55 protein-coding genes and 1 other RNA gene (2 of these 56 cut by a window edge) are annotated in these 57,671 nt (G+C 31.0%); 38 read left to right on the top strand and 18 right to left on the bottom strand.

The features are described 5' to 3' along the window. From ASC41_RS10350 to ASC41_RS10325, 6 genes are all read left to right on the top strand, one after another. Positions 1 to 720: the 3' portion of an ABC transporter substrate-binding protein gene (locus ASC41_RS10350; protein ID WP_055436690.1), read on the top strand. 456 nt of this gene lie to the left of the window's left edge; only the last 720 of its 1,176 coding nucleotides appear in the window; the start codon falls outside the window, past its left edge; it ends in the stop codon at positions 718 to 720. Next, on the top strand, positions 721 to 1,737 hold the full coding sequence (locus ASC41_RS10345; protein ID WP_055436574.1) for a FecCD family ABC transporter permease: 1,017 nt from the start codon (positions 721 to 723) through the stop codon (positions 1,735 to 1,737). Beyond that, positions 1,738 to 2,532, top strand: coding sequence for an ABC transporter ATP-binding protein (locus ASC41_RS10340; protein ID WP_055436573.1), 795 nt, complete (start codon positions 1,738 to 1,740; stop codon positions 2,530 to 2,532). It begins immediately after the preceding gene. Between the two features lie 123 nt (positions 2,533 to 2,655). Then, the gene (locus ASC41_RS10335; RefSeq protein WP_055436572.1) at positions 2,656 to 4,041 is read left to right on the top strand and encodes a DNA recombination protein RmuC; all 1,386 of its coding nucleotides are present in this window, start codon (positions 2,656 to 2,658) and stop codon (positions 4,039 to 4,041) included. A 12-nt stretch (positions 4,042 to 4,053) separates the two neighbouring features. After that, a complete protein-coding gene (locus ASC41_RS10330; RefSeq protein ID WP_055436571.1) occupies positions 4,054 to 4,413 on the top strand; it encodes a hypothetical protein in 360 nt (119 codons plus the stop codon). A gap of 6 nt (positions 4,414 to 4,419) precedes the next feature. Beyond that, positions 4,420 to 4,974 carry an acyl-CoA thioesterase gene (locus tag ASC41_RS10325; RefSeq protein ID WP_055436570.1) on the top strand — a complete coding sequence of 185 codons (555 nt, stop codon included), beginning with the start codon at positions 4,420 to 4,422 and terminating at the stop codon, positions 4,972 to 4,974. Between the two features lie 59 nt (positions 4,975 to 5,033). On the opposite strand, the gene ASC41_RS10320 is transcribed toward ASC41_RS10325, so the two are convergent. The 3 genes from ASC41_RS10320 to rpmH all read right to left on the bottom strand — a co-directional run bounded on the left by ASC41_RS10320 (position 5,034) and on the right by rpmH (position 8,912). Beyond that, the gene (locus ASC41_RS10320) at positions 5,034 to 5,669 is read right to left on the bottom strand and encodes a T9SS type A sorting domain-containing protein (protein ID WP_055436569.1); all 636 of its coding nucleotides are present in this window, start codon (positions 5,667 to 5,669) and stop codon (positions 5,034 to 5,036) included. Positions 5,670 to 5,797: 128 nt separating this feature from the next. Continuing rightward, on the bottom strand, positions 5,798 to 8,650 hold the full coding sequence (carB, locus tag ASC41_RS10315; RefSeq protein ID WP_055436568.1) for a carbamoyl-phosphate synthase large subunit: 2,853 nt from the start codon (positions 8,648 to 8,650) through the stop codon (positions 5,798 to 5,800). 100 nt (positions 8,651 to 8,750) lie between these two features. Then, the gene (gene rpmH / locus ASC41_RS10310) at positions 8,751 to 8,912 is read right to left on the bottom strand and encodes a 50S ribosomal protein L34 (protein ID WP_028281753.1); all 162 of its coding nucleotides are present in this window, start codon (positions 8,910 to 8,912) and stop codon (positions 8,751 to 8,753) included. A 304-nt stretch (positions 8,913 to 9,216) separates the two neighbouring features. Here rpmH and ASC41_RS10305 point away from each other — a divergent pair, with 304 nt between their 5' ends. Further along, entirely contained in the window at positions 9,217 to 9,798 is a 582-nt protein-coding gene (locus tag ASC41_RS10305) for a tetratricopeptide repeat protein (protein WP_055436567.1), read from the top strand. 69 nt (positions 9,799 to 9,867) lie between these two features. Here ASC41_RS10305 and cls read toward each other — a convergent pair whose 3' ends face one another. The 3 genes from cls to ASC41_RS10290 are packed head-to-tail and all read right to left on the bottom strand — an operon-like array spanning position 9,868 to position 12,968. Beyond that, the gene (gene cls, locus ASC41_RS10300) at positions 9,868 to 11,325 is read right to left on the bottom strand and encodes a cardiolipin synthase (protein WP_055436566.1); all 1,458 of its coding nucleotides are present in this window, start codon (positions 11,323 to 11,325) and stop codon (positions 9,868 to 9,870) included. Continuing rightward, complete coding sequence (locus tag ASC41_RS10295; protein WP_055436565.1) at positions 11,326 to 12,255, bottom strand: lytic transglycosylase domain-containing protein; 930 nt, start codon at positions 12,253 to 12,255, stop codon at positions 11,326 to 11,328. It abuts the gene before it with no gap. A 50-nt stretch (positions 12,256 to 12,305) separates the two neighbouring features. Beyond that, entirely contained in the window at positions 12,306 to 12,968 is a 663-nt protein-coding gene (locus tag ASC41_RS10290) for a hypothetical protein (protein WP_055436564.1), read from the bottom strand. Between the two features lie 121 nt (positions 12,969 to 13,089). Here ASC41_RS10290 and ASC41_RS10285 point away from each other — a divergent pair, with 121 nt between their 5' ends. The 3 genes from ASC41_RS10285 (at position 13,090) to ASC41_RS10275 (ending at position 14,341) form a co-directional block, all read left to right on the top strand. Then, positions 13,090 to 13,386, top strand: coding sequence for an N-acetyltransferase (locus tag ASC41_RS10285; protein WP_055436563.1), 297 nt, complete (start codon positions 13,090 to 13,092; stop codon positions 13,384 to 13,386). A gap of 156 nt (positions 13,387 to 13,542) precedes the next feature. After that, a complete protein-coding gene (locus tag ASC41_RS10280; protein WP_055436562.1) occupies positions 13,543 to 13,746 on the top strand; it encodes a hypothetical protein in 204 nt (67 codons plus the stop codon). A 352-nt stretch (positions 13,747 to 14,098) separates the two neighbouring features. Beyond that, the gene (locus ASC41_RS10275) at positions 14,099 to 14,341 is read left to right on the top strand and encodes a putative signal transducing protein (RefSeq protein WP_055436561.1); all 243 of its coding nucleotides are present in this window, start codon (positions 14,099 to 14,101) and stop codon (positions 14,339 to 14,341) included. Between the two features lie 75 nt (positions 14,342 to 14,416). Here the strand turns inward: ASC41_RS10275 and ASC41_RS10270 are convergent, their stop codons facing one another. Beyond that, entirely contained in the window at positions 14,417 to 16,042 is a 1,626-nt protein-coding gene (locus ASC41_RS10270) for an ABC-F family ATP-binding cassette domain-containing protein (protein WP_055436560.1), read from the bottom strand. 283 nt (positions 16,043 to 16,325) lie between these two features. On the opposite strand from ASC41_RS10270, the gene ASC41_RS10265 reads away from it, so the two are divergent. After that, positions 16,326 to 17,753, top strand: coding sequence for a TlpA family protein disulfide reductase (locus ASC41_RS10265; RefSeq protein ID WP_055436559.1), 1,428 nt, complete (start codon positions 16,326 to 16,328; stop codon positions 17,751 to 17,753). Between the two features lie 72 nt (positions 17,754 to 17,825). Here the strand turns inward: ASC41_RS10265 and fsa are convergent, their stop codons facing one another. From fsa to ffs, 4 genes are all read right to left on the bottom strand, one after another. Continuing rightward, the gene (gene fsa / locus ASC41_RS10260; RefSeq protein ID WP_055436558.1) at positions 17,826 to 18,479 is read right to left on the bottom strand and encodes a fructose-6-phosphate aldolase; all 654 of its coding nucleotides are present in this window, start codon (positions 18,477 to 18,479) and stop codon (positions 17,826 to 17,828) included. A 184-nt stretch (positions 18,480 to 18,663) separates the two neighbouring features. Then, positions 18,664 to 19,083, bottom strand: a complete 420-nt coding sequence (locus tag ASC41_RS10255) for a hypothetical protein (RefSeq protein ID WP_055436557.1) — start codon at positions 19,081 to 19,083, stop codon at positions 18,664 to 18,666. 46 nt (positions 19,084 to 19,129) lie between these two features. Next, the gene (locus ASC41_RS10250) at positions 19,130 to 19,930 is read right to left on the bottom strand and encodes an SDR family oxidoreductase (RefSeq protein ID WP_055436556.1); all 801 of its coding nucleotides are present in this window, start codon (positions 19,928 to 19,930) and stop codon (positions 19,130 to 19,132) included. A 123-nt stretch (positions 19,931 to 20,053) separates the two neighbouring features. After that, positions 20,054 to 20,152: signal recognition particle sRNA small type (gene ffs, locus ASC41_RS16635), an RNA gene on the bottom strand. Positions 20,153 to 20,239: 87 nt separating this feature from the next. Between ffs and ASC41_RS10245 the strand changes: the two genes are divergently transcribed. From ASC41_RS10245 to ASC41_RS10225, 5 genes are all read left to right on the top strand, one after another. Next, positions 20,240 to 21,268 (top strand): glutaminyl-peptide cyclotransferase, encoded by a 1,029-nt coding sequence (locus ASC41_RS10245; protein WP_055436555.1) that lies wholly within the window; start codon positions 20,240 to 20,242, stop codon positions 21,266 to 21,268. Further along, positions 21,258 to 21,659, top strand: a complete 402-nt coding sequence (locus ASC41_RS10240; RefSeq protein WP_241489652.1) for an acyl-CoA thioesterase — start codon at positions 21,258 to 21,260, stop codon at positions 21,657 to 21,659. Before ASC41_RS10245 ends, ASC41_RS10240 begins: the two co-directional genes overlap by 11 nt. An 83-nt stretch (positions 21,660 to 21,742) precedes the next feature. Next, entirely contained in the window at positions 21,743 to 22,408 is a 666-nt protein-coding gene (locus ASC41_RS10235; protein WP_055436553.1) for a peptidase associated/transthyretin-like domain-containing protein, read from the top strand. Positions 22,409 to 22,585: 177 nt separating this feature from the next. After that, positions 22,586 to 24,136 carry a hypothetical protein gene (locus ASC41_RS10230; protein WP_055436552.1) on the top strand — a complete coding sequence of 517 codons (1,551 nt, stop codon included), beginning with the start codon at positions 22,586 to 22,588 and terminating at the stop codon, positions 24,134 to 24,136. Between the two features lie 240 nt (positions 24,137 to 24,376). Beyond that, positions 24,377 to 25,021, top strand: coding sequence for a hypothetical protein (locus ASC41_RS10225; RefSeq protein ID WP_055436551.1), 645 nt, complete (start codon positions 24,377 to 24,379; stop codon positions 25,019 to 25,021). A gap of 62 nt (positions 25,022 to 25,083) precedes the next feature. On the opposite strand, the gene glyA is transcribed toward ASC41_RS10225, so the two are convergent. Next, the gene (glyA, locus tag ASC41_RS10220; protein WP_055436550.1) at positions 25,084 to 26,358 is read right to left on the bottom strand and encodes a serine hydroxymethyltransferase; all 1,275 of its coding nucleotides are present in this window, start codon (positions 26,356 to 26,358) and stop codon (positions 25,084 to 25,086) included. A gap of 143 nt (positions 26,359 to 26,501) precedes the next feature. On the opposite strand from glyA, the gene fahA reads away from it, so the two are divergent. Then, positions 26,502 to 27,791, top strand: coding sequence for a fumarylacetoacetase (gene fahA, locus ASC41_RS10215; RefSeq protein ID WP_055436549.1), 1,290 nt, complete (start codon positions 26,502 to 26,504; stop codon positions 27,789 to 27,791). Between the two features lie 114 nt (positions 27,792 to 27,905). Further along, on the top strand, positions 27,906 to 29,087 hold the full coding sequence (locus ASC41_RS10210) for a hypothetical protein (RefSeq protein WP_055436548.1): 1,182 nt from the start codon (positions 27,906 to 27,908) through the stop codon (positions 29,085 to 29,087). A 58-nt stretch (positions 29,088 to 29,145) separates the two neighbouring features. Here ASC41_RS10210 and ASC41_RS10205 read toward each other — a convergent pair whose 3' ends face one another. From ASC41_RS10205 to ytxJ, 3 genes are all read right to left on the bottom strand, one after another. After that, a complete protein-coding gene (locus ASC41_RS10205; protein ID WP_055436547.1) occupies positions 29,146 to 30,057 on the bottom strand; it encodes a polysaccharide lyase family 7 protein in 912 nt (303 codons plus the stop codon). Positions 30,058 to 30,582: 525 nt separating this feature from the next. Further along, on the bottom strand, positions 30,583 to 31,095 hold the full coding sequence (locus ASC41_RS10200) for a DUF3124 domain-containing protein (protein WP_055436546.1): 513 nt from the start codon (positions 31,093 to 31,095) through the stop codon (positions 30,583 to 30,585). Positions 31,096 to 31,107: 12 nt separating this feature from the next. Next, positions 31,108 to 31,488 carry a bacillithiol system redox-active protein YtxJ gene (gene ytxJ, locus ASC41_RS10195; protein ID WP_420835925.1) on the bottom strand — a complete coding sequence of 127 codons (381 nt, stop codon included), beginning with the start codon at positions 31,486 to 31,488 and terminating at the stop codon, positions 31,108 to 31,110. 272 nt (positions 31,489 to 31,760) lie between these two features. On the opposite strand from ytxJ, the gene clpB reads away from it, so the two are divergent. Further along, entirely contained in the window at positions 31,761 to 34,367 is a 2,607-nt protein-coding gene (clpB, locus tag ASC41_RS10190; protein ID WP_055436544.1) for an ATP-dependent chaperone ClpB, read from the top strand. Between the two features lie 158 nt (positions 34,368 to 34,525). On the opposite strand, the gene mqo is transcribed toward clpB, so the two are convergent. Beyond that, positions 34,526 to 35,998, bottom strand: coding sequence for a malate dehydrogenase (quinone) (mqo, locus tag ASC41_RS10185; protein WP_055436543.1), 1,473 nt, complete (start codon positions 35,996 to 35,998; stop codon positions 34,526 to 34,528). Between the two features lie 83 nt (positions 35,999 to 36,081). Here mqo and deoC point away from each other — a divergent pair, with 83 nt between their 5' ends. From deoC to ASC41_RS10140, 9 genes are all read left to right on the top strand, one after another. Beyond that, positions 36,082 to 36,750, top strand: coding sequence for a deoxyribose-phosphate aldolase (deoC, locus tag ASC41_RS10180; protein ID WP_055436542.1), 669 nt, complete (start codon positions 36,082 to 36,084; stop codon positions 36,748 to 36,750). A 10-nt stretch (positions 36,751 to 36,760) separates the two neighbouring features. Next, complete coding sequence (gene deoD, locus ASC41_RS10175; protein ID WP_055436541.1) at positions 36,761 to 37,459, top strand: purine-nucleoside phosphorylase; 699 nt, start codon at positions 36,761 to 36,763, stop codon at positions 37,457 to 37,459. Between the two features lie 13 nt (positions 37,460 to 37,472). Further along, positions 37,473 to 37,988: a SixA phosphatase family protein gene (locus ASC41_RS10170; RefSeq protein WP_055436540.1), complete on the top strand. Its 516-nt coding sequence runs from the start codon at positions 37,473 to 37,475 to the stop codon at positions 37,986 to 37,988. Further along, positions 37,981 to 38,514, top strand: a complete 534-nt coding sequence (locus ASC41_RS10165; RefSeq protein ID WP_055436539.1) for a GNAT family N-acetyltransferase — start codon at positions 37,981 to 37,983, stop codon at positions 38,512 to 38,514. Before ASC41_RS10170 ends, ASC41_RS10165 begins: the two co-directional genes overlap by 8 nt. A gap of 43 nt (positions 38,515 to 38,557) precedes the next feature. Beyond that, positions 38,558 to 39,019 carry an SsrA-binding protein SmpB gene (gene smpB, locus ASC41_RS10160; protein ID WP_055436538.1) on the top strand — a complete coding sequence of 154 codons (462 nt, stop codon included), beginning with the start codon at positions 38,558 to 38,560 and terminating at the stop codon, positions 39,017 to 39,019. A gap of 12 nt (positions 39,020 to 39,031) precedes the next feature. Then, positions 39,032 to 40,657 carry a S8/S53 family peptidase gene (locus tag ASC41_RS10155; protein ID WP_083477184.1) on the top strand — a complete coding sequence of 542 codons (1,626 nt, stop codon included), beginning with the start codon at positions 39,032 to 39,034 and terminating at the stop codon, positions 40,655 to 40,657. A 111-nt stretch (positions 40,658 to 40,768) separates the two neighbouring features. Next, positions 40,769 to 43,237 carry a DUF5686 and carboxypeptidase regulatory-like domain-containing protein gene (locus ASC41_RS10150; RefSeq protein ID WP_055436536.1) on the top strand — a complete coding sequence of 823 codons (2,469 nt, stop codon included), beginning with the start codon at positions 40,769 to 40,771 and terminating at the stop codon, positions 43,235 to 43,237. A gap of 153 nt (positions 43,238 to 43,390) precedes the next feature. Further along, positions 43,391 to 43,717 (top strand): DMT family transporter, encoded by a 327-nt coding sequence (locus ASC41_RS10145; RefSeq protein ID WP_055436535.1) that lies wholly within the window; start codon positions 43,391 to 43,393, stop codon positions 43,715 to 43,717. Positions 43,718 to 43,988: 271 nt separating this feature from the next. Further along, positions 43,989 to 44,177, top strand: a complete 189-nt coding sequence (locus ASC41_RS10140; RefSeq protein ID WP_055436534.1) for a hypothetical protein — start codon at positions 43,989 to 43,991, stop codon at positions 44,175 to 44,177. Here ASC41_RS10140 and ASC41_RS10135 read toward each other — a convergent pair. Beyond that, entirely contained in the window at positions 44,174 to 45,682 is a 1,509-nt protein-coding gene (locus ASC41_RS10135; protein WP_055436533.1) for a succinate CoA transferase, read from the bottom strand. The two genes, ASC41_RS10140 and ASC41_RS10135, sit on opposite strands and share 4 nt — an antisense overlap. 179 nt (positions 45,683 to 45,861) lie before the next feature. On the opposite strand from ASC41_RS10135, the gene ASC41_RS10130 reads away from it, so the two are divergent. Further along, on the top strand, positions 45,862 to 46,668 hold the full coding sequence (locus ASC41_RS10130; RefSeq protein ID WP_055436532.1) for an AraC family transcriptional regulator: 807 nt from the start codon (positions 45,862 to 45,864) through the stop codon (positions 46,666 to 46,668). Between the two features lie 132 nt (positions 46,669 to 46,800). Beyond that, entirely contained in the window at positions 46,801 to 47,835 is a 1,035-nt protein-coding gene (locus tag ASC41_RS10125; protein WP_055436531.1) for an alpha/beta hydrolase family protein, read from the top strand. 74 nt (positions 47,836 to 47,909) lie between these two features. Here the strand turns inward: ASC41_RS10125 and ASC41_RS10120 are convergent, their stop codons facing one another. Next, positions 47,910 to 48,551: a protein-L-isoaspartate(D-aspartate) O-methyltransferase gene (locus tag ASC41_RS10120; RefSeq protein ID WP_055436530.1), complete on the bottom strand. Its 642-nt coding sequence runs from the start codon at positions 48,549 to 48,551 to the stop codon at positions 47,910 to 47,912. A 157-nt stretch (positions 48,552 to 48,708) separates the two neighbouring features. Here ASC41_RS10120 and ASC41_RS10115 point away from each other — a divergent pair, with 157 nt between their 5' ends. The 8 genes from ASC41_RS10115 to miaA all read left to right on the top strand — a co-directional run. After that, on the top strand, positions 48,709 to 49,668 hold the full coding sequence (locus ASC41_RS10115) for a Gfo/Idh/MocA family protein (protein WP_055436529.1): 960 nt from the start codon (positions 48,709 to 48,711) through the stop codon (positions 49,666 to 49,668). Between the two features lie 104 nt (positions 49,669 to 49,772). After that, positions 49,773 to 50,663, top strand: coding sequence for a 3-hydroxybutyryl-CoA dehydrogenase (locus ASC41_RS10110; RefSeq protein ID WP_055436528.1), 891 nt, complete (start codon positions 49,773 to 49,775; stop codon positions 50,661 to 50,663). Positions 50,664 to 50,847: 184 nt separating this feature from the next. Further along, positions 50,848 to 52,086, top strand: a complete 1,239-nt coding sequence (locus ASC41_RS10105) for a DUF1015 domain-containing protein (protein WP_055436527.1) — start codon at positions 50,848 to 50,850, stop codon at positions 52,084 to 52,086. Between the two features lie 56 nt (positions 52,087 to 52,142). After that, the gene (locus ASC41_RS10100; RefSeq protein ID WP_055436526.1) at positions 52,143 to 52,811 is read left to right on the top strand and encodes a YggS family pyridoxal phosphate-dependent enzyme; all 669 of its coding nucleotides are present in this window, start codon (positions 52,143 to 52,145) and stop codon (positions 52,809 to 52,811) included. A 24-nt stretch (positions 52,812 to 52,835) separates the two neighbouring features. Then, on the top strand, positions 52,836 to 54,197 hold the full coding sequence (locus tag ASC41_RS10095; protein WP_055436525.1) for an exonuclease domain-containing protein: 1,362 nt from the start codon (positions 52,836 to 52,838) through the stop codon (positions 54,195 to 54,197). After that, on the top strand, positions 54,198 to 56,165 hold the full coding sequence (locus ASC41_RS10090; RefSeq protein ID WP_055436524.1) for a DUF3857 domain-containing protein: 1,968 nt from the start codon (positions 54,198 to 54,200) through the stop codon (positions 56,163 to 56,165). A 27-nt stretch (positions 56,166 to 56,192) separates the two neighbouring features. Beyond that, positions 56,193 to 57,053 carry an ion transporter gene (locus ASC41_RS10085; protein ID WP_055436523.1) on the top strand — a complete coding sequence of 287 codons (861 nt, stop codon included), beginning with the start codon at positions 56,193 to 56,195 and terminating at the stop codon, positions 57,051 to 57,053. 9 nt (positions 57,054 to 57,062) lie between these two features. Continuing rightward, positions 57,063 to 57,671 carry the 5' portion of a tRNA (adenosine(37)-N6)-dimethylallyltransferase MiaA gene (miaA, locus tag ASC41_RS10080; RefSeq protein WP_055436522.1) on the top strand. The gene runs 306 nt beyond the window's last position, so only the first 609 of its 915 coding nucleotides appear in the window; it begins with the start codon at positions 57,063 to 57,065; the stop codon falls past the right edge of the window.

Genomic DNA, 57,671 nt, shown 5'->3' with positions numbered 1-57,671 from the left:
CTTGGTAAAAACGAAGGTATAAATACCGAAGTTTTACTAGATCTAAATCCTAATGTTGTTATTGGTTATGGTATAGATGGAAACAATAAAACCTTTAATAATATCCAAAAATCGGGTATTCCTGTAATTTATAATGGTGATTGGGTTGAAAAATCTGCTTTAGCTAAAGCGGAATGGATTAAGTTTTTTGGAGTACTTTATGATAAACAAAAAGCAGCCGATTCTATTTTTAATAAAATTGAAAAAGATTACTCAGAAGCCAAGAAAATTGCAGCTAAAGTTACAAATCAACCAACAATTTTAAGTGGTGCTATGCACAAAGACACTTGGTATTTACCTAATGGAACAAGTACAGAAGCACAGATATTAAAAGATGCTAACGTTAATTATTTATGGAGTGAAACTACTGGAACTGGTAGTTTAGCTTTAAATTTTGAAACTGTTTTCGATAAAGCTAAAACTGCAGATTTATGGTTAAGTCCATCATACTATTCAAGCTTTGAAGCATTAGAAAAAGGAAACGAGCATTACACAAAATTTGATGCTTTTAAAAACAAAAAAATATACTCTTTTGCAGATACTACAGGAGAAACTGGTGGCGTTTTATATTACGAATTAGGAACTGCACGACCAGATTTAGTTTTAAAAGACATTATTAAAATTTGTCACCCACAATTATTACAAGATTACACACCTTACTTTTTTAAACCTTTAAAATAATTGCAAGATACCAACACATATAAAGCACCTTTTATAGTATTAACATTGGTTTTAATACTGTGTTTCTTTGCTAATATTAGTTTAGGCTCTGTTTCTATTCCGTTTAAAACCATTTTCGAAAGTTTAATTGGCACAACAGATAATTATATTATTCAAAATTACAGATTACCAAAAGCTTTTACAGCAATTTTAGTTGGTTCTGGTTTGGGAATTTCAGGATTATTAATGCAAACTTTATTTAGAAATCCATTAGCAGGTCCTTTTGTTCTTGGTATAAGTTCCGGAGCTAGTTTAGGTGTTGCTTTAGTAATTTTAGGATCAGGAATTTTTGGAGGTATTTTTTCAACATTATTAATCTCAAAATGGAGCATTGTTATTGCGGCAAGTTTAGGTAGTTTTTTAGTGCTTCTTGCTGTTTTAATTGTGTCTTCAAGAGTACGAGATACTATGGCAATATTAATTATTGGACTTATGTTTGGTAGCATCACTGCTGCAATAGTAAGTGTACTCTCCTATTTTTCTTCTGCCGAACAATTACAGCAATATATTTTTTGGGGATTTGGAAGTTTAGGCAATTTATCTTGGAGCGAACTTGGAATCTTCTTTATTATTTATAGTTTAGGAATCCTTATGAGTATCGTTTCAATTAAAGGATTAAACACGTTATTACTTGGAGAAAACTACGCTAAAAGTCTTGGTTTAAATATTAAACAAAGTCGTTTAATTATCATAATTGCAACTAGTTTACTTGCCGGAACAATAACAGCCTTTGCTGGGCCAATTGCTTTTATCGGTTTAGCAATACCACATATAACAAGACAGGTTATTAATACCTCAAATCATAAAATATTATTACCAGCCGTCTTTTTAATTGGTGCTATTGTTATGCTTATTTGCGATAGTATTGCACAATTACCAACAAGCGATTACACCTTACCTATTAATGCAATAACCTCTTTAATTGGCGCTCCTATTGTAATTTGGTTATTGGTTAGAAAACGTAAAATGATATTTTAAATGGAAAACAATATCGAACATACAATCCTAGAAACAAAAAGCCTTTCCATTGGTTATACGTCTAAAAAGGCTGAAACTATTATTGCTTCTAATATTAATTTAGAATTAAAAGAAGGACAATTAATAGGATTAGTTGGTGCTAATGGTATTGGAAAATCTACATTATTACGAACGGTAACACAAGTACAACCCAAATTAGCAGGATCTCTTTATTTAAATAATAAACCTTTAGAGCAATACGATAATTTAGAGTTAGCACAAGCTATGAGTTTAGTTTTAACCGAACAAATAGCCTCTAAAAACTTATCGGTTTTCGAGCTTGTTGCGCTTGGCAGACAACCATATACCAATTGGGTAGGTAGTTTATCTGAAACGGATATCTCAATAATAAACAAAGCCATTACACAAACTAATATTGAAGATTTAAAACATAAAAAATGTTTTGAACTTAGTGATGGGCAACTGCAAAAAGTAATGATCGCGCGTGCATTAGCACAAGATACAGACTTAATTATTCTAGATGAACCGACCTCCCATTTAGATATGTATCACAAAGCATACATTCTTAAACTGCTTCAAAAATTAGCTAAAGAAACTGGTAAGACTATATTATTTTCTTCTCATGAAATAGATTTAGCAATCCAACTATGCGATACAATGATAGTTATGACTAAAACCGAAGTGGTTTCAAACTCACCTGCAAACCTTATAAAACAAGGTGCTTTTAATAATTTATTTCCAAGCGATTTAATTGTTTTTGATGAAGTTAGTGGTAGTTTTCGAGTAAAGAAATAGAAATATATAATTCAGAAAAACACAGCACTCTATAGTCTTCTCATATTTAAATTAGAACGAGATATACAGCAAAACTCTCAAAGACAAATTAACTATCTTTGATTAAATTTTCTACTGTTTTAAATGAACGACAACATAATCCTTATTCTTGCCATTTTTATTGCTGCCATAGCTGGAGCATATTTAGGAATGGTATTTACTAAACTAAAAAGTAAAAGCGAAAAAAGCACCTTAGAAGAGCGAAATAACAATTTACAACAGCAATTTAACGAGTTTAAACAGTTTCATAATACGGAAGCTGAAAAACAAAATACAGTCTTAAATTCTAAACAAGACGAATTTAAAACCACCATTTCTAAAGTTGAAACTGAACGTGAAGGTATTCGTCGTGAAAAAGATTTTTTAAATGAAGAGCTAGCTAGAAAAAATGCTGATCTCGAAAATCTTAAGAAACTGAATTTAAAACGTGATGAAGAAGTTGAGTTAAGACAAGAACAATTACGCAAGGATTTTGAATTGTTAGCCACTAAAATTTTAGATGAAAAGAGTGAGAAATTCACACTTCAGAATAAAGAAAACATTAAAAACATTTTAAATCCGTTACAAGAAAAGATTCTAACTTTCGAGAAAAAAGTAGACGATACCCAAAAGGAAAGTATAAGTATGCATTCCGCTTTAAAAGAACAATTGTTAGGCTTAAAAGATTTAAACCAACAAATGACTAAAGAGGCTACAAACCTAACTAGAGCTTTAAAAGGCGATAGTAAAATGCAAGGTAATTGGGGAGAGCTTGTTCTAGAGCGTGTGCTTGAAAAATCTGGTTTAGAAAAAGATAGAGAGTATTTTGTACAACAACATTTTACGAGGGAAGATGGCTCAAGAGTATTACCAGATATTGTACTACACCTGCCAGATAACAAGAAAATGATTATTGATAGTAAAGTTTCGTTAACAGATTACGAGCGTTATGTTAATGCCGAAGATGAAGATAGAGACACTTATTTAAAAGCACATATTAATTCTATAAGAAGACACGTAGATCAGCTTTCGGAAAAGAAATACGAAGATTTATACGACATAGAAAGTCCAGACTTTGTATTATTGTTTGTACCCATTGAGCCTGCCTTTGCAGTAGCTATAAATGCAGACAACTCACTATACAATAAAGCTTTCGAAAAAAACATTGTTATTGTTACACCATCTACGCTTTTGGCGACTTTACGTACTGTAGATAGTATGTGGAATAACGAAAAACAACAACAAAATGCTATCGAAATTGCACGTCAAGCAGGTGCCTTATACGATAAATTTCATGGCCTTGTTACTGATTTAACCGGTGTTGGAAAGAAAATTGACGATGCAAAAAAAGACTATTCTGCTGCAATGAATAAGCTAGTTGAAGGGAAAGGAAACCTTGTAACTAGTGTAGAAAAAATTAAAAAACTTGGTGCAAAGGCTAAAAAATCTTTACCAGAAACTATTATAAAACGCGCTCAAATAGACGATTAACAAATTAATATTATGATGAAATTTTTATTTAAAACCTTTATAGTTCTTTTAATTATAGCTGCAGGTTATTTTGCATTTATATACTACGTATCCTATAGTGAAGGTGTTCGCGCTGGTGAATTAGTTAAGTTTACTAACAAAGGTTTTATGTTTAAAACTTGGGAAGGAGAAATTAGCCAAGGTGTTAGCGAAGCTCAAATTTTTGAATTTTCGGTAGAAAGTGGAGAAACAAAAGTTGTTGAAGACCTAAATAAATACCAAGGTCGTATGGTAAAATTAACTTATTTTGAACGCTACAAAACGTTATTTTGGCTTGGAGACACTAAATATTTTATTACCAAAGTAGAGTTAAACAATTCTAATAACCAATAATAGATTATGCCTAATTTTAAAAAAGTAGACAGTTCAAGGATAAGTCTTTCAGAATTAATGAAGCCCTCTCATTCTAATTTTAGTGGTAAAATTCATGGAGGTTATATATTAAGTCTTATGGATAATATTGCTTTTGCATGTGCTAGTAAACATTCTAAAGCCTATTGTGTTACTGCTTCTGTAGATACTGTAGATTTTTTAAATCCTATAGAAGTTGGAGAGCTAATAACCTTAAAAGCTTCTGTAAACTACGTTGGTAAAACTTCTATGGTGGTTGGTATTCGTGTGGAGTCTGAAAACATACAATCTGGAAATAAAAAGCATTGCAATTCTTCGTATTTTACAATGGTTGCAAAAGACGACAATGGAAAGTCTATTGAAGTTCCTGGCTTAATATTAAATGACAAAAACGAAGTAAAGCGCTATTTAAAAGCACTTAAACGTATTGAAACTAAAAAGACAAGACAAGCAGAATTTAATCACCAAGATTTTTCTCATCATGATTATTTAGATCAATTAAAAGATTTTAATGTTAGAATTGAACTTCCTGACAACTTCTAGTAAACAAAAAAGCCTTCAAAATATAATTGAAGGCTTTTTTTGTTATTCAAATTATACTGCTAAAGCTTTACAAATCGTTTAGTTAAAGTAATCTCTTGATCTGGCGATGTTAGTCTTACCAAGTATAATCCACTATTCCACTTTGCTATATTGACGCTCGACGATAACTTACTTAGCTGTTGTACATATACTTTCTTGCCTAAAACATTAAATACCTCCAATTTTAAACCTTCGTCTGTTAGCATAGGAATGTTAATATTCATAACATTAGTACTTGGATTAGGAAAAATAGAAAACTTTGTTGGTGCATCAAATTGAGGAGAACTTAATGTTCCATCTGCTACTACCGTTATTGTTCCGTACATATTACCATTGTGAGGTGTACACACATAAGCATTTGCTCCAACAGTAGTAAATGTTTTACTGTAAGTAACTCCAGAACCAGATGCTATAAGACCACTATCCCAAGACTCTGCACTACCTGCTTCGCTAGTTACGGTATGCGTTCCTGTGGCATAATAATTCCAAACTACAGTATCTCCAACCTCAATGGTTCTATCTGTATTATTTGCTGCAGTTGCGGGCATTACATCAGAATTGGACCCAAAAGACCAATCTATAGTGACTGTTTCGGTTTGTCCGTATGTATTTAGTGCTGTAAATGTTAATAGTGTGAAAAGTAATTTTTTTATCATAATTCAATGATTTTATTAAAAATACAAAAAAACAAACACCTTAAATCATTTACTATTAAATAATTAACAAAAAAAAAGTGTGAATTATCAAATAATTCACACTTTTTATAACATAATAAATATGTTTATTATTTACTTAAATACATTTTTCTACGTGAGTATAAATTGTAAAATTCATCGTCTTTTAAGTCATCGATAAATAAGATACTTTCTCCAGTACTTTTCATTTCTGGACCTAGTTTTTTATTTACATTATGGAACTTATTAAAAGAAAAAACAGGTTGCTTAATTGCGTATCCTTTTAACTGCGGATTGAAATTAAAATCGGTTACTTTCTTCTCTCCTAACATTACTTTAGTAGCGTAGTTTACATAAGGCTCTCCATATGCTTTTGCTATAAATGGCACTGTTCTAGATGCTCTTGGATTGGCTTCAATAATGTAAACCATATCGTCTTTTACTGCAAATTGAATATTTATTAAACCTACTGTATTAAGTGCTAAAGCAATTTTATTAGTATGGTCGATAATTTGTTGCATTACTAAAGGTCCAAGGTTAAAAGGAGGAAGTAAAGAGTTACTATCACCAGAGTGAATACCACAAGGTTCAATATGTTCCATTATACCAATAATGTAAACATTTTCACCATCGCAAATAGCATCTGCCTCTGCTTCTATTGCACCATCTAAATAATGATCTAATAACAACTGATTTCCAGGCATACGTGCTAATAAACTAACAACATGCTCTTCTAATTCTTGCTTGTTAATTACAATTTTCATGCCTTGCCCACCAAGTACATAAGAAGGTCTTACTAGAATTGGAAAGTCTAAAACATCTGCAATTGCTGATGCTTCATCAGCGGTTGTTGCAATATCAAACTCTGGATAAGGAATATTATTTTCTTTTAACATATTAGAAAACAACCCTCTATCTTCAGCTAAATCTAAAGCTTTAAAACTAGTACCAAGTATTTTAATACCGTAACGTTCTAATTTCTCTGCTAATTTTAATGCCGTTTGCCCACCAAGTTGTACAATAACACCAACCGGTTTTTCATGTTTAATAATGTCGTAAATATGTTCCCAGAATACAGGCTCGAAATATAATTTATCTGCTGTATCAAAATCTGTAGAAACAGTTTCTGGATTACAGTTAATCATTATAGTTTCGTAACCACATTCAGCAGCAGCTAAAACACCATGTACACAACAGTAATCGAACTCGATACCTTGTCCAATTCTATTTGGTCCAGAACCTAAAACAATTACTTTTTTCTTATCGGAAACAATACTTTCATTATCTGCAAAACGTTTACCATCTGCAGTTTCAACATCACTCTCGAAAGTAGAATAATAATAAGGTGTTTTTGCTTCAAACTCAGCAGCACAAGTGTCTACTAATTTATAAACTCTGTTTACACCTAGTTCTTCTCTTTTATTATAAACTTCACTTTCCAAACAGCTTAACATGTGTGCTATTTGTCTATCTCCATATCCTTTTTGCTTTGCTTCAAGCAATAAATCTTTTTGGATAGTATCTATTGTAAACGTTGAAATTTCTTTTTCTATGAAATATAATTCTTCATATTGCTTAAGAAACCACATGTCTATTTTTGTAATTTCATGAATACGACTTAATGGTATTCCCATTTGTATCGCATCGTAAATAGCAAATACACGATCCCAACTTGCATTGGTTAATTTCTCTATAATTTGATCGTAATTTTTATAACCTTTACCATCTGCTCCTAATCCGTTACGCTTAATCTCTAAAGATTGCGTCGCTTTATGAAGTGCTTCTTGGAAACTTCTACCAATTCCCATAACTTCTCCAACAGATTTCATTTGAAGACCTAAAGTTCTATCACTTCCTTCAAATTTATCAAAGTTCCAACGTGGAATTTTAACAATTACATAATCTAAAGTAGGCTCAAATAAAGCGGAAGTAGATTTTGTAATTTGGTTTTGTAACTCGTCTAAGTGGTAACCTAAAGCTAATTTTGCTGCAATTTTAGCAATAGGATAACCTGTTGCTTTACTAGCCAATGCAGAAGATCTAGACACACGAGGATTAATTTCGATAGCAATAATATCTTCCTTTTCATCAGGACTTACAGCAAATTGCACATTACAACCACCTGCAAAATCACCAATATTACGCATCATATGGATAGCCATATCACGCATTTTTTGATACGTTTTATCACTTAATGTCATTGCTGGAGCAACTGTTATAGAATCTCCAGTATGAATACCAATAGGATCCATATTTTCAATAGCACAAATAATAACAACGTTATCATTAGAGTCTCTAAGTAACTCTAATTCATATTCTTTCCAACCTATTAAGGCTTTATCAATCATAACCTCATGGATAGGAGAAATTTCTAATCCACGTGTTAATAACTCGTCAAAATCTTCTTCTTTATGTACAAATGAAGCTCCTGCTCCACCTAAAGTAAAAGAGGCTCTAATTATTAAAGGAAAGCCAAATTCTTGAGCAATTTCTTTTCCTTTTAAATAAGAAGTAGCAGTAGCTTGTGGTGCCATAGGAATATCTATGTCAAGCATTAACTCCCTAAACTTCTCTCTATCTTCTGTAATATTAATAGCGTCAATATTAACACCTATAATTTCTACATCGAAATCTTTCCAGATTCCTTTCTCATCTGCTTCAATACATAAATTTAAAGCAGTTTGTCCTCCCATTGTTGGTAAAACAGCATCAATATGAGGATGTTCTTTTAATATTTTAACTATCGACTTTGTAGTTAAAGGCAACAAATAAACATGATCCGCCATTGAAGGATCCGTCATTATAGTTGCTGGATTAGAGTTTATTAAAATAGTTTCTATTCCATCTTCTCTTAGTGAGCGTAAAGCTTGAGTTCCAGAGTAGTCAAATTCACAGGCTTGCCCAATTACAATTGGTCCTGAGCCAATAATAAGTATCGATTTTAATTTAGAGTTCTTTGGCATTTTAGTTTTTTATTATGTGATGCAAAAATAGTAAATCTAGGATACAAAAAAAGGCGTTACACCTAAGTAACGCCTTTAATATATTAACAATTGTTAATCATTATTTTTTATGTCTAGTTTCAGATGAAACAGATATTTTCTTTCTTCCTTTTGCTCTTCTACGAGCTAATACCTTTCTACCATTAGCAGAAGCCATTCTCTCTCTAAAACCATGTTTATTTCTTCTTTTTCTTTTCGATGGCTGAAACGTTCTTTTTGGCATTTTCTTATTTTTTAAATCTGAATTGTAAAATCTATCTAATTGTTTTGGGTGACCCCTAAAACTGAGCGCAAATATACAACGACTTTTTAATTTCACAAACCTTATTTAAAAAATATTTTATTAAGTCTTGTTTTATTTTTAAATATGAAGCTATTAGCAATAAAATTAGGCTAAAATGAAACACAAATCCAATTCTTAACAATGGGTATTTCAGAAAAAATGAGTTTCTTTGCAGTCTTATATTATAAATACAATGCTTAAATGATAATAAGCATTTCAAAAAAAACAATAAAAACGCATTACAATGTATAATAAAGTATTTAAATTAATAATAGCTGGTTTAATACTAGCAACAGCAGTTTGGCAGTTTACCGAAGGTGGTATTGGTAACGGAATTATGCTTATCTTTTTAGCACTAATCTTTATATTTCTATATTTTAAGAATGAATTTATTTTACTAGCTTTTTTAAAGTTACGTAAACAGGATTTTCCAGGTGCTACAAAATGGCTTAACAAAATAAAGAATCCTGAAGCAGCTTTAGTAACTAAGCAACAAGGATATTTTTACTATTTACAAGGTATAATGGTGTCTCAAAGCGATATGAATACAGCAGAAAAACACTTTAAAAAAGCGGTTACTTTAGGTTTAAGCATGGATCAAGATATGGCTATGGCAAAATTAAACTTAGCTGGTATTGCTTTTTCTAAACGTAAGAAGCAAGAGGCTACTATTCTTATTAACGAAGCTCAAAAATTAGATAAGAATGATATGCTTAAGGATCAAATTAAAGAAATGAAAGCAAATATGAAACGTGCTCAAGGTGCTCCAAAACAGCATTATGGACAAGGTGGATCTATGAGAGCACAAAGAAGAGCTTCTAGATAATAAAAGCTAAATCATTAAAATAGATTAAAAAAAAGCTCACAATTGTGAGTTTTTTTTTGTTTTACCTATTTATAATAATGGTGCCCAAAGTTTACAATAGGCTTCTTTTAGTTTATTAAGCTTTGATCTTTTTAGCCAATCCTCCGCATACATTTCTTTTGCATTTTTAAGGTCTTCAATAAAGTAACTTTTTAACTCTTCACTCTTCTGCTTATCGTAAATAACAGCGTTAATTTCGAAGTTAATTTTAAAGCTTCTATAATCCATGTTTGAAGTTCCAATAGTTGAAAACAAATCGTCAACAACCATTGTTTTAGCGTGTATAAATCCTTTTGTGTAGCGATACACTTTTATATTGGCATCAAACAAACGTTCTAAATACGAATTGGTTGCATGTTTTGCTATCCAAGAATCGCTTTCGTCTGGAATTAATAATCTAACATCAATACCACTTCGCGATGCTATTTGCAATGCCATAATAAACTCATCATTTGGAATAAAATATGGTGTTGTTAAATATATATAATCGTTGGCTGAAGTAATTGCCGAAAACATAACTTCCATAATATTTGCCCAATCTGTATCTGGCCCACTAGCAGCTATTTGTACTGCTACATTATCTTTACATTCTTTATTAGGAAAATAATCTTTTATTATTTTTACTTGAGACTCTGAAACAAACTCCCAATTGGTTAAAAACTGAACCTGTAAAGTAACTACAGCTTCACCTTCTATACGAATATGCGTATCTCTCCAATAGACTTTTTTATCAGGCTTGTTAACATAATTATCTGATACATTTATACCTCCTAAATAACCAATAGCACCATCTATAATAGCAATTTTTCTATGGTTACGGTAATTCATTTTCCCTGTAAATTTAGGAAACAGAACTGGCATAAAAGAAAAAAGCTGAACACCACTATCTTTTAGTTTTTGTTTCATTTTATGAGAAATATCCGATCCAACATCATCTACACTCAATCTTACCTCTACTCCATCCTTAGCTTTTTTGCAAAGTATATTTAAAAGTTCTGTACCGATATTATCGTCTTTTACAATGTAATACTCTAAATGAATATGATGAATTGCAGTCTTTAAATCTTCAAACAAACGTTGAAACTTAACTTCTCCGTTGTTTAGTATTTCGACTTTATTACATTTTGTTAAAGGTGATTTATCATTTCCTTGAAGCAGTTTTACTAGTTTTATTTTATCTTCTAATAGCTCATCTTCTAATTCTTGAAGTTCTCTTTTATCTTGACTTAAGTCTTTATTAAGGTCTTTAATTATTTTCTCGTTTAAAATATGCTTCCTATTAAATATTTTACTTTTTCTATATTCTTGTCCAAAAAAGTAATACACCAAAAGTCCTAAAAACGGAAAAAACACTAGCACAATAATATATGTTAGTGTTTTTGTTGGGTTTATATTTCTAAATAAAATAGTTATAACAGCAGATATAACTAATAGATAATTAGCTATAATGATTAATTTAAACCAATTGTCTTTTAAAATTTCTATCATTTAGGGAGTTGTAGAATAATATCCTTTTTCTGGAATATCTATAAAATACTGCTTTTTTGATGCATTATTTAACTTGTTCTCCCTTAACCAAGGATTATGTATTTTTAAAATTTTATAGTTAATACCTAAATCTTTAGCAAACTGTGCAAAATCTGTAACAGCAGTATCTACAGACACTTTATACGTTGGTATTGAAGAATACAAATCTTTAGTTCTAAAGTTAAATCCGTATTTTGTAGGGTGAGACAAAATCTCTTTTAAAGCTATAATTCTAAATACATAACGACCTGTTTCTTGACCTAAAAGTAAATCGTAATAATTATCAACTTTCTGCGCGTCTAACCTTTTAGAAATCCCATAATTACCAGCATTATATCCAGCAGCAGCATTGGTCCAAGTTCCTAAACGTTCTTTAGATTTCTTTAAATAATCGCAAGCTACTTGTGTTGCCATTTCAAGATTATAACGTTCATCTACATTTGTATTTACTTCTAATCCGTTTTCTTTAGCTGTTGCTTTCATAATCTGCCAAAAACCACTTGCTCCTGCAGGAGATTTTGCATTTGTTAATCCGCTTTCTATTACTGCTAAATATTTAAAATCATCAGGAATACCATTTTTAGCTAAAATAGGCTCGATAATAGGAAAGTACTTTTGCGCTCTTTTAAACATTAATAAACCGTTAGACTGCCAGTAAGTGTTTACCAATAATTCTTTATCCATACGCTCTAAAACATCTGGATCGCTTAAAGGTACGCGCTCTCCTGCAAACTCCAAATAATCGGGAACTTGTAATGCGTAGACGTTATAATCGTTTATAATTTTCTTTTCTAAATTCTCGTCTGTTGGTGGCTCTTGAAAGGCATTTATAAATAAAGCACCTAGGCATAAAAGGCCAATTCCTGCTAATGTTTTTTGTACAATTTTCATCTTCATTTCGTTTTTTATAAAATTATAATAATTTACTGATAAATTCTTCTTTATTCTAAAATTAATTTGGGTAAATTTTCATTAAACCATTTGTATTTATCTATAATCATTATATGTGTTCCATTCTTTACCGTGATGCAATTTTCTATACAATTATGAGGAAAAACCATGTCTTTCTCTCCGTGGATATGAACAGCCTCTGGAATAACATTTTCTTGTTCCCAATTAATAACTTGCTCTATAGACCAATCTAAATAGTACTTATCGTTTACAGAAAGATATTTTTTGTACAAATCTATACGCTTCTTTATTAAATTTCCGAACGAAAATTTAGCCAACAAGTCTAGATTACTTGCTAATTGTGTAGGCAATAACTTGTAAGCTTTTGTTGCTTTTAATACTTTGAACCTTTTTGGAAGCTCATGTTTTGTTTTTACACTAGAAACTACAAAAAGCTTTCTTAAAGTAATATGCTTACTCATTTCTTGAACCAAGATACCTCCAAAAGAAACGCCTAATAGTACTACATTATTATGCTTTATATTTTTAGTCATCTTAAAAGCATAATTACTTAACGTTTCATTTTTAACCGGAATCTCCCAATTTAGCTTATGTAATTCAAACTGATTTTCTGGTAATTTTATATTATCAAAAATTGATGGATTTGCTGCCATTCCTGGCATTAAATAAACATGTATTATGTCTTGAATCATAAGTATTTAACAGATGTTTAGAAATGAATCACGAAAATTTTTCGTACTTTTGGATGTGTAAAATTACTAAAATAGTTCACACTATTTTTTAATCACCATTAATAAATTAAATTTATTTCCTATGACTGATGCTGATGAATTAGTTGACAATGATTTTCTACGTCAATTTGAATTAAAAATTGGAGATCACTTTGCTAAGATTGAATACTCTTTGCAAGAACGAAAAATCTTCCTTACTAAGTTAATTATCCCTGAAGAGATTAAAGACGAGAACTTTACCTCTGATTTTCTTAAATTAGTTTTCGATAATATTGAAGAACGAAATTTAAGTGTTGTACCTACAAATCCTGAAATCGCTAAATTTATTAGGCGAAATAGACAATACAAAAAATTACTTCCTGTTGGATTAAGAATTTAATTTAGACTGTTTAACGCAAGACAAACAATTACGTAATGCCCAAAAAAGTTAAATACTATTTTTGGGCATTTTTACAATATAAAGATTGAGTTTTATTAGATTTTCAACTAATTAAGCTCTTTTTTTGTTATTTAACAGTTCAAATTTAGCAATACTATGGATACACAAAACAATAAAATCAAGCAAAAAAACATATGGACTTTAATTGCCGGTTTAGCTTTTATTGCAATTGGAGGTTATAGAATATACAATCATTTATATGTTGATAGTATAGACTACGGAAACTTTAGACTAATACTTGCTGCTGTATTTATTGCTTATGGAGGCTACAGCATATACAATTATCTAAAAGCAGAATAAAACTAGCTAATCAACTCGATTTAATTCTATAAGTTTATCTAGCTATTAATACTTTATCTACTTTACAAAATCATTGCTTTGTAACTTATCTGGTTTTCTATTAATATACCTTTACCCTTTTCTTCTTAAATTATAAAGATGCCCTGTTTATTATTTACTGAAAAACAAAAAAAAGGAATAACACTATTCTATATTTTAGCCTTTCCGTAATATTCATCTTACAATAATTTTATATAATATATGATAAAAACATAAATTTAGATCTCTTAAAATAAACTTAAACTATACTTTCTACTGTAAGTTTATGCCTATTATTTCGTATATTTAAGTATAACCTTTAATACAACAAACTATGAATGATTCAGAATACATAAAAATTTACACAGGCGGAACTATTATTGTTCAAGTAATAAAACAACGTTTGGAAGACAAAGGCATAAATCCAGTAATTAAAGACGAAACAGAATCTGGTCGATTAGCTGGATTTGGAGCATCCTTAATTGGGCAACCCGAAGTTTACGTTCATGAAAGTGAAATTGTTATTGCAAAACAAATTGTAGAAACAGTTCGTGGAGAATTAGAAACTAGCGAATAGTAATTTATACTAAATAGTAAAAGCCTCAAAAATCTTAGATTTTTGAGGCTTTTTTATATCAATAATTAAAACTAATTAGGCTTTAACTGTGTACATTTTTTCTCTAAGCTCTTTAATTTTAGCATCCTGCATATACTCATCGAAAGTAGTGTATTTATCTATAACTCCATTTGGTGTTATTTCTATTACTCTATTACCAACAGTTTGTGCAAACTCGTGATCATGAGTAGTAAACAATACAGTTCCTTTAAAATTCTTTAGAGAGTTATTAAAAGCAGTAATACTTTCTAAATCTAAATGGTTTGTAGGCTCATCTAATTGTAGAACGTTTGCTCTAGTCATCATCATACGAGATAACATACAGCGTACTTTTTCACCTCCAGATAAAACTGTAGATTTTTTAAAAGCTTCTTCTCCACTAAAAATCATTTTACCAAGGAATCCACGAATATTTACTTCTTCTCTTTCTTCTTCTGTTTGAGCCCATTGACGTAACCAATCTATTAAGGTTAAATCGTTATTAAAAAAGGCACTATTATCTAAAGGAAGATAAGATTGTGTAGTTGTTACTCCCCAAGCAAATTTTCCTGAATCTGCTTCTAGATTATTATTTAAAATCTGGTAAAAAGCAGTAGTTGCTCTAGAATCTCTAGAAAACAAAACAACTTTATCTCCTTTATTTAAACTTAAATCGATGTCTTTAAATAAAACTTCACCATCTAGCTTAGCTGATAAACCTTCTACGTTCAAAATTTGATCTCCCGCTTCTCTGTCGCGTTCAAAAATAATTGCTGGATAACGACGACTTGTACGTCTAATATCCTCTATATTTAGTTTATCAATCATTTTCTTTCTACTAGTAGCTTGTTTACTTTTTGCTACGTTGGCAGAGAAACGACGAATAAATTCTTCTAATTCTTTCTTCTTGTCTTCAGCTTTTTTGTTTTGTTGTGCATGTTGTCTTGCTGCTAATTGAGAAGACTCATACCAAAATGTATAGTTTCCAGAAAAATGTGTAATCTTACCAAAATCAATATCACTAATGTGCGTACAAACCGCATCTAAAAAGTGTCTATCGTGAGAGACAACTATTACGCAATTATCATAATTTGCTAAAAAATTTTCTAACCAAGAAATAGTTTCGTAATCTAAATCGTTGGTAGGCTCATCCATGATAAGTACATCTGGATTTCCAAAAAGTGCTTGTGCTAATAAAACACGTACTTTTTGTTTACCATCTAAATCTGCCATTAAAGAGTAATGATAATCTGCATTAATACCTAAATTAGATAACATTGCAGCAGCATCACTATCTGCATTCCAACCATTCATTTCTTCAAACTGCACTTGAAGTTCTCCTATTTTCTCTGCATTAGCATCGGTATAATCTGCATATAATGCATCGATTTCAGACTTCAATTTATATAAAGGCTGATTTCCTTTTAAAATAGTTTCTAAAACTGTGTCTTCATCATGCTTATTGTGGTCTTGTGTTAAAACCGACAAACGTTTTCCCGACTCTAAATGTACGTTTCCAGAATTAGCATCTTGCTGTCCTGAAATTATTTTTAAAAACGTTGATTTCCCTGCACCATTTGCGCCTATAATTCCGTAGCAATTTCCATTGTTAAAGGTTGTATTTACTTCGTCAAAAAGTACACGTTTACCAAATTGTACCGAAAGATTTGAAACTGATAACATCTATTGTATATATTTTTATCTCAGAAAATTTTTATTCTATTTTTAATCTAAAAACTTATAAATCTATTGCTAATTACTCCTTGACATAAAAGCGTTTGTAAGTTTTTTGCAAAAGTAAATAATATCTTCGGTTTATTAAAACAAATGCACTGTTATATCTATTAACCAACACTCTGTATTCTAAGCGTTTAACTTATTTTATATTCAATTTAACAACGCATTAACACCACAATTCGATTTCAAAACATATTTTTGTTTCTTTAACTATTGCATGTACTTATTTATGAAATCTAATTCCTTATTTCTTATTGTAATATTGGTAGTATCCCTATTCTCTTGCAAAAAAGATAAGGACGACGGCTCTATTAACAAAGCATATATTGGAGGAGAAATTATTAATCCCAACAGCGACTATATAGTTATTAAAAAAGCCGACATCCCATTAGACACTGTACGACTTAATCATCAAAATAGATTTTCTTATACATTAACCAATTTCGAGCCAGGCATTTTTGGTTTTTTTGATGGTAGAGAATTTCAAAATTTCCTAATTGAATCTAACGATAGTTTAATGTTACGCTTAAATACTTTAGATTTTGATGAGTCTCTCGTGTATGTTGGTAAAGGCGCTAAAGAGAATAATTTCCTAATGGAAATGTATTTATTAAATGAAGAAGAAGATGAAAAAATTCTTGATCTAGGACAAAAAACATCTAAAGAATTCGATAGTATTTATAGAGCATCTAGAGAATTAAAACTAAAAAAACTAGATAGAGTTAAGCGAAAAAATGAAACCTCTAACCTGTTTAATGAAATTGCCGAGGCAAGTATTTATTACGAATATTATGCACACAAAGAGCTCTATCCGTTAGCAAATTATAAAATATCAGAATTAGATGCTTTTAAAAGCCTGCCACAAGATTTTTACAATTACAGAGAAAACATAGATTATAATAATGTAAACTTAAAAAACTACAGTCCTTATGTATCATTTTTAAGATTTCATTTTAACAACCTTGCCTTACAGAAACACTTTACACACTCTAACGACAGTGTTTACAATAAATTAGATATCCACTATAATTTAGACAAGCTTGAGTTAATAGACGAAAAAGTAAAGAATGAAGATATTAAAAACAGCTTATTAAGATTTGTTATTGGTCAATTTATTAGTGTCTCTAAAAGCCCAGAAGATTACGATGCAATGCTTAAATCTTTTAAAGAAAAAAGCACAAACGATAGCGATAAAGAAAGAGTATCACAATTTGTATGTTCCTACAAAAGGCTTAGCCCTGGAAACAAAATTCCAGAAGTTAAATTACTTAATACTGCCGATAAAGAAGTTAGCTTACACGGACTAATAAAAAAACCAACAGTTATTTATTTTTGGTCTAAAAACAATAAAAACCATCTTATTTCATCGCACAAGCGAGTAAAAGAATTAAATGTAAAATATCCGGAGTGTAACTTTATTGCCATTAATATAGATGTTATTTCTTACAAGCAGCAATCTGAAATTATTGCAAAATACGATGTTAGGCTACACAACGAATACCGTTTTAAAGCGCCTAGACAAGCAAAAGAAACACTATTTATAGAACCAATACAAAAAGTATTTATCCTTAATAAAAAAGGAGATATTGTAAATGCGAAAGGTAATATGTTTGGTATAGGTTTCGAACAAGAGCTATTAGGCTTATTAAACCAATAGTTAATAATTACTATAAAAAAAAGGTCCTGAAAATTAATTTTCAGGACTTTTTTTTACACTAAATTTATAAATTTAGTTTCCCTTTTTATAATCTTCTAAAAACTTAGCAAGACCAATATCTGTAAGTGGATGTTTTAATAAACCTTCGATAGAACTTAAAGGACCCGTCATCACATCTGCACCTAACTTAGCACAATCAATAACGTGCATTGTATGGCGAACAGAAGCTGCAAGAATTTGAGTTTCGAAAGCGTAGTTGTCGTATATATGTCTAATCTCTGCAATAAGGTTTAAACCATCTGTAGAAATATCATCTAAACGTCCAATAAAAGGAGACACATATGTTGCTCCAGCCTTAGCAGCAAGCAAAGCTTGACCAGGAGAGAAAACTAAAGTTACGTTTGTTTTAATTCCTCTATCGCTAAAGTATTTACAAGCTTTAATACCATCTTTAATCATTGGTAACTTTACCACAATTTGTTCGTGAAGTTCGGCAAGCGCCTCACCTTCCTTAACCATACCATCAAAATCTGTAGCAATAACTTCTGCACTTACATCTCCAGATACAAGATTACAAATATCTACATAATGCTTTAAAATATTATCTGTTCCAGTAATACCTTCCTTAGCCATTAAAGATGGATTTGTAGTTACACCATCTAAGATTCCTAAATCTTCGGCTTCTTTAATTTGCTCAAGATTTGCTGTGTCAATAAAAAATTTCATATTAAATATTTAGTTGTGTTTATTATTTTGGGCGTTACCTAAAGGTCAGGCTATACGCTATATCTTTTTTGTTTTTAATTTCAAAAAAGGATGCCGCTTCTATCCTTAACGCAAAGCAAAGTTAAGCTTTAAGTTAAACTAGTAGAAAAAATGATGTTAAATGATATTAACAATATCTTATCTATTAATTAATAATAATAATCTCATAGTCCATAGAAGTAGATGTGGAACACATAGAATTTTCATATTCCTGAGTTTCCTCATCATAGTATTCTGGTGGGCCAACATTTAAAGCTATTGTAAACTCATATCTACCGCTATCATTAGGAGTTCCTTCAATAAAAAGTGTTCTATAATCGATATTTACCTCTAGACCGTCTGGAATATCGCCATAGATTTCAAAATTATAATTATAAATATCGTCGCGTGGTTCATTTTTTATACCTGCCGTTATCCCTTGGTGATATATGTAGCCCACTCTACCAGCCTCTAAAGATTTTTCTGGCAATTCTGGTCTTCGGTTAATAATACATTCAAAAATGTCTTCGCAACCTACAAGCGTAATAATACTAATACAAAATAAAATAGAGTATCGTTTTTTCATCGGTTAGTTATTAAGCTAAAACTAACATCAACAAACATACCAAAAATTATAGTTTATAATGCTTAATAAGCATCTTCTCGTACATCTTATCGGGTAATAAAAAACGTAATACAATAGAAAATTTCTGCATAAAAGCACCTACTTTATAATGTGTTCTAGGTTTTTTAGTATTAATAACTTTTAAAACCATTTTTGCCACAACTATTGGATCATCACTATTATCAACATGCTCATCTATATCACTTAAAACACTTCCATACTTTTTATATGGAGAATCTGTTCTTAGAGGTGCATGATAACGACCTGCAGCAATATTAGTAGCAAAATCTCCCGGTGCAATGTTAGACATGTTTACATTAAAATCTTTTAACTCAATTCTAAAAGCTTCAGTTAATAACTCTAAAGCGCCTTTACTTGCGCTATAAATCCCTCGATATGGCAATCCCATAAATCCAGCAATAGAAGTAATGTTAATTATCAATCCACTATTCTGCTTTCGCATTTGTGGTAATACAGCTTTAATAACGTTTATTGGTCCAAAGAAATTAGTATCGAAATTATGTTGTATTTCAGCTTCAGGAATTTCTTCAATAGGTCCTGTTATACCTACTCCTGCATTATTAATAAGCACATCTAGTTTTCCTTCGGCAGCAATTACTTCCGCAACAGCGTTATTAATAGTCGTTACATCTTTTACATCTAAGCCTACAATTTTAAAAGGATGATTGGTATATTTTTCGGGACTTCGACTAGTACCGTAAACAGTATAACCGTGCTGTTTTAAATACTCTCCAATAGATTTCCCAATTCCCGATGATCCTCCTGTAATTAATATAACTTTAGACATAGCTTTTATTAGTCATTAAAATTTAAAATACTTAAATAATGATATTTCTCTTTTACAAGAATGTATTAAACCAAAAAAATCTTGACTAGCCAAGGCTTTCAAGATTTTAGTTTTTTGTATAAAAAAAGGCAAGCTACCTACATCACACTGCTACGACCATTTACCTTTGCTTCGTTCCCGACCTGGAGGATTCAACAGGAGCTAGTTGTGTAGGACTTGCCGGTGCAAATATACAATCTTTTATTTTTATCACAATCATTTTTTAAACCGAATTTTAATAAATATCTTGCTTAAAATTACAAGAACAAAATGAACGTATTTAAACACTTAATTATCATAATTTTAGCAATTACATTATTTAATTGCGGAGACAGTTCTGCTAAAAAAAACTTTAGTATTTCTACAAATACTACCAATAAAACGATTGCTTTAGGCGAAGAATTGATAGTTACCATCCAAAATCCAAAGAATATTGAGATAGAATCGGTAACATATTCTCTAGATAATAAAGAAATAAGTGAAACAACAAAGCTTACAGGTTTTAAACTTGGAAGCCATGATATTATTGCTACAATAAAATACGACGGAGAAACAGAAACTGCAATACAAAATGTATCTATTGTAAATAACGTTGCTCCTAAAGTGTTTGGTTACGAAATTATAAACACCTATCCTCACGATATTACATCTTACACGCAAGGTTTAGAGTTCTTTAATGGAGAATTATATGAAAGTACCGGACAAAAAGGAGAAAGTAAATTGCGTAAAGTAAATTACAAAACTGGAGAAGTGCTTAAAAACGTAGACTTAGCAGATAATTATTTTGGAGAAGGACTAACAATTTTAAATAACAACATCTACCAATTAACATGGTTAAGCGGTAAAGGTTTTGTTTATAATGTAGACACTTTCGAGCGCACAAGTACTTTTAAATTTGGAAAAAGCCAAGAAGGTTGGGGAATTTGCAACGATGGTAAAATGCTTTATAAAAGTGATGGAACCGAAAAAATATGGCACTTAAATCCTGAAACTTTAGTTGAAGATAATAATTTTCAAGTCTATACTAATAAAGGTAAAATTGGAAAACTTAATGAGCTAGAATGGATTAACGGAAAAATATATGCTAACATCTATCAAAAAAATGGTGTTGTAATAATTAATCCAGAGAATGGTGCTACAGAAGCTGTTATCGATTTCTCTCCTTTAAAGGAACGTGTAACAAAACATAAAGGTCTTGATGTTTTAAATGGTATTGCTTACAATCCAGAAACACAAACTATTTTTGTTACAGGAAAACGTTGGGACAAAATGTTTGAGGTTAAAATAATTGAAGAATAGTTTGTTAGCATTTACAAAAAACATTACCGTAACAAAGGATGATCTCGACGAACTCAACCACGTTAATAACGTGCGTTATATAGATTGGGTTAATAGTGTGGCTAAATCGCATTGGTTAGAGAATGCACCTAAAAGTATTACCGATAATTATTTTTGGATACTATTATCGCATACAATCGATTATAAAAAACCAGCTTTTTTAAATGATGAGCTTGTTTTAAAAACCTATGTTAAAGATATAAAAGGTGTTACTTGTATTAGAATAGTCGAAATTTTAAATGCTAAAACAAATACTCTTTTAGCTAAGTCTGAAACCAAATGGTGCTTTATGGCTTCTAAAACTTTTAGACCTGCTCGTATTACAGAAGATATTTTAAAATTATTTCCATAAAGCTTACTAAATGAGCTGTTAAAGTTTTATAAATAATAATGATATAATCCTATTTTTGGAACACAACCAATAGCATTAATCATTTGAAATCATTTTACATTCTCGTTATTTTATTCTGTCCTATTACATTATTAGCACAAACTGTTAATGGTGTTATTTATAATACAACTTCAACTGTAGAAGACATTAAAATTGAGAATCTCTCTAATAAAAAGATAACCTACACTAATAAAAATGGAGCGTTTACCATTACTGGGAAAACTAACGATACGTTAAAAGTAAGTGCCTTTCTTTATAACACACAAAATATCATTGTAAAGCCTATTCACGAAAAAGAGGCTTTAGTTATTCAGCTTAAAGAAGCAAAAAACACACTTGAAGAAGTTAATATTAATGGCACTGAAAAAGAGAAAATAGCAGACATAAAAACCATTGAAACCAATTTAAAAAGTGCTATTCTAGAAGACATAAACAATAATCCACACTTATACGGTAGAATGCCAGAAGGCAATTTAGATATTATTAAAGTTATTGGTTTGGTTGCTAAGTTATTTGAAAATAAAAACAAAGCAGATCCTTTTGTGTCCGTCTCTTACGAGAATTTAATTTCTTTATTCAATAACAAACATCCACTCTTTAACGACGCACTACTAACAGAAACCTTAAACATAGAAAAAGATAAAAAATTCTTATTCTTCGAATTTGTTGAAGCAAAAAGTATCGACAGTAAATTATTGACAGAAAATTAAAGACCTTGATTTTTTAGAAAACATTATTAAAGCTAGCGAAGAATTCAATACAATTATTAAAAACTTCAAAAGAGAAAAATCAGACTAATATTTTTATAATTAAACTAAATACATACTAAAACATAAATTCAAAAGTTATATTTTAGACGCTTAAAGCTACTATATATAATTACTTTTATGAAACGCATTCTTTACTTTTTTTCCATTTTTAGTTTTTTATTATTTTGGAGCTCTTGTAGGCAAGATTTTGACTTTGCTCCTAGTACTGGAAGCCTTCAATTCTCTAAAGATACAGTTTACTTAGACACTGTTTTTACAAATATAGGATCAAGCACTTATAATTTAAAAGTATATAATAGAAGTGATAATGACATCTCTATTCCAACAATTGGCTTAGAACGTGGCACATCTTCTAACTACAGATTAAATGTAGATGGTAATGCAGGACAAACATTTAACAATGTAGAAATACAAGCTAAAGACAGCCTATTTATTTTTGTGGAAACAACTATAGACATTCAAAATCAAACACTTTTAGAAAATGAGTTTCTTTATACAGATAAAATTAATTTTGATGCCGGTAGTAATTTACAATCTGTAGATTTAGTAACACTGGTTAAAGATGCTGTATTTATCTATCCAGATCGCGACAACACCACAGGAGTCGTAGAAACATTAACTATAAATGTAGATGGACAACCAGTAGAAACAGAAATACAAGGTCGTGAGTTATTGCCATCAGAACTATCGTTTACCAACCAAAAACCTTACGTTATATATGGTTATGCCGCTGTACCAAGCGGAGAAACATTAACTATAGACGCTGGAGCAAGAGTCCATTTTCATGCCAATTCAGGGCTTTTAGTTTCTAACAATGCATCGTTACAAGTAAATGGAAGTTTAAGTACAGATCCAGAACTTTTGGAGAACGAGGTTATTTTTGAAAGCGACAGATTAGAACCTGCTTTCGCAGATGTTCCTGGACAATGGGGAAGCATATGGCTTTTTGAAAACAGCATGAATAACACAATTAACCACGCTACTATTAAAAATGGAACAGTCGGTATTTTAATTGATGGCAATGCAGATACTGCTCAACCTAAATTAACAATTACAAACTCTCAATTATACAACTTTAGTAACTATGGCATTTTAGGAAGAAATACTTCTATTACAGCAGAAAATCTAGTAGTAAATAATGCAGGTCAATCTTCGGTTGCTTTAACACAAGGCGGAAAATATAATTTTACACACAGTACAATTGCTAATTATTGGAATAACAGCTTTAGACAGTTTCCTGCACTTTTAGTAAACAACTTCTTTGTAGATGCTAATAATACTACAAATGTTACCGTTTTTACCGAAGCTAATTTTAATAACTCTATAATCTACGGAAACGATAATCCTGAGTTTATTTTAGATGAAGTAACAGATCCTGCAGTAACCTTTAATTTTAAGTTTACAAATTGCTTAGTAAAATTTGAAGATTCGTCAAGTAGCCCTAGTGGTGATAATTACGATTTTAATGACACTGGACATTACGAAAACATAATCCGTAATCAAGAGCCTGATTTTAGAGCACCTTTTAATAACGATTTACTAATTGGTAATGATTCTGCTGCAAATGCAGAAGGAGAAATATTAAGCACTATTGAAACAAGTGATATTTTAGGTATTACAAGAACAAATCCTTCAGATTTGGGAGCTTATCAGCATATTGATTTTTAATCTAAAAATGAAATATTTCTTTTTTTAATATTATTAAGTTCAAATTTATCAATATCTCAAGCGCTCTTTAATATTAAAGACTATAATGGAATATGGATTGCTGAAGGTTTCTATAATTCGTTTGAAAAAAGTAATAGTATTATTAAATCTAAAAAAGCATTTAGCCCAGATGCTCCAGTTGGAATAAGAGTTAATAATGATGAATTAAAAGACAACATATTAAATATAGGGTTTTCTTCTTTGCACGATCATCTAATAAGGCCAGAAGTTTCTGAATATTTAGTAAATAAAAAAGATACAATACTTGAACAAGGAAACTTTAAAATTGATCTTTCTGAAAATAATGGATATAATCAATTCAAAACTTCGGAAATTGAATTGTATAATGACTACAAATCAATAATTACTTTTAAAAGAAACAGCATAACACTTTATACTCCATCTAATAATGAATACAAATCTAAAACCATTAAATATATAAGAGTCAATAAAACATTTAAAGCTGACTATAAATATCCAAATCCTATTTATTACTACACAAGGAATAAATTATTAACCGGGAACTATATTTTAAAAGACAGCACTGGAAATGTAATCTCTAACCATTTAGAAATTAAAGATAATGGTCTAATGTCTGGTTTTCCGTTATTTAATAACAAATACATTTATTACTCAACTGACATTTTTTGTGGCCCTCCAACCATAGATAGTTATGTTATTATTTGTGATGAAATAAAAAGCCTTTTTCAAGACGATTCATTTGGCTTCGTCTTTAAGAAAAAAAACAAAAACACAATATACCTATACGATACCTATCCCAGAGAAAAGCTTAAAAAACAAAAAGAAGTATTGGGTATTGAGACTTATAGATTAATTAAAAAATAAATACAAACAAAAAAATCCTATTCTTGCGAATAGGATTTTTTTATAGTTATTCACCAACAAGTTTACATCTTAAATAAAGGTAAATCACTCATCATAGCATTTACTTTAACAGCAATTGCTTCTAATACCGCTTCATCTTCATGATTATTTATTACTTCGTCTATTAAATTAACAATAGCTTCCATTTCATTTTCTTTTAAACCACGCGTTGTAATCGCAGCTGTTCCAATTCTAATTCCTGAAGTTACAAAAGGAGATTTATCATCGAAAGGCACCATATTTTTATTAACAGTAATATCTGCTTTTACAAGTGCTTGCTCTGCTTCTTTTCCTGTAATATTTTTATTTCTTAAATCAATAAGCATCATATGGTTATCTGTACCACCAGAAATAATTTTATAATCTCTAGCTACAAATGCTTCAGCCATTGCCGATGCGTTCTTTTTAACCTGTAACATGTAATGCATAAACTCTTCAGTTAAAGCTTCACCAAAAGCAATTGCTTTACCAGCAATAACATGCTCTAATGGTCCACCTTGGTTTCCTGGAAATACACCAGAATCTAATAAAGAAGACATCATTCTTAATTTTCCACTCTTTAATTTTAAACCAAAAGGATTTTCAAAATCTTTACCCATTAAAATCATACCACCTCTTGGGCCACGTAATGTTTTATGAGTTGTCGTTGTTACTATATGACAATGTGGAATAGGATCGTTTAAAATTCCTTTTGCAATTAATCCAGCAGGATGAGAAACATCTGCTAATAATAATGCGTTTACACTATCTGCTATAATACGAAAACGTTCAAAATCAATATCTCTTGAATATGCTGAAGCTCCAGCAATAATTAATTTTGGTTGCTCGCGTGTTGCAATTTCTTGAATTTTATCGTAATCTAATACTCCTGTCTCCTCTTCTACTCCATAAAATACAGGATTATATAATTTACCAGAAAAATTTACTGGAGAACCGTGTGTTAAATGCCCACCGTGAGATAAATCGAAGCCTAAAATTTTATCACCTGGCTTTAAACACGCATGATAAACAGCTGTATTTGCCTGACTTCCTGAGTGTGGCTGTACGTTTGCATAAACAGCACCAAATAATGTTTTAGCTCTGTCTATTGCTATTTGCTCTACCTCATCTACTATTTCGCAACCTCCATAATAACGCTTCCCAGGATAACCTTCGGCGTATTTGTTAGTTAAAACAGAACCTGTAGCTTCCATAACTTGGTCGCTTACAAAGTTCTCTGATGCAATTAATTCTAAACCTTCTAATTGTCTGTTTTTTTCGGCTTCAATTAATTCAAATATTTGTTCGTCGCGTTGCATATGCTTATCTTTTGGTAATTTCCGTGATTTCGAAAATTGATTAACGTTAAAAATTTATCAAAAATAAGAAATAACCACGGTAAATAATTCAAAAAACATATATTTACTTAGAATTTATAAACAACAAATCAACAATTATACATATGTCATTATCAGCTAATAATCCAGACCGAAAATCGTGGTTACACGTCGATAAAAATTCGGATTTCCCAATTCAAAATATTCCTTTTGGTGTCTTTTTAACAAGAGACGATATTATTACCATAGGAACAAGAATTGGAGACACAGCAATAGATTTAGGTGCTTTACACCAATTAGGCTATTTTGAAGGCATTCCACTTACTGATGATATTTTTCTTCAAGATACTTTAAACGATTTCATTGCAGATGGACGTAAAACATGGCGTTTAGTTCGTAATAGAATTGCTGAAATATTTGATGATGAAAACGAGACACTAAAAGGAAACCTTAAACACAAAGAAGCTGTATTATTTCGTTTAGATGAAATAGAAATGCAATTACCTGTACAAATTGGTGATTATACAGATTTTTACTCAAGCATAGAACACGCAACAAATGTTGGCACTATGTTTAGAGATCCAGATAACGCATTATTACCAAACTGGCTACATATTCCTGTTGGATACCATGGTAGAAGTAGTTCTATTATTCCTTCTGGAATTCCTATTCACAGACCACAAGGTCAAACTTTACCTGCAGGAGAAACACAACCTGTATTTGGACCAAGTAAATTAGTCGATTTCGAATTAGAAATGGCTTTTATTACTACAGATGCTAACGATTTAGGCGAACCTATTCCAATTAAAGAAGCTGAAGAATACATTTTCGGATTGGTTTTATTTAACGATTGGTCTGCAAGAGACATACAAAAATGGGAATACGTACCATTAGGACCGTTTTTAGCAAAAAGTTTTGCTTCATCAATCTCGCCTTGGATTGTAACTTTAGATGCTTTAGAACCTTATAGAGTTGAAGGACAAAAGCCATTAAAAAAACAATTAGAATACCTTCAACAAAAAGGGAAAAAGAGTTTCGATATTAATTTAGAAGTTTCTATTCAACCAGAAAAAGCTAAAGAAACTATTGTAAGTCGTTCTAATTTTAAGCACATGTACTGGTCAATGGCTCAACAATTAACACACCATACAATTAATGGCTGCCCAATAAACTCGGGAGACATGATGGGAAGTGGTACTATTTCTGGACCAACACCAGACTCTTTTGGCTCTATGCTAGAACTATCTTGGAGAGGTGAAAAACCAGTAAAATTAAATAACGGTACAGAACGTAAATTTATTAATGATAACGATACTGTTATTATGCGTGGGTATTGCGAAAAAGACGGAACAAGAATAGGTTTTGGAGAAGTTTCTACTAAACTTTTACCTGTTTTTAACTCTAATAAAAAATAAACAACAATCTTTACTTTTGAAAAAAGCCTTTAAACACCCAGTGTTTAAAGGCTTTTTTTAGTTTGGCACGCTAATTGCTTTTATACTTTGTATAAACTAATAAAAACCGAACAGATGAAAAATTTTACAATGTTAGCAGTACTTCTTCTAGTACTAAACTCATGTGTTGGAAGAAAACAAATTGAAAAACAATTAAACTCTGGAAATTACGATCAGGCTATTAGCAATGCTCTTAAAAAGTTAGAGAACAACAAAGACAAAAAGCGTAAGCAAGATTACATTGTTATGCTTCAAGATGCCTTTTACAAAGTAGTTGAAGAAAACCATAATGATATCAATCATTTAAAAAAAGATGGTAATCCTGAGCAGTACCAAAATATATTTAATATTTATTTAGATATGGAAGATAGACAACGTACTATAAAAGCCGTGATGCCTTTACATATTAATGGAAAATTATTAAACTTAAATTTTAATAATTATACTAACTCTATAGTAGAATACAGAGCTAAAGTATCTAACTACAAATACGACACTGCCGTAAGCTTAATGCAAAGCGATAATAAAATAGATAATAGAAATGCTTTTGATACTCTAGAATATATTGAAAGTATAAATGCCAACTTTAAAGATGTAAGACAGCTTATAGACGTTGCACATCACCAAGGCACAGATTATGTTATTGTAGAAATAGAAAATCAAACACAGCAAATAATACCAACACGTTTGCAAAACGATTTACTAAATTTTGATACTTATGGTTTAAACGATTTTTGGACAGTATATCATGCAAACGCAAATAATACTATAGATTACGACTATGCAATGGCTTTACAATTAAAAAGAATAAATGTATCTCCAGAACGTATTACCGAAAAGCAATTATTGAGACAAAAAAACATTGTAGATGGTTGGGAATATGTATTAGATGCAAATGGAAATGTTGTAAAAGATAGCCTTGGTAACGATGTTAAACAAGATAAAATAATTACAGCAAAAGCAAGGCTTAATGAATTTAATCAGTTTAAATCTACTCAAGTTATAGCCAACGTTATGTATAGTGATCTAAAACAAAATCAAGTACTAGAAAGCTTTCCAATAGATAGTGAGTTTATATTTGATAATCTATATGCCACCGTAAAAGGAGACAAAAGAGCTTTAACAAATGAAGATGTTCAAATTCTAAAAAACAGAAAAGTTCGTTTTCCAAGTAATGAACAAATGGTTTTTGATACTGGTGAAGACCTTAAACTCAAACTAAAAAATATAATAACACGTTATAGCTTTAGAAGCTAAAAGCAAAAAACGTCCAAAGTAATTTGGGCGTTTTTTTTAAATTAAAATGCAAATATGCTTAATGTGTAATACTTAAATCTTTAATCCCTACAATACCATGGGAACCATTATAACTTGCTCCTTGTACTGATTGCAAATAATTTCCAACTTTAAAATAATTTCCAGTAGTGTTTGTTCCTATATCTTCAGAAAATATTTCTTCAGATCCTTTAAAAAGTTTTACAGTGCCGTTATTATAAGTTATTGTAAAAGTATAAGATGTTCCTAATTGATAACCATCATCAATTATTAGGCTACTATTTTGAACAACCTCTGTAATATAACCACTAATTTTTAACCTTACGCCTCCCGTTGTTTGGTTCTCATCTCCAATAAACTGTACTCTTATTACATCGTCCACAGTATTTGAAGGCCCATGTATTTGCGCAAAACATAAAACACCTCCATCATTATCTGTGTCTTGAGGTAATCGATCTACTTTAATGGTAAACGTCATTGTATTGTTACCGCTTCCACCATCCCAATAAGCGTTACTTCCATTACTTAACTCCCTTAATTCTACTCTTGGGTTATTAGAGTTAGCAGAACCTCCTAAACCTCTATAACATTTAAAATACGTCCATTCATTATCTGTATAAAAATAATTGGGGTCATTATAGGAGTCGTAGTCACTATTTATTGCTTCTAAAATATTATCCTCATATATGGCATTAGAATCTGGATTTCCTGTAAAGCCATTAAGCTTCCAATTATCCATTGTTAAACCCAATACATTTCCTGGAGAATCATCATTATCTGTATTTTCATCTCCTGAGCCTTCTTCATTTGTGCTATCTTGATTAGTTGCTCCATCTCCATCAATTGTTTCATTTTGCGGAGACGCATCCTCTTCTGTATTCTCCGAACAAGAAAATGACAATAAAACAGATATTAAAATAATAAATTTGATACTACTTTTTAAAAATGCCATTACTTTATAATTAATATAGGTGAATAAATTTCGAAAATTACCAGATTAATAATAATTGGATAACCAAACTGGTCAACCAAACTGGTCAACCAAAAATAAACCTTTTCTAAATAAAAAAACCTATAACTAATATTAGTTATAGGTTTTTTTCTTAATTTAAGTCTTATTATCAATTATATAACACTGAATTGTTCTACAAGGTTACAATTATAACCTCTCCTGTGGTACAATGGCATATTAAATCTCCATTTAACTTTATTGCCTCATAAGTTACAACTTTAATAGCGCAGTCTACTGTTTCCATTTGTATATCATGAAACCCAAAATAAATTTTTTATGCATCATCATAAAAAAGCTAACGCTACTCATATTTAGAGCATCAAACTCAATCAATGCTTCTCCGTTTTCTGTTATTTCAGAAAACATACGATTGTCTATAGCACTATTAGTATCTGTTAATTTTAATAACGTTACATCAAAATTGTTATCATTAATATAAAAAAATATAGCCTCTATTAAGACTCTCTACTCATTAATAATTATACCTTTAGTAGTAAAAGACAAACCCTGTTGCCCATAGGTAGTAATCATTACACCCTCAAAATAAGGTGCTTTATCTTTTTTAGGAGCTAACCAATCGAATACAAAATTTGCTCCTGTTCCACCACTCTTGTCTTTCTCATCTATAACAATCTCAATGGTTTGCATAGGTTTTACAAAAATTGGAGATTCAAAATAAGTTCTCATTAAATCGCCTTTAGTATCATAATACCTAGCACTTTTAATAAAAACAGTATCCTTTTTGTTTATGTTCCTTATACTAACAGTAGATGTTAAATCGTGCGTTTTATGCTCTGTAGTACTATAAATTTGAGAATAAACAGACAAATAACTAGCTCCAGCAACCAAAGAAGTATCTAGCTTATTATTCCATTGCATAGCTTCCCAATTATTGGAAGGCAACTCATCGTTTTTTGTATTTTTACCACATGCAAAAACAAATAAGCTTACAAAAATTAATAACAATACCTTTTTCATTTTTTTAATTTATTATACAAATTTAGCTAAATCAATCTCATTAATACCACCATGGCTTGCATGAGCTACTGCTACTCCATTTTTAATAATTAATAATTGTGGCGATTGGTGCATCACTTGAAATTTAAAACCAGCTTCGTTAGAAACTTCTCTAAAACTTAGTAAGTCTAAATAATACAAATCTAAATTAACGTCTACATCAAATGCAGATACAAATTGATTCATAACCATTTTACTAATCCCACAACGAGTAGAGTGTTTAAAGATAACTTGTGTTTTCCCTTTAGACAATTTCTCTATAGTATTAAGTTGGTCTACAGTCGTTAACTGTTTCCAAGGTAATATTTTCTCTTCTTTTGGTTCTTTCGATCCTCCAAATAATTTTCCAAACATAGTAATTCTATTATAACAATTTTAACTGCTTTATATTAAACAAAAATATCAATTTAATGACATATATCATTATTTATGTCGAGACCTTTTGATTAACTTACAAATGCAAAACTAAAAATCAACAACTGACAAAAAGTCACCAAAATTCAGTGATAAACAGACTTTTTGTCTTGCTTTTCTACTTGGTAAGATAATTGAAATATAGCTAAAAGAAAAATAATAAGATTTCTAGCTTCTAATTTCAAGTTAAGAAATAAATAAAAACTATAAATATGAATTTTAACAACTATACAACAAAATCGCAAGAAGCGATACAGCAAGCGCAGCAACTTGCACAAAGCCTAGGCAACGGACAAATAGAAAACGAACACATTTTTAAAGCTATTTTTGAAGTTGATGAAAATGTTTTGCCTTTCATTTTAAAGAAAATGAATGTAAACGTGCCTATGTTAAAACAAATTTTAGACAAGCAAATTGAAAGCTTCTCTAAGGTTTCTGGTGCAGAATTAACAATATCAAGAGAAGCCTCAACAACATTAAACGAAGCTTCTATTATTGCTAAAAACATGAACGACGAATATGTTTCTGTCGAACATTTAATATTAGCTATTTTTAAATCTAAAAGTAAAATTGCTCAGGTATTAAAAGACCAAGGCGTTACAGAAAAAGCTTTAAAAGCAACTATAGACGAGCTTAGACAAGGTGACCGTGTAACCTCGCAAAGTCAAGAAGAAACATACAATGCATTAAATAAGTATGCTAAAAACTTAAATCAATTAGCTAAAGACGGAAAACTAGATCCTGTAATTGGTCGTGATGAAGAGATTAGAAGAATACTGCAAATTCTATCGCGTAGAACCAAAAACAATCCAATACTAGTTGGAGAACCAGGAACTGGTAAAACAGCAATTGCAGAAGGTTTAGCACATAGAATTGTAGATGGAGACATTCCAGAAAACCTTATCGACAAGCAAATTTTCGCGCTAGATATGGGATCGTTAATTGCAGGTGCTAAATTTAAAGGAGAATTTGAAGAGCGTTTAAAAGCTGTAATTAAAGAAGTAACAAATAGTGATGGAGATATTGTACTATTTATAGATGAAATACACACGCTAGTTGGAGCTGGTGGTGGACAAGGTGCAATGGATGCTGCAAACATTTTAAAGCCAGCATTGGCTCGTGGAGAGCTACGTGCTATTGGAGCAACTACTTTAGACGAGTATCAAAAATACTTTGAAAAAGACAAAGCATTAGAACGTAGATTCCAAAAGGTAATGGTTAACGAACCAGATACAGAAAGTGCTATTTCTATTTTAAGAGGTATTAAAGAGAAGTACGAAACACACCATAAGGTTCGTATTAAAGATGAAGCCATCATTGGTGCTGTAGAATTATCGACGCGCTATATTACCAATCGTTATTTACCAGACAAAGCAATTGATTTAATGGATGAAGCTGCTGCTAAATTACGTATGGAAATAAATTCTAAACCTGAAGAACTTGATGTTTTAGACAGAAAAGTGATGCAGCTAGAAATTGAAATTGAAGCGATTAAACGCGAGAAAGATGAAACTAAATTGAAATCTTTACGAAGCGATTTAGCAAATATAAAAGAAGAACGTAACGAGATTAATGCTAAATGGAAAAGCGAAAAAGCTGTAGTTGATAATATCCAAAACACAAAACAGGATATTGAAAACTTTAAAATTGAAGCTGAAAGAGCCGAACGTGATGGTGATTATGGAAAAGTTGCAGAGTTGCGTTATGGAAAAATTAAGGAAGCTCAAGAAGCACTTGAGGTAATGCAAGCCGAATTTAATGCACAGTCTGAAACATCGTTAATTAAAGAAGAGGTTACATACGAAGACATAGCAGAAGTTGTAGCAAAATGGACTGGTATTCCGCTTACAAAAATGCTGCAAACCGATCGCGAGAAACTGCTTAAACTTGAAGACGAATTGCACAAACGCGTTGTCGGACAAGAAGAAGCTATTGTTGCCGTAAGTGATGCTGTACGTCGCTCTAGAGCTGGATTACAGAATCCGCAAAAACCTATTGGAACCTTCTTATTTTTAGGAACAACTGGTGTTGGTAAAACTGAACTTGCTAAAGCATTAGCAGAGTATTTGTTTGATGATGAAAGCGCTTTAACACGTATAGATATGAGTGAATATCAAGAACGTCATGCGGTAAGTAGATTAGTTGGTGCACCTCCAGGATACGTAGGCTACGAAGAAGGTGGGCAATTAACAGAAGCTGTACGTAGAAAACCATATTCTGTTGTATTGTTAGATGAAATTGAAAAAGCCCATCCAGATACTTTTAATATTTTATTACAGGTGTTAGACGAAGGTCATTTAACAGATAATAAAGGTAGAACTGCCGACTTTAAAAACGCGATTATTATCATGACTTCAAACATGGGAAGTCAGTTAATACAAGATCGCTTTGCTGCAACAAAAGATATTGAAACAGCAATGGAAGCCGCAAAAGTGGATGTTTTAGGTTTATTAAAACAAACTGTTAGACCTGAGTTTTTAAACAGAATAGACGATACTATTTTATTTACACCTTTATCTAAAGAAAATATTACAGAAATTGTAGGCCTTCAAATAAAAAGTATTACTAAAATGATTGCTAAACAAGGTATAACATTTGATGCAACACCTGAAGCTATTGCTTACTTAGCAGAAAAAGGTTACGATCCAGAATTTGGAGCAAGACCAGTAAAAAGAGTGATACAAAAAGAAGTTTTAAACGCTTTAAGTAAAGAGATTCTATCAGGTAAAGTAACAACAGATAGCATTATTTTATTAGATGCTTTCGATAAGGAATTAGTATTTAGAAATCAAGGAGACTTGGTTACGGAAGAAGTATAAAAAATAAGAAAAGCCAAACAAGTTTAGCTTAAAATCACAAAGTATTGTTAAATCAAAATAATACTAAAATAAACGAAGAATAAGTTCGTTTTTAAGACAATGGTTAGTTAGTTTGAAAAAGCGACATGAAACGTAAAGTTTAGTGTCGCTTTTTTATTTTACAACTCTAAAGCTTTCGCTGAATTTTCAATTGTATTTTTAAACAATTCAGCATTCATTTCTGCTTTCCACATAGGTACAATTTTTTCTAATTTTCGTTTTCCTTCTTCAGAATTTACAATTTCTGGAAAAGCAATTTCAAAAACCTCTAACATTACATGTGTTGCAGTTGAAGCTCCAGGCGAAGCACCCAACAAACAAGTAATACTTCCGTCTTTACTTTTTACTACCTCTGTTCCAAATTGTAGTTTTCCGCCTTCATATTCGTCTTTTTTAATAATCTGAACGCGTTGTCCAGCCACTAAAAGTCCCCAATCTTCACTATTTGCATCTTTTACAAACTTTCGTAAATCGTTCATTCTATCTTCATGAGACGATGTTACTTGCTCAATAAGATATTTAGTAAGTGGTAAATTGTCCCAAAAGGCACTTAACATTGGTTTTATATTGTCTGCTTTTATAGATTTAAACAAATCTAAAGTCGATCCTTCTTTTAAAAACTTAGGACTAAAACCCGCGTAAGGCCCAAACATTAATTGTCGTTTACCATCTATAAAACGCGTATCTAAATGTGGTGTCGACATTGGAGGATCGTTTGGCCCGGCTTTACTATATACTTTTCCTAAATGCTGGTTTACTAAATCTTCATTTTTACAAACTAACCATTCTCCACTTACTGGAAAACCACCATAACCTTCTTTCTCTTCAATTTCAACTTTTTGTAATAATAACAAGCTTCCACCTCCTGCTCCAATAAATACATGTTCAGCATCGAATAATTGTTTCTTTCCTGTTATTGTATTTTTCACCTCAACAGACCACTCAATATCATCGTCTGGATCAATATCTAAAACCTCTTCATTACAGTGCACAGGTGTATTGTATTTAGTCTCTAGAATATGAAACAACTTTTCGGTTAAAGAACCAAAATTCATTTCTGCACCACGCTCTATACGTGTAGCAGCCATTACCTCATCTTCACTTCTATTATTTGTAATTAACGGGAACCATGCTTTCATTTTCTCTAAAGAATCTGTAAACTCCATACCTTCAAACATAAAATGATCTTTTAAGACCTCGAATCTTTTCTTCAAAAAAGTAACATTATCTTTTCCTGTAACCCAACTATGATGTGGCACCGGATTTATAAAGTCTTTAGGATCTTCAATTAAATTCTCTTCAACTAAAAAACTCCAAAATTGTTTAGACAATTCGAACTGAGTGCAAATTTTATAGGCTTTAGAGCAATCTACAGTATCTTCTTTTTCTGGCGTATAATTTAACTCGCATAAAGCAGAATGTCCTGTTCCTGCATTATTCCACGCAGCAGAACTCTCTTGAGCAGGTTTACTTAAACGCTCTAAAATTAAAATATTAATTTCTGGCTTAACAAGCTTTACCATTAATGCCAATGTTGCACTCATAATTCCTGCTCCTACGCATACTAAATCGTAATCTTTATTGATGTCCATCTAAAATAGTTATATGGTATAAAGATATACTTTTATGACAAATGTCATGATATCACTTTTATAAAAACAGTAAATTTGATTCTATGGAGTTAAACAAATACATAGACCACACGCTTTTAAAAGCGACCGCAACAAAGAGTGATATTATTAAACTTTGTAACGAAGCCAAAACACATAATTTCTTTTCCGTTTGCGTAAACTCTTGTTATGTTGCTTTAGCTAAAGCAGAATTAAAAAACACAGATATAAAAATCTGTAGTGTTATTGGCTTTCCTTTAGGAGCTATGAGCACTAATGCTAAAGTTCACGAAACCAAACAAGCTTTACTCGATGAAGCAGATGAAATTGATATGGTTTTAAATATTGGACTTCTAAAAAGCAAAGCTTTTGATGCTGTTTCGAAAGATATTGAAGCCGTAAAAAACGAAATGCCCAAAAATACGCTTAAAGTTATTCTAGAAACATGCTATTTAGAAGAAATTGAGATTATTAAAGCAAGTGAACTTGCTATAAATTCTGGCGCCAATTTTATTAAAACCTCTACAGGATTTGGAACTAGAGGCGCAACATTAAACGATGTAAAGTTAATGAAGAGTGTTATTGGAGATTCCGTTACCAAAATAAAAGCTTCGGGTGGTATTAGAGATACAAAAACAGCATTAGAGTATATTAATCTTGGTGTTGAAAGAATAGGAACATCTAACGGAATTGCCATTGTAACGGGAGGTTCTTCCGAAGAAAAAAATTATTAAACATAACAAAATGAGCATACACATTGGAGCCCAAAAAGGCGATATCGCAGAAACAATTTTATTACCAGGAGATCCTTTAAGAGCAAAATGGATTGCCGAAACCTTTTTAGAAAACCCAGTATGCTTTAACGAAATTAGAGGTATGCTTGGTTACACAGGTACTTACCAAGGTAAACGTGTTTCAGTTATGGGAACAGGAATGGGTGTACCAAGTATTTCTATTTATACTCATGAATTAATTACACAGTTTGGTGTTAAAAACCTTATTCGTGTTGGTAGTGCTGGTTCTTACCAAAAACATATAAAAATTAGAGATGTGGTTTTGGCAATGGCAGCTTCTTCTAACTCTGGAGTAAACGAATTACGTTTTGGTGGTGCAGACTACGCTCCTACTGCAAATTTTGAATTATTTCAAAAAGCTGTTGAAGCCGCAAAAGCTAAAAACATACCTGTTAAAGCCGGAAACGTATTTACTAGTGACGAATTTTATGCAGATGATTTCGAATCTTATAAAAAATGGAGTAAATTTGGAGTACTTTGTGTAGAGATGGAAACTGCAGGATTATATACAGTTGCCGCAAAGCACAACGTAAACGCATTAACACTACTTACGATCTCAGATTCTTTAGTTACCGGAGAATCTACAACTAGCAAAGAAAGAGAAACCACTTTTAAAAGGATGATTGAAATTGCATTAGATCTTGCCTAAAAATATTTGTTTTATGAAAAACCTTCTATTATCCTTTATTCTTGTTATCACTTTGTCTTGTGCTAAGACTAAAAAAGAAACAAAAATAAATGAAGAAACAACCACTTATTACCTTATTCGTCATGCCGAAAAGGACAAAAGCGATGCTAATAACCAAAACCCTAATTTGATAGTAAAAGGTCTGGAAAGAGCAAAAAGATGGTCAAATCATTTCAAAAACATTCATTTAGATGCTATTTATAGCACGGATTATATACGTACAATCGAAACTGCTTTACCAACAGCAATGGATAAAGACATTGAGATTACACCTTACAACCCTAAGACTTTAGATCTTAAAACCTTTTTAGACGATACTAAAAACAAAACTGTTTTAATTGTTGGACATAGTAACACAACTCCTGCATTTGTAAATAAAATTATTGGTGAAGAAAAATACGAGTCTATAGATGAAACCATTAACAGTAAACTTTTTACTGTCACTATACAGGATAATAACATCTCCTCTAAAGTAACTAATATTGATTAATCTTAATAAAAACGTACAATTAGAAACAGTAACCATAGGCTCGCCTATAAATTTAGTCGATCTAATACAGCGTATTTATCCTCCTGCCTACAAACATTTATGGAAAAATGAAGATTGTAGTTTTTATTTCGATACCTTTTACAACCTTGAGCATTTACAAAAAGAATTATTAGAAAAAAATGCAGAATACTATTTTGTAATTTATAAAAATAATCCAGTAGGTATTTTCAGAATACAGTTTAATGAGCCTTTAAACAATCTTAAAACTGGAACATATATTCATAGAATTTATTTAGGTGTTGAAGCCCAAGGAAAAGGAGTTGCTAAAACTATTTTTAAATGGATTAAAACAAGAGCGAAAGCAAATAACAATACCTTTTTATGGTTAAAAGCTATGGACACACAGGAACAGGCTGTAAAATTCTACACAAAAAACCATTTTAAAATAACAGGCAAAACAAGTTTAGATTTCGATTTACTACACAAGCCATTAAAAGGAATGTTAATAATGAGTAAGGAAATATAATATTTCTTTTAAAACAGTTAAAAATGATTAGTTTTGTATCATAATGCAGAAAAAAGTAAACATACTAAACAAGAAGGCTAGATTTCAATACGAAATATTAGACAAATACACTGCTGGAATTGTTTTAACAGGAACAGAGATTAAGTCTATTCGCGATAGTAAAGCTTCTATTGCCGAAAGCTTTTGTGAATTTAACGAACAAAACGAGTTGTTTGTAATTAACATGACCATACAAGAATATGTTTATGGTAACTACTACAACCATGCACCTAAAGCAGAACGTAAACTTCTATTAAATAAGAAAGAATTAAAAAAACTTGAAAAAGAAGTTACAAATTCTGGATTAACTATTATTCCGCTACGTTTATTTCTAAATGAAAAAGGATTTGCTAAACTAGACATCGCTTTAGCGAAAGGTAAAAAGTTATACGATAAGCGTGAAACAATGAAAGATCGTGATAACAAACGTGATTTAGCTCGAATAAAAAAAGATCATAATAACTAAAAAAATAAAAATATGATAAAGATTCTTAATAAAACACATATTCTTTTGGGTCTAATTGTATTTTTTTCAGCATTAAGCGTTTGCGCACAAACCAATAAGGAATTTGCTCGTTTCTACTTTAAATTAGATTCTGAATTAGAATTCTCTTCACCAAAAGAAGTTTTAAACTATTCTGAATTAGTTAATTTAAACGCAAACTATACGTTTGAAATAAAAAACGCATACGGGTTTACAAAAGCTCAGATTAAAAACCTAAGTCGGTTGTCTAAAACCAATTTCACTTTAAAAAACACCTTTAGAATAGAAGGTCTTTTTACAGAATCTGAAAGAGAATCTTTTCTTGAAACCTTAAAAAATACCAACCAATTACTTTACGCATATAGCGCAATCACGACGCCTATACAACCTCCACATGATATTGCTCCTATAACAGATGATTTAGAAAGTACTCAAGGTTACATAGAATCTAACCCTGGTCATAATATAAGGTATGCATGGAACAATGGCGTTAATGGAGCAGGAATAAATATTAGAGCAATTGAATATGGTGTAAACCTAAACCATGAAGAGTTAGATCACACCAATACTTCTCTTCCTCCTAACACTACCATAAACGCTAGTGTTATAAATACTAGTTATGCAGAGCACGGTACTAGCGTTGCCGGCATTATTTTCGCAAATAAAGGAACCTATGGAACAAGCGGTATAGCACATGGTGCAAACGAATATGTTTTATATCCAGAATGGACAGAAGAATATGATTATAATCGCGTTTTAGCAACTTCTAACGCTATTGCAAATTCTACTGCTGGAGATCTAATTATTTACGAAATGCAAACTTATGGGCAAAATGATCATTTTGTTCCCGCAGAATACGAACAAGCCATTTGGGATCTTACAAAAGCGGCCACAGATGCAGGTATTGTAATAGTTGCAGCAGCAGGAAATGGAAGTGAAGACTTAGACGACCCTTTTTACAACAGCTACCATGGAAGAGGAGACAGTGGTGCTATAATAGTTGGATCAGGAAGTATTAATACATATCATTCTCCAGGCTCTACTTCAACTTATGGTTCGCGCGTCAATGTTCATTCTTGGGGGTATATATATTATGCACCTGGAAGCGAACCAAATAGCTTATATTTTGGTAACGATTTCAACCAAGGCTACAAGTCTTTTAATTCTACAAGTTGTGCAACTGCATTAACAGGTGGTTTTACAGCTGTTCTCCAGTCTTATGCGCTAGCACAAACAGGAAACTATTTAACCTCTCAAGAATTAAGAACTTTAATGGTTAATACTGCTATTCCGCAAGGGCCAGGTAATAACGTTGGTCCATTTCCAAATATGCAAGCCGCTATGCTCACTTTAGACAACACCTTGAGTATCGATTCTAAAAGTATTTCAAATTTTATAATGTATCCAAATCCGACTAATGGTGTTTTAAACATTAACTTAAATAGTTTTAATAAAACGGCAAATTTAGAAATTCATAATTTATTAGGACAGCAAGTGTTTACTACTAATTTAACCAAAAGCAATAATAGTGTTTCTGTTAACAATCTATCTAAAGGATTATACTTAGTAACGGTAAAAACGAATAACACTACAACTACAAAAAAATTAGTAATTAATTAAAATTGCGTTAAAACTAAAACCTTAATTGTTTATTTTATTTAAGTTTGGTTAATCTACAGGCAACCATTTTACAAAAAATTGCGTCTATAGTAATAAAACCAACCTTTAAGTATGAATAAATACCAACTACTCTGTTTTTCGTTTATTATTGCAAATTTTTCATTTGCCCAAATTACAGGAAACGTAACCTCTAACACTTCCGAAACACTTCCTTTTGTTAACGTCTATTTAAATGACACTTACACAGGAACAACTACAAATGAAGAAGGCAATTACACTTTAGACATCTCTAAAACAGGAGACTACACTATTGTTTTTCAATATTTAGGTTTTAAAACACTTAAAAAAGAGGTTTCTATTACGTCTTTTCCATATGTTTTAGATGCTAAGCTTATTGATGAAAATATTACACTAAGTGAAGTGGTAATCAATTCCGAAGAAAATCCTGCAAATCAAATTATAAGAAATACCATTGCTAAACGTGAAGGTGTTTTAGAAAAATTAAGCGAATATAAAGCTGACTTCTATTCTCGCGGACTTATAAAAATTAAAGACGCTCCCAAAAAAGTATTTGGACAAGATGTTGACGAAATGCTAGATGTTGAATTAGATTCTACAAGAAGTGGTATTATTTATTTATCCGAAACAATTTCGGAAATTGAATACCAAAAACCAAGACGTTTAAAAGAGAAAATTTTAGCCTCTAAAGTTAGTGGTGATGCCAGTGGATTTAGTTTTAACAATGCTACAGATGTAAATTACAATTTCTACAAAAACACTATAGAACTTGAGAACAATGTTATTTCTCCAATTGCAGATTATGCCTTTAATTATTACAAATATAAGTTAGAAGGTGTTTTTTACGATGATAACAATAACCTCATCAATAAAATATTAGTTACACCAAAACGCGATAACGATGCTGCGTTTTCAGGTTACATTTACATTATTGAAGACCAATGGTTAGTTTATGCAATAGACCTTACAATAACAGGAAAACGATCAGGAATTCCACCTATAGATTTATTAACACTTAAACAAACCTTTTCTTATTCCGAAACCGATAAAATTTGGGCATTAATCTCTCAAACTATTGATTTTAAATATGGTCTTTTTGGTTTTAAAGGCGAAGGTAGATTTACAGCCGTATACAGCGATTACGATTTTACACCAGAGTTTAGCAAAAATCATTTTACAAGAGAAATACTTTCTTTCGAAGAAAATTCTAATAAAAAAGACTCTCTTTTTTGGGATGCCAAACGTCCTGTGCCTTTAACTACTGAAGAGTCTACAGACTACCTTAAAAAAGATAGTATTCAATTGGTTAAAGAATCTAAACCTTATTTAGACTCTATCGATAAAAAACACAACACTTTTAAATTAGGAAATATTTTAGGCGGTTACAGCTACCAAAACTCGCATAAAGACTATCGTTTTAGCATAGATTCTCCAATCGAGAAAATATCATTTAATACTGTACAAGGCTGGAACGGAACTCTTGGTATGCGTTACACTAAAAATTACGACAAGTACAAACGTTATTTTAGTGTTTCTGGAGATGCTAACTATGGAGAAGCAGACGATCGCTTGCGCGGAACAATTAATGCAACCTATAAATTCAATAGTATTAACAACCGTTTTATTTCTCTTTCTGGAGGTGTAAAAATAGAACAATTTAATAGCTCTAACCCTATTTCTGAAACAGAAAACTTAGTAAGCACACTTCTTTTTGAAGACAATTATATGAAACTTTACGATAGAAGTTTTGTGCAAGGACAATATTACCAAGAAATTATTAATGGTGTTAGATTAAATTCTGTTTTAGGTTTCGAACGCAGAAAAGCTTTATTCAATAATTCGGATTACGTATTGGTTAACGAAGTTAGAGATATTTACACAAGTAATAATCCTTTAGACGAAACCGATTTCACCTCTAAGCCATTCAACACCCACAACATTGCAAAACTTAATGTAAATGCTACAATTAATTTTGCTCAAGATTATTTAAGCTATCCAGATGGCAAATACAATATTTCTAACAGCAAGTACCCAACACTTTCTTTAGGTTACGAAAAAGGTTTTGCGGCTACAGATTCTAATTATAATTTCGATCAGTTTAAAGCCAGATTAAGACAACGTATAGATCTTGGAAATAAAGGCGAATTTGAATACAATGCACAAGGAGGTCTTTTTGCAAATGCAGATAATATTGCTTTTATGGATTACCATCACTTTAACGGTAACCAAACCAATGTAAAACTAGATGGCTCTTATTTATATTCTTTTAAAAACTTACCTTATTATGGACTAAGCACAAACGATAACTATGCAGAATTACATACCGAATATCGTTTTAATGGATACATATTAAATAAGATTCCGTTAATTAATAAGCTTAACTTTAATCTTATTTTAGGTGCAAAAGCAGCATTTACTCAAGATAATAAACCGTATTCGGAATACTCAATTGGTGTAGATAACATAGGTTTTGGTAAATTTAGATTTCTACGTGTAGACTATGTGCGCTCATACCAAAGTGGCTTTATTAACGATGCAGTTATGTTTGGTATTAGTCTTTAACTCATTACTATGAGTCTAGTGCTCTACAAAAATATAACTTTTAGCGCTATATCTAAAGTTGGTTTATTCAGAATAAAAAAGCACAATTACTATTACTTAAAAGAAACAGAGAATGCTTTAAATGCTTTTTCTAAATAAAGAAATTGATAACTAATGAATTGGATATTATTGGTAATTGCTGGCCTTTTTGAAGTCGCCTTTGCTGCTTGCCTTGGTAAAGCTAAAGAAGCAACAGGCAATGAAGCAACCTATTGGTACATTGGCTTTTTTGTTTGTTTAGCAATTAGCATGCTTCTTCTTTTAAAAGCTACACAAGAACTACCTATTGGCACAGCATATGCTGTTTGGACTGGAATTGGAGCTGTAGGAACTGTGTTAATTGGTATTTTTATTTTTAAAGAACCTGCAACAATATGGCGACTATTTTTCATGACGACTTTAATTATCTCAATTGTAGGACTAAAAGCAGTTTCTAAATAAAGGATATAAAACAATTTAAAAAAAGAAACATTAGCTTCGTTTAATATAATCGAACAATGAAAAAGACACTTCCATTAGTCGTAATTATTGCAAGTGTCATTTTATTGCTTGTAAATTATATAATGGCCAATGATATAAACCGTGGGTTTTGGCTATCCACATTATCAAGTGTATTAATAATAATAATAATAATCTCGATGGTGTTAACTATTAAAGCACATAAAGACCAAGACAAGGATTAACAATTATCTTTTAAAATATTTAAAATACCATGACCAAAAAAATTAAATCTATAATAACAGGCGGCCTATTTGGAGGTATTGTTTACGCAAGTATTATGGCTGGATTTGACTATGCTGATGGTGAAAATTTTAAAATATGGAGGTTTTTAATTAATGCTCTAATTTTTGGTTCATTTATGGGATTCATGACGTTTTATAACCTCAAAAAAAATAATTAAACATCACAATTAGCATAGCTATTCATTTGCATTGTACCCTGAGTTTTAAGCTGCGTATGCCAACTAAAAGCATCTTTAAGAATATGTGGTGTTTGTCCGCCTAAACTAAAAGCCTTATCAAAATAACTTAATAATTGTGCTCTATATTCTGGATGTACACAATTATTAATAATAAGCCTTGCTCGTTCTACAGGTGCTAAACCTCTAACATCTGCTAAACCTTGCTCGGTAACCAAAACATCTACATCATGCTCTGTATGGTCGGTATGAGAAACCATTGGTACAATATGCGAAATACTACCTCCTTTAGACATAGAAGGACAAGCAAAAATACTTAGATAACCATTTCTAGCAAAGTCACCAGAACCACCAATACCATTCATCATTTTTGTTCCTGCAATGTGAGTCGAGTTCACGTTTCCGTATATATCAAACTCAATTGCGGTATTTATTCCAATAATTCCTAAACGGCTTATTACCTCAGCAGCATTACTAATATTCTGTGGTCTTAATACCAGTTTGCTTTTATATTTCTCGAAATCTTTAAATATTTTATCCGAGCATTTTTGTGTAACTGTTATAGATGATGCCGAAGCGAATACTAATTTTCCAGAATCGAAAAGATCAAAAGTACTATCTTGAAGCACTTCAGAATACATTGTTAAATTTTTAAATCGACTAGTAGTAAAACCTGCTAAAATAGCATTAGCCGTTTTTCCTATACCTGCTTGTAATGGTAAAAGGGACTCTGTTAGTCTGCCCGCATCTACTTCTTTCCCTAAAAACTCAAGAATATGATTGGAAATAGCTTTTGTTTTTTCATCTGGATCGGAAATAACAGCCGGCGAATCTGGCATTTCGGTATAAACAATCGCAACCACTTTGTTAGGATCTATTTTAATAAACGGATCGCCAATTCTAGTATCCGAACTTACAACAGGAATAATATCTCTATTTGGTTGCTTTTTTAATACTTTAATATCGTGTAATCCTAAAAAGGTTTCAGGAAAACTGGTGTTAATTTCAATAATAATTTTATCTGCTTTTTCTAAAAATATAGGCGAATTACCCACAGATGTTGTTGGTACAATAAAACCATCAGCAGTAATTGAAACAGCTTCAATAATAGCAACATCAATTTTAAACATATCTATTTTTTGAAGCATATCGGCAGTTTGCCCTAAATGCTGATCGACATAAAGCACATCATGACTATTAATACTTTTTCTTAAAGTCGCATCTGCTTGAAATGGCAAGCGTTTATGCAAAGCGCCATTTTTTGCTAAATTAGCATCAGTATCATATCCTAAAGATGCGCCGCTTAATACCGTTACTTTTAACTCCTCATAAAGTGCTCTTTCTGCAATCATAGGCAAAACAGCTTTACTGTCGCCTGCCTTTGTAAAACCACTAACACCTAAAATATCATTATTATTAATTAATAAAGCTGCTTTTTCTGCTGACTGTATTTTATCTATATAAGGTGTATAATTTATTCTTTGCATAATCTGAGTATTTTATAATTTTTGGGTTAAAAAATTTAGTATTTAATTAAAATTGGACTACATACTGTGTTTTTAATAAAAATACTTCGGCAATTTATGTAAGATATTTAGTGTCTTTTTATTAAAAAAAGACAATGTTTTATTAATTTAGTGCATTAAATATAATTACTCCATTTATTATGAACAATAAATATTACTTAACAGAGGTAGACAAAAATCCAGAGAGCATATTTTGCTATCATACTGCTATGAACGATTTATTTATTGAACATCACAATCATGACAAAGGACAATTTCTATATACCGAAGGTGGCATAGTCCATGTTAAAACCAATACTAGAATGTATTATTTACCAGCAAGGCATTATATTTGGATTCCTGCAAGTGTAAAACACGCTATCTACCCTAGTTCTCCAAAAGTTATTATGCGAAACTTGTATTTTCCCATACAAGCTGATACTACAGAATTTTATAAAAAAGAAGGTGTATATCACATTAATAATCTATTAATGGAACTATTATTATTTACAAAAAATTGGAATGGAGATATTACCAAAGCTCACAAAAACAAATACCCAATTGTTTATGCTTTTAAAACACTTTTAGAACAAAATGCATCGCAATCGTTACATTTAGAGCTACCACATCCAACAGATAGTAGACTAATAAGTATTACAAAATACCTTTCTGATAAAATAGATCAAGAACACCTATTACCTAAATTGGCTTCCAATTTTAGTATGACAGATAAATCGTTATACCGCCTTTTTAAGAAAGATTTAAACATGTCTTTTATTAAATATTACACACAGTTAAGAATATTTAAATCGTTAGAATATTTAATGAATTCCGATTACAACATTTCTCAAATAGCAAATATGGTTGGTTATAGTAGCTTACCTACATTTAGCAACACCTTTAGTAAAGTTATGGGTAAACGCCCTTCAGAATACAGAAAATCCAATGAGATTTATACAGAGTCTTAAAAAAGCTATGTTCGAATTTGACTTAAAAAAAATAGTTAAAATTTGTTTAACATATCAACTAAACATTAAGCTTAATTTCCAAACTGTAACAAAAAACCAGATAATTCGTCATCTATTTATAAACGAACTATTATGAAATTAATAAAACGAATTACAATATCAATCGGAATTTTAATACTAATTGGATTTCTTTTTTTGGGTTTAAAACTTGGAACAAAGTATTATAAATCTTATCAAAATTCTGAATCATTAACAAATACGATTCTAGATTATAAAATTAGCGCTGACGATTATAAGAATTCATACAATCTGAAAAATGGAGCAATTATATCTAAAAAAATAATAAACCTCTCAGAAATACCTCCGATTTGGAATAGCATCTCTGAAAATAATTATTTAACAAAAAACTATAAATATTTAGATAACATTAATTTTTATGTTATTATTTATAAGAGTGATTCTTTATTAGTGAACGGAATAATTGCTGAACCCAAAAAAGAAGGTAAATTTCCTGTTATTATTTTTAATAGAGGAGGAAATAAAGAAGTCGGAAAAATGGCTAAAGCAAAAACGCTTCATTCTTTAATACAATCGGCTTCTAAATTAGCGAGCCAAGATTATTTAGTTGTAGCCAGCTGTTATAGAGAAAATGATGAATTTGGAGGTAATGACATTAACGATGTTCTAAATCTAACAGAAACGATTAAAACTATTAAAAAAGCAGACTCAAGCCGTATTGGAATGTTTGGATGGTCAAGAGGCGGTATGATGACTTATCTATCTCTTAAGCATAGTAATCTAATTAAAACCGCAGTAATTGGAAATGGACCTTCCGATTTAGAAAAATTAATTATTGATAGACCTGAAATGGAAAATTTAGTATATGCTAAACTAATTCCAAAATATAAAGAAAACAAAAGTGATGAATTAAAAAAACGCTCTGTTTCTTATTGGCCAAACGAATTAGACAAAAATGCTAGTTTACTTATTCTTTGCGGAACCGAAGATCAGCAAGTAAACCCTAATCAAGCAAATATAATAGCTAATAAATTAACTAAAATAGATTATGATTTTAAGCTTGAAAAAGTAAAAACTGACCACAAATTTTCTAATAAAAAAGATGAATTAAATAAGTTATTAATTAATTGGTTCAAAGAAAAATTATAAAAACACGTTAAACGAATCATCCAAAATAAAAATAGAGTAATAAAATTAGATTAGACCAAAGCTTTACCCAACTACTAATTCTTATCCTCTAGAAGCGGTACAAAACGAAACTCACCAAACTCCGTTTTATCAAATTCTTTAAGACCTTTTCTAACAAAAAGCGTCATGGTTTGCACATTTTCTCCCACAGGTATAACCAAGCGACCACCAATTTCAAGTTGGGCAAGTAATGGTTTAGGCACAAAAGGTGCTCCTGCTGTAACAATAATACTTTTAAAAGGTGCTTCTTCTACTAGACCTTTATAACCATCGCCAAAAATAAATTTCTTAGCTCTAAATCCTAGTTTTGGCAAAAACTTACTTGTTTTTTTAAACAACTCTTGCTGTCTTTCAATACTATAAACTTTAGCACCTAAATCGCACAAAACAGCAGTTTGGTAACCACTTCCTGTACCAATTTCAAGCACTTTATCTCCTCTTGTAATTTCCATTAATTCAGTTTGGAAAGCTACGGTATAAGGTTGCGATATTGTTTGGTCTGCAGCAATAGGAAACGCTTTATCTTGATAAGCATGGTCTAAAAAACTAGAATCCATAAACAAATGCCTTGGTATTTTTCCAATAGCATTAAGTACTGCTTTATCTGTAATACCTTTGTTTACTAATATATTAACTAATTGTTGCCTTAGGCCCTTATGTTTAAAAGTATCTTGCAAAATGATGGAAAGTTTAGAACGATAAAATTAATGAAACAATTTTCGTTTTAAAAGTAAATAGTGGATTTTAATTATATTATTAATACCCATTAAAAATATAACCAAATTTGCCAAATTCGTAGGTAAATATCTTATTTTTGAAAAAAACGTAAACAGAATGCTAAACGCTGGAGTTTTAGGTGCTGGACACCTAGGGAAAATTCATTTAAGATTACTTAATCAATCTAATAAATATAACCTTGTTGGTTTTTACGATTCTAGTGAAGAGAACGGTAAAAAGGTAGAAGCAGAATTTGGTTATAAATACTTTAATTCTATAGAAGCTTTAATAGATGCCGTAGACATGGTAGATATTGTAACGCCAACACTTTCGCATTACGATTGTGCTAGACAAGCCATTGCTAAAGGCAAACATATTTTTATAGAAAAGCCTATTACAAATACTGTTGAAGAAGCCGAAACTTTAAGAACTTTAGTTGCCGAACATGGTGTTAAAGGACAAGTTGGGCACGTTGAGCGTTTTAATCCTGCTTTTATAGCTATAAAACACCAACTAGACAGCCCAATGTTTATAGAAGCGCATCGATTGGCAGAATTTAACCCAAGAGGAACAGATGTTCCTGTAGTTTTAGATTTAATGATTCATGATATAGATGTTATCCTAAGCGTTGTACAATCTAAAGTTAAAAGTGTTTCTGCAAGTGGTGTTTCGGTAATTAGTGATACACCAGATATTGCAAATGCACGTATAGAATTTGTAAACGGTTGTGTTGCCAATTTAACAGCAAGTAGAATTTCTTTAAAGAATATGCGTAAAACACGTTTCTTTCAAAAAGACGCCTACATTTCAGTAGATTTCTTAGAGAAAAAATGTGAAGTTGTAAAAATGAAAGACGCTCCAGAAACTCCTGGGGATTTCGATATGATTCTTCAAAATGCTGAAGGGATCAAAAAGCAAATTTATTTCGATAATCCAGACGTTCCTAGTAATAACGCCATTTTAGACGAACTAGAAAGCTTTGCTGATGCTATAAACACTAACACAAAACCAATAGTTACATTACACGATGGAACTGAAGCTTTACGTGTTGCAACTATGATTATCGATCAATTTTAAGTTCGTTTCGAGCTCTCTTTTTTAACTAAAGAGGAGTTTAATAAATATTATAAATAAACAAATAAGATTTCCGTCTTAGCGGAAACAAAAAACAATATTTTTTTATGAAAAACGTAGCAGTAATTGGAGCAGGAACTATGGGAAATGGTATCGCTCATACTTTTGCACAATCAGGTTTTAAAGTACAATTAATAGATATTAGTGAAGAATCACTAAAAAGAGGAATAGCAACCATTACTAAGAATTTAGATAGAATGGTCGCTAAAGAAAGAATTACAGAAGCTAATAAAATTGATACTTTATCAAATATAACAACATATACTAGCGTAAAAGAAGGTGTAGAATTTGCAAGCTTAGTTGTAGAGGCTGCAACCGAAAACATTGATTTAAAATTAAAGATTTTTAAGCAATTAGACGAGGCTTGCCCAGAAGATACTATTCTAGCAACAAACACATCGTCTATATCAATAACTCAAATTGGAGCAGTAACTTCTCGACCAGAAATGGTAATTGGGATGCACTTTATGAATCCAGTGCCAATTATGAAATTGGTAGAGATTATTCGTGGTTATAACACTAGCGACGAAGTAACAAATACTATAATGGAATTATCTAGAACACTAGGTAAAACACCAACAGAAGTAAACGATTATCCTGGATTTGTTGCCAATAGAATATTAATGCCAATGCTTAACGAATCTATAGAAACACTTTACAATGGTGTTGCTGGAGTTGAAGAGATTGATACTGTTATGAAATTAGGTATGGCACATCCAATGGGACCATTACAATTAGCCGATTTTATAGGTCTAGACGTTTGTTTATCTATATTAAACGTTATGTACGATGGTTTTAAAAATCCTAAATATGCACCGTGTCCACTATTAGTAAATATGGTTCGTGCAGGAAAACTAGGCGTTAAATCTGGTGAAGGTTTTTATGATTATTCTGAAAGTAGAAAAGCTGAGAAAGTTGCTAAGCAATTTTTAAAGTAAATCTACTTTTTTTGATTGCTAAATAGGCTGTCATTGCGAGGACGAAGGACGTGGCAATCTCTTAAATTGAAATCCAATTAAATAGATTCCCACGTTTTTTTTATTGAAAAAATTCGTAATTACATATTATAATGTCGATAACAAAATTAATTAAATAGGTTCCTGAATTTACAGGAAGTAAATTATGGCAAACATAAAACCTTTTCGCGCAGTAAAACCAACACGAGATAAAGTAAGCCTTGTAGCATCTCGCTCGTACCAAAGTTATACGCAACCAGAACGCGAAGGCCGTTTAAACTATAACCCGTTTTCGTTTCTACACATTGTTAATCCTGGTTACAAATATGCTAAGGAAATTTCTGGAGAAGCGCGTTATCAGCTAGTAAAAAACCGCTATTTAGAATTTAAAGAAGATGGTGTTTTTAAACAAGACAAAAAACCTTCATTTTACATTTATAAAATAGTAGATCGAGACCAGCAAACCTTTAATGGCATTGTTGCAGCTGCAAGTGTAGAAGACTACCAAAACGATGTTATAAAAAAACACGAAGACACTATAGCTAGTCGTGAAATTGTTTTTAAAGATTACTTAAAAACGGTTGGCTTTAATGCCGAACCTGTACTCCTCACCTATCCTGATAATAACGCTATTTCAAATGTTATTACCGAAATACAAAAAGAGCGTGCAGAATTCGAATTCACAACCACTTATAGAGATACACATTACCTATGGCAAATAGATAACGAAGCCCATATTAAAATAATTACTGATGCTTTTGCAAGCATGAACACGCTTTATATTGCAGATGGTCATCATCGTTCGTCTTCATCAAATTTACTTTGTAAAAATTTAAAAGCCGAAAACAAAAGCCATAATGGAAATGAGACTTATAATTATTTTATGAGTTTCTTAATTCCAGAATCCGAGTTACAAATTCATGAATTCAATAGGCTTGTAAAAGACTTAAATGGTTTAACAAAAGAAGAGTTTTTAATTAAATTAGACACGACGTACCGTATAGAAAACCGTGGTATTATGCCATACAAACCATCGAAACCTCATCATTTTAGTATGTATTTAGATGGCGAGTTTTATTCGCTATACTTACGCAAGACAAGTTATAAATTTGAAACCTCTTTAGATGAACTCGATGCACAGCTACTCTATCAAACCATTTTAAAACCAATTTTAGAAATAGAAGATTTACGACACGATAAACGCATCGATTATTTAAGTGGAAAAAAAGATGTTGTAAACCTTAAAAGTAAAATAGATAGTGGAGAGTTTAAAGTCGGTTTTGGTATGATTCCTGCTACTATAAAACAAATGAAAAGCATTGCTGACGATGGACTTAAAATGCCACCAAAAAGCACTTATATTGAGCCAAAATTAAGAAGTGGTGTTACTATTTATGAGTTTTAAAAAATGTTTTCACTTTTAATTAGTAATCTAGAAACTACAAAGCATTAGATAATAAAATGAGCATACAACAAAACTTAAACAATATAAAACAAACACTTCCAGAACACGTAACATTAGTTGCGGTTTCTAAAACGAAACCTGTGAGTGATTTAATGGAAGCATACAATGCTGGGCAGCGCATTTTTGGAGAAAACAAAATCCAAGAAATGGCAGACAAGTTTGAGCAAATGCCAAAAGATATCGAATGGCACATGATTGGACACGTACAAACCAATAAGGTAAAGTATATGGCTCCATTTGTTAGCTTAATACATGGTGTAGAAAGTTTTAAATTATTGAAAGAAGTAAATAAACAAGCTTTAAAACACGACAGAGTTATAGACTGTTTACTTCAAATTAAAATAGCCGAAGAAGATTCTAAATTTGGAATGTCTGCAAAAGAAGCTTCAGATATATTACAATCGGAAGATTTTTCAGCATTAAAAAATATTAAAGTAATTGGAGTTATGGGAATGGCAACTTTTACAGAAAACACACTTCAAATTGAAAAAGAATTCAGACTTTTAAAGTCTACTTTAGAAGATTTAAAAGTGACTGAAACTACAAACTGCCGACTACAAACTATTTCTATGGGAATGAGTGGAGATTACAAACTAGCAATAGATTGTGGAAGTACAATGGTTCGTGTAGGAAGTAGTATCTTTGGAAACAGAAATTACAACTAGTAATATAACAAAACAACATACAGTATCTACGCAATAATAGACATAGAAACCACAGGTGGTAAGTATAACGAAGAAGGCATAACAGAGATTGCTATTTACAAATTTGATGGTCACGAAGTTGTAGACCAATTTATAAGTTTAGTAAATCCGGAAAGAGAAATCCAACCTTTTGTTGTAAACCTTACTGGTATTAACAGTAACATGTTAAAAAATGCACCTAAGTTTTACGAAATCGCAAAACGAGTTGTAGAAATTACAGAAGGCTGCGTAGTTGTGGCACATAATGCGCAATTTGACAACCGAATATTAACGACAGAATTTAAGCGATTAGGTTTCGATTTCGATCGAGAAACGTTATGTACTGTAGAGCTAGCAAAAACGCTTATTCCAGATTTACCATCTTACAGTTTAGGTAAATTAGTACGTTCTCTTGGTATACCGGTTACAGACAGACACCGTGCTTCTGGAGATGCATTAGCAACCGTTAAACTCTTTAAGTTATTATTGAGTAAAGATGTTGAAAAAACTATTATTCAAACCTTTTTAAGAAAGCATCCTAAGCTACAGTTAGAACCAAAACTAACAGATATTATTGCTCAAATGCCTTCGGAAACAGGTGTGTATTACATACATAATAAAGAGGGCAATATTATATATATTGGTAAGAGTAAGAATATTAAGAAACGAATAAATCAGCATTTTACTGGTACAGATAGAAAGTCTAAAAAAATTCAAATTCAAGTCGCAACAGTAACTTACGATGCTACAGGTAGCGAACTTATAGCTTTATTAAAAGAGAGTCACGAAATAAAACAAAACAAACCTATTTTTAATCGTGCAATGAGAAAAACAAAAATCTCTCATGCATTATACAGTTCTACAGATAACAATGGTTATATAAATTTAACTATTGCTAATGCAGACGGACGTAAAAAGGTTATAACAACTTTTAATAATAAGCAGAGTGCTAAAGACTTTTTGCATCGTGCCGTAGAAACATATTCTTTATGTTTAAAATTATGTGGTTTAGAAAAAACGACTGATAGTTGTTTTAGATATGAATTAAAAGAATGTGAAGGTGCTTGTTTAAATGAAGAAAATACTGTGCTTTACAATAAGCGTGTTAACGAGTTTATTGAAAAATACAGCTATAAAGATCAAAATATGATTATTATAGATAAAGGTAGAAAAGTAGATGAACGTAGTGCTATTTTAATTGAAAACGGAGCTTTTAAAGGCTATGGTTTTTACGATTTAAATCACCAAATAAACAATATTGATATTCTAAAATCTATTATTATTCCTATGAGTAATAATAGATACACGCAGCATATAATACAAAGTTACTTACGTAAAAATAAACGCCTTAAGATTTTAAAATTTTAAATGAAAAAATTCACAACAACACTAATCTTATTACTATTTACATTTATTACTTTTTCTCAATCTGAATTTAATGCCTCTGGTTATAATGTTACCGGTAATGATTTAACAATAAACACGTACAGTAAAGACTCTACAGCTAATGCTTTAGTAATTTATGAATTTGGCAACTCTTATTTCGACCAAGAAGATTTCAGATTAAAAACCGAAGTTAAACGCAAAATTAAAATTCTTAATAGAGATGGCTTTGATGAAGCAAATGTTTCCATTTTACTTTATAAAAATAGTGATAGCAAAGAAGAAATAACTAGAATAGTTGCTACTACTACTAACATTAATAGCAATGGAACTTTAGATATCCAAAAATTAGACAAAAGCCAGGTTTTTACTGAAGAATACAATGATAATTATACCTTAGTAAAATTTACATTACCAAATATTAAAGAAGGCTCAGTAATTAAATATAGCTACAAATTAGACACGCCTTTTATGTTTAATTATAGACAGTGGTATTTTCAAACAGATATTCCAACACTCTATAGTGAGTATCACGCAAGTATTCCAGCTAATTACGAATATAATATTAAGTTGGTAGGAGAGATACCATTATCTGTAAACACTTCAGATACTGAAAGCGAATGTTTAAAAACATCTACAGGTGCAAAAGCAGATTGTTTTAAATCTATTTATATTATGAAAAATATTCCTGCTTTTATAGATGAAAAATATATGACTACACGAGAAAATTATATTTCTAAAGTAGAATACGAATTAAAAGTCTATAAGAGCTTTGATGGCGGAATAGACAATATTACCAGGTCTTGGAAGACTACTGATAAAGAATTAAAAACAGAAAAAGGTATTGGAAGGCAACTAAATAAAGGATCTGTTGTTAAAGATTTGCTTTCAAAAGAAATAACAAATGAACAAGACCAACTTAAAAAAGCCAAAGCTATTGTAGAATACGTACAAAGTAATTACAAATGGAATAAAAAATTTAATGTTTTTGGAGATGTTTCTTTAAAAGATTTAGTTAAAAATAAAGTTGGAAGAGCATCAGAAGTTAACTTATTACTTTTCAATTTATTAAAAGAAAATAATATTGACGTTCTACCAGTATTAATGTCTACAAGAGGTAATGGCTTTCCAACAAAAATATTTCCAGTTATTTCAGAGTTCAATTACATTATCATTCAGGCAAAAATAGCAGGAGAAACTTATTTTCTAGATGCTACAAGTCCATATCTCTCTTTTGGACAACTACCTTACAGGTGTTTAAATCAATATGGAAGACTATTAGATTTAAAAAATGGTAGTTATTGGGTAGATATTACGCCTAAAAGTAATTTTTCGATTAGCTATAAAGTTTCATCTATAATTAATGATAAAGGATCAATTAATGGCTCTATAGAATATAGAGCTACAGGTTATAACTCAAGTGACTTAAAAGCTGCTTACTTTAAAAACAAATCAAGTTATAAAACTAATTATCAAAACGAAAACACAAACATAACGGTTACAAATCACGAAGTAAAAACGACATCTAAAAATAGTGATGACTTTAAAGAAGTTGTATCTTTTGAAGTAGCTTCAGAAACCATTGGAAATTCAATTTATGTAAATCCGTTTATAACAACATTTTTTGACGAGAATCCTTTAAAATTACAAGAACGAACTTATCCTATTGATTTTGGTTACAAAGATTCGTACACATATATTTATAAGTTAGAGTACGATAGTAATCTATACGAAGTAACCGAAATACCAGAGATTAAAAAGCTCCAATTACCTAATGGAACTGGTGTTTTAATCCTTAATACTACTAAAAATGATTCTGAAATTATCATTTATTTTAAATTTAATTTTAAAGAAGCTATTTACAACCAAAATTACTATCCTTATTTAAAAGAGTATTTTAGTACTATTGTAGATTTACAAAAAAATTCACTAATTATTTTAAAGAAAAAATAGCCAATTATTATTTAGTATTTTTGATTTATGAGTAAACCAATTAAAGCCAACTGGAAAAATAGACTTCATGAGATTATTTACGAAGCAGATACACCTGCCGGTAAATTATTTGATGTTGTGTTACTTATTTTTATTCTTGCCAGTATTGCTCTTGTAATGCTTGAGAGTGTTAGTTCTATTGATGCTAGATACCACAAAGCATTATATATTGGAGAATGGTTAGTTACCATCCTTTTTTCTATTGAATATATTGCAAGAATTATTACAGTAAAAAAACCAAAAAAGTACATTTTTAGTTTTTATGGTATTATAGATTTTTTGTCTACAATCCCAATGTATTTGTCTTTTATATTAGCAGGAAGTCATGCACTAGTTGCTTTAAGAGCTTTACGTTTATTACGTGTTTTTAGAATTTTAAAACTAGCGAGATACATGGGAGCATCGAACCAATTAGCTAGTGCTATTAAATCTAGTCGTGCAAAAATATCTGTATTTCTATTTGCTGTAATTATTGCTTCTATCATTTTTGGTACGTTAATGTATTTAGTAGAAGGCGAAGAAAATGGTTTTACAAATATCCCTAAAAGTGTGTATTGGTGTATTGTAACATTAACAACTGTAGGTTTTGGTGATATTACACCACAAACTCCTTTTGGTCAATTTCTTGCAACGCTTATTATGGTTTTAGGTTACGGTATTATTGCTGTACCAACAGGAATTGTTTCTGCAGAATATAGCAAATCACTTACTAAAAAAGACGAAGAAAATAATGGTGAGCCTGAAAAAGTTCAGCTTAACTCTCAGTCTTGCCAAAACTGTTTAACAACAAACCATAAAGATGGTGCCGAATATTGCTATAATTGTGGCCACAACTTACATATAGAATAAACCTACTCATTGAACTCTAAAACCAAATACCTTATCTCTATTGTTGGACCTACAGCAATAGGAAAAACAAGTTTGAGTATTAAACTTGCCCAACATTATAATACCGAAATACTATCTGCAGATTCTAGACAGTTTTTTAAAGAAATGCAAATAGGTACTGCTGCTCCAACGCTTGAAGAATTATCTCAAGCTAAGCATCACTTTATTCATAATAGATCTATTGAAGAAGATTATAACGTTGGCTCTTTTGAAAAAGAAGCTATTGCAACCTTAGACACTCTATTTAAAACACATGATGTTGTTATTATGGTTGGTGGTTCTGGCCTTTATGTAGATGCTGTTACAAAAGGATTAGATTATTTTCCTGAGGTAGATAAAAGCATCAGAGAACGGCTAAATTTGGAATTGGTTAAAAATGGCCTGGAGGCGCTTCAGCTTCAGCTAAAAAAACTAGATATTGAAGCTTACAACACCATCGCGATAGACAATCCTAAGCGTGTAATTAGAGCCTTAGAGATTTGTATTGGAAGTGGAAAACCATATTCTTCCTTTTTAAATAAAGACAAAAACAAACGTAATTTTAAAACCATAACTATTGGTTTAACTGCCGAAAGAGAA

This window comes from Lacinutrix algicola, from assembly GCF_001418085.1.
Lineage (GTDB): Bacteria > Bacteroidota > Bacteroidia > Flavobacteriales > Flavobacteriaceae > Lacinutrix > Lacinutrix algicola.
The sequence above is the reverse complement of the archived record's forward strand: the minus strand, read 5'-3'. Positions and strand labels throughout refer to the sequence as shown.

Coding starts and splice junctions, on each gene's coding strand:
- ASC41_RS10340 (WP_055436573.1), top strand. CDS start 1,738: ATGGAAAACAATATCGAACATACAATCCTAGAAACAAAAAGCCTTTCC.
- ASC41_RS10335 (WP_055436572.1), top strand. CDS start 2,656: ATGAACGACAACATAATCCTTATTCTTGCCATTTTTATTGCTGCCATA.
- ASC41_RS10330 (WP_055436571.1), top strand. CDS start 4,054: ATGATGAAATTTTTATTTAAAACCTTTATAGTTCTTTTAATTATAGCT.
- ASC41_RS10325 (WP_055436570.1), top strand. CDS start 4,420: ATGCCTAATTTTAAAAAAGTAGACAGTTCAAGGATAAGTCTTTCAGAA.
- ASC41_RS10320 (WP_055436569.1), bottom strand. CDS start 5,669: ATGATAAAAAAATTACTTTTCACACTATTAACATTTACAGCACTAAAT.
- carB (WP_055436568.1), bottom strand. CDS start 8,650: ATGCCAAAGAACTCTAAATTAAAATCGATACTTATTATTGGCTCAGGA.
- rpmH (WP_028281753.1), bottom strand. CDS start 8,912: ATGCCAAAAAGAACGTTTCAGCCATCGAAAAGAAAAAGAAGAAATAAA.
- ASC41_RS10305 (WP_055436567.1), top strand. CDS start 9,217: ATGTATAATAAAGTATTTAAATTAATAATAGCTGGTTTAATACTAGCA.
- cls (WP_055436566.1), bottom strand. CDS start 11,325: ATGATAGAAATTTTAAAAGACAATTGGTTTAAATTAATCATTATAGCT.
- ASC41_RS10295 (WP_055436565.1), bottom strand. CDS start 12,255: ATGAAAATTGTACAAAAAACATTAGCAGGAATTGGCCTTTTATGCCTA.
- ASC41_RS10290 (WP_055436564.1), bottom strand. CDS start 12,968: ATGATTCAAGACATAATACATGTTTATTTAATGCCAGGAATGGCAGCA.
- ASC41_RS10285 (WP_055436563.1), top strand. CDS start 13,090: ATGACTGATGCTGATGAATTAGTTGACAATGATTTTCTACGTCAATTT.
- ASC41_RS10280 (WP_055436562.1), top strand. CDS start 13,543: ATGGATACACAAAACAATAAAATCAAGCAAAAAAACATATGGACTTTA.
- ASC41_RS10275 (WP_055436561.1), top strand. CDS start 14,099: ATGAATGATTCAGAATACATAAAAATTTACACAGGCGGAACTATTATT.
- ASC41_RS10270 (WP_055436560.1), bottom strand. CDS start 16,042: ATGTTATCAGTTTCAAATCTTTCGGTACAATTTGGTAAACGTGTACTT.
- ASC41_RS10265 (WP_055436559.1), top strand. CDS start 16,326: ATGAAATCTAATTCCTTATTTCTTATTGTAATATTGGTAGTATCCCTA.
- fsa (WP_055436558.1), bottom strand. CDS start 18,479: ATGAAATTTTTTATTGACACAGCAAATCTTGAGCAAATTAAAGAAGCC.
- ASC41_RS10255 (WP_055436557.1), bottom strand. CDS start 19,083: ATGAAAAAACGATACTCTATTTTATTTTGTATTAGTATTATTACGCTT.
- ASC41_RS10250 (WP_055436556.1), bottom strand. CDS start 19,930: ATGTCTAAAGTTATATTAATTACAGGAGGATCATCGGGAATTGGGAAA.
- ASC41_RS10245 (WP_055436555.1), top strand. CDS start 20,240: ATGAACGTATTTAAACACTTAATTATCATAATTTTAGCAATTACATTA.
- ASC41_RS10230 (WP_055436552.1), top strand. CDS start 22,586: ATGAAACGCATTCTTTACTTTTTTTCCATTTTTAGTTTTTTATTATTT.
- glyA (WP_055436550.1), bottom strand. CDS start 26,358: ATGCAACGCGACGAACAAATATTTGAATTAATTGAAGCCGAAAAAAAC.
- fahA (WP_055436549.1), top strand. CDS start 26,502: ATGTCATTATCAGCTAATAATCCAGACCGAAAATCGTGGTTACACGTC.
- ASC41_RS10210 (WP_055436548.1), top strand. CDS start 27,906: ATGAAAAATTTTACAATGTTAGCAGTACTTCTTCTAGTACTAAACTCA.
- ASC41_RS10205 (WP_055436547.1), bottom strand. CDS start 30,057: ATGGCATTTTTAAAAAGTAGTATCAAATTTATTATTTTAATATCTGTT.
- ASC41_RS10200 (WP_055436546.1), bottom strand. CDS start 31,095: ATGAAAAAGGTATTGTTATTAATTTTTGTAAGCTTATTTGTTTTTGCA.
- ytxJ (WP_420835925.1), bottom strand. CDS start 31,488: ATGTTTGGAAAATTATTTGGAGGATCGAAAGAACCAAAAGAAGAGAAA.
- clpB (WP_055436544.1), top strand. CDS start 31,761: ATGAATTTTAACAACTATACAACAAAATCGCAAGAAGCGATACAGCAA.
- mqo (WP_055436543.1), bottom strand. CDS start 35,998: ATGGACATCAATAAAGATTACGATTTAGTATGCGTAGGAGCAGGAATT.
- deoC (WP_055436542.1), top strand. CDS start 36,082: ATGGAGTTAAACAAATACATAGACCACACGCTTTTAAAAGCGACCGCA.
- deoD (WP_055436541.1), top strand. CDS start 36,761: ATGAGCATACACATTGGAGCCCAAAAAGGCGATATCGCAGAAACAATT.
- ASC41_RS10170 (WP_055436540.1), top strand. CDS start 37,473: ATGAAAAACCTTCTATTATCCTTTATTCTTGTTATCACTTTGTCTTGT.
- smpB (WP_055436538.1), top strand. CDS start 38,558: ATGCAGAAAAAAGTAAACATACTAAACAAGAAGGCTAGATTTCAATAC.
- ASC41_RS10155 (WP_083477184.1), top strand. CDS start 39,032: ATGATAAAGATTCTTAATAAAACACATATTCTTTTGGGTCTAATTGTA.
- ASC41_RS10150 (WP_055436536.1), top strand. CDS start 40,769: ATGAATAAATACCAACTACTCTGTTTTTCGTTTATTATTGCAAATTTT.
- ASC41_RS10145 (WP_055436535.1), top strand. CDS start 43,391: ATGAATTGGATATTATTGGTAATTGCTGGCCTTTTTGAAGTCGCCTTT.
- ASC41_RS10140 (WP_055436534.1), top strand. CDS start 43,989: ATGACCAAAAAAATTAAATCTATAATAACAGGCGGCCTATTTGGAGGT.
- ASC41_RS10135 (WP_055436533.1), bottom strand. CDS start 45,682: ATGCAAAGAATAAATTATACACCTTATATAGATAAAATACAGTCAGCA.
- ASC41_RS10130 (WP_055436532.1), top strand. CDS start 45,862: ATGAACAATAAATATTACTTAACAGAGGTAGACAAAAATCCAGAGAGC.
- ASC41_RS10125 (WP_055436531.1), top strand. CDS start 46,801: ATGAAATTAATAAAACGAATTACAATATCAATCGGAATTTTAATACTA.
- ASC41_RS10115 (WP_055436529.1), top strand. CDS start 48,709: ATGCTAAACGCTGGAGTTTTAGGTGCTGGACACCTAGGGAAAATTCAT.
- ASC41_RS10110 (WP_055436528.1), top strand. CDS start 49,773: ATGAAAAACGTAGCAGTAATTGGAGCAGGAACTATGGGAAATGGTATC.
- ASC41_RS10105 (WP_055436527.1), top strand. CDS start 50,848: ATGGCAAACATAAAACCTTTTCGCGCAGTAAAACCAACACGAGATAAA.
- ASC41_RS10100 (WP_055436526.1), top strand. CDS start 52,143: ATGAGCATACAACAAAACTTAAACAATATAAAACAAACACTTCCAGAA.
- ASC41_RS10090 (WP_055436524.1), top strand. CDS start 54,198: ATGAAAAAATTCACAACAACACTAATCTTATTACTATTTACATTTATT.
- ASC41_RS10085 (WP_055436523.1), top strand. CDS start 56,193: ATGAGTAAACCAATTAAAGCCAACTGGAAAAATAGACTTCATGAGATT.